This is a genomic window from Streptomyces sp. NPDC003379 (assembly GCF_053589195.1).
The window spans coordinates 1-55636 of sequence record NZ_JBSFRK010000013.1 but is presented as its reverse complement, the minus strand read 5'-3'; the positions used below and the strand labels follow the sequence as shown (position 1 = coordinate 55636).

The 55636-nt window shown below is 70.3% G+C and carries 54 protein-coding genes and 1 pseudogene (1 of these 55 cut by a window edge); 21 read left to right on the top strand and 34 right to left on the bottom strand.

The window, feature by feature from the left end:
• Window positions 1-181: the 3' end of a lipase family protein gene (locus ACWDVB_RS14675; protein ID WP_451515166.1), read on the top strand. Its footprint begins 1064 nt before the window's first position; only the last 181 of its 1245 coding nucleotides appear in the window; its start codon lies beyond the left edge, outside the window; the stop codon is at window positions 179-181.
• Window positions 182-432: 251 nt separating this feature from the next.
• On the opposite strand, the gene ACWDVB_RS14670 is transcribed toward ACWDVB_RS14675, so the two are convergent.
• Both ACWDVB_RS14670 and ACWDVB_RS14665 read right to left on the bottom strand, forming a co-directional pair.
• A complete protein-coding gene (locus ACWDVB_RS14670) occupies window positions 433-1326 on the bottom strand; it encodes an NAD(P)-dependent oxidoreductase (RefSeq protein WP_451515167.1) in 894 nt (297 codons plus the stop codon).
• Window positions 1327-1433: 107 nt separating this feature from the next.
• Entirely contained in the window at window positions 1434-2849 is a 1416-nt protein-coding gene (locus ACWDVB_RS14665; protein ID WP_451515168.1) for an MFS transporter, read from the bottom strand.
• Between the two features lie 205 nt (window positions 2850-3054).
• On the opposite strand from ACWDVB_RS14665, the gene ACWDVB_RS14660 reads away from it, so the two are divergent.
• On the top strand, window positions 3055-4119 hold the full coding sequence (locus ACWDVB_RS14660; RefSeq protein WP_451515169.1) for a helix-turn-helix transcriptional regulator: 1065 nt from the start codon (window positions 3055-3057) through the stop codon (window positions 4117-4119).
• Window positions 4120-4125: 6 nt separating this feature from the next.
• On the opposite strand, the gene ACWDVB_RS14655 is transcribed toward ACWDVB_RS14660, so the two are convergent.
• The 6 genes from ACWDVB_RS14655 to ACWDVB_RS14630 form a co-directional block, all read right to left on the bottom strand.
• Window positions 4126-5778 (bottom strand): alpha/beta hydrolase, encoded by a 1653-nt coding sequence (locus ACWDVB_RS14655; RefSeq protein ID WP_451515170.1) that lies wholly within the window; start codon window positions 5776-5778, stop codon window positions 4126-4128.
• 540 nt (window positions 5779-6318) lie between these two features.
• Complete coding sequence (locus tag ACWDVB_RS14650) at window positions 6319-6948, bottom strand: TetR/AcrR family transcriptional regulator (protein WP_451515223.1); 630 nt, start codon at window positions 6946-6948, stop codon at window positions 6319-6321.
• Window positions 6949-7129: 181 nt separating this feature from the next.
• Entirely contained in the window at window positions 7130-8509 is a 1380-nt protein-coding gene (locus tag ACWDVB_RS14645; RefSeq protein ID WP_451515171.1) for a dicarboxylate/amino acid:cation symporter, read from the bottom strand.
• Between the two features lie 336 nt (window positions 8510-8845).
• Window positions 8846-9172 (bottom strand): DUF4229 domain-containing protein, encoded by a 327-nt coding sequence (locus tag ACWDVB_RS14640; RefSeq protein ID WP_451515172.1) that lies wholly within the window; start codon window positions 9170-9172, stop codon window positions 8846-8848.
• 95 nt (window positions 9173-9267) lie between these two features.
• Window positions 9268-10431: an aminofutalosine synthase MqnE gene (gene mqnE, locus ACWDVB_RS14635; RefSeq protein ID WP_451515173.1), complete on the bottom strand. Its 1164-nt coding sequence runs from the start codon at window positions 10429-10431 to the stop codon at window positions 9268-9270.
• Window positions 10432-10510: 79 nt separating this feature from the next.
• Window positions 10511-10966 carry an Lrp/AsnC family transcriptional regulator gene (locus ACWDVB_RS14630; protein WP_030791839.1) on the bottom strand — a complete coding sequence of 152 codons (456 nt, stop codon included), beginning with the start codon at window positions 10964-10966 and terminating at the stop codon, window positions 10511-10513.
• A gap of 129 nt (window positions 10967-11095) precedes the next feature.
• Between ACWDVB_RS14630 and ACWDVB_RS14625 the strand changes: the two genes are divergently transcribed.
• The gene (locus tag ACWDVB_RS14625; protein WP_451515174.1) at window positions 11096-11236 is read left to right on the top strand and encodes a hypothetical protein; all 141 of its coding nucleotides are present in this window, start codon (window positions 11096-11098) and stop codon (window positions 11234-11236) included.
• Here ACWDVB_RS14625 and ACWDVB_RS14620 read toward each other — a convergent pair.
• From ACWDVB_RS14620 to ACWDVB_RS14610, 3 genes are read right to left on the bottom strand one after another with little or no spacing between them, the layout of a single operon-like run.
• Window positions 11233-11934, bottom strand: a complete 702-nt coding sequence (locus ACWDVB_RS14620; RefSeq protein ID WP_451515175.1) for a UbiX family flavin prenyltransferase — start codon at window positions 11932-11934, stop codon at window positions 11233-11235. The genes ACWDVB_RS14625 and ACWDVB_RS14620 overlap by 4 nt on opposite strands.
• Before the next feature lie 43 nt (window positions 11935-11977).
• Window positions 11978-12880 carry a menaquinone biosynthesis prenyltransferase MqnP gene (mqnP, locus tag ACWDVB_RS14615; RefSeq protein WP_451515176.1) on the bottom strand — a complete coding sequence of 301 codons (903 nt, stop codon included), beginning with the start codon at window positions 12878-12880 and terminating at the stop codon, window positions 11978-11980.
• Complete coding sequence (locus ACWDVB_RS14610) at window positions 12877-14334, bottom strand: menaquinone biosynthesis decarboxylase (protein WP_451515177.1); 1458 nt, start codon at window positions 14332-14334, stop codon at window positions 12877-12879. Before ACWDVB_RS14610 ends, mqnP begins: the two co-directional genes overlap by 4 nt.
• An 89-nt stretch (window positions 14335-14423) precedes the next feature.
• On the opposite strand from ACWDVB_RS14610, the gene ACWDVB_RS14605 reads away from it, so the two are divergent.
• The gene (locus tag ACWDVB_RS14605; RefSeq protein WP_451515178.1) at window positions 14424-14756 is read left to right on the top strand and encodes a PLDc N-terminal domain-containing protein; all 333 of its coding nucleotides are present in this window, start codon (window positions 14424-14426) and stop codon (window positions 14754-14756) included.
• A gap of 6 nt (window positions 14757-14762) precedes the next feature.
• Entirely contained in the window at window positions 14763-15668 is a 906-nt protein-coding gene (locus ACWDVB_RS14600; RefSeq protein WP_451515179.1) for a LysR family transcriptional regulator, read from the top strand.
• Here ACWDVB_RS14600 and ACWDVB_RS14595 read toward each other — a convergent pair.
• Complete coding sequence (locus ACWDVB_RS14595; RefSeq protein WP_451515180.1) at window positions 15559-16494, bottom strand: DMT family transporter; 936 nt, start codon at window positions 16492-16494, stop codon at window positions 15559-15561. The genes ACWDVB_RS14600 and ACWDVB_RS14595 overlap by 110 nt on opposite strands.
• Window positions 16495-16615: 121 nt before the next feature.
• Between ACWDVB_RS14595 and ACWDVB_RS14590 the strand changes: the two genes are divergently transcribed.
• The gene (locus ACWDVB_RS14590) at window positions 16616-17572 is read left to right on the top strand and encodes an isopenicillin N synthase family dioxygenase (protein WP_451515181.1); all 957 of its coding nucleotides are present in this window, start codon (window positions 16616-16618) and stop codon (window positions 17570-17572) included.
• Between the two features lie 2 nt (window positions 17573-17574).
• Here ACWDVB_RS14590 and ACWDVB_RS14585 read toward each other — a convergent pair whose 3' ends face one another.
• From ACWDVB_RS14585 to hemL, 8 genes are all read right to left on the bottom strand, one after another.
• Window positions 17575-18075 (bottom strand): SRPBCC domain-containing protein, encoded by a 501-nt coding sequence (locus ACWDVB_RS14585; RefSeq protein ID WP_451515182.1) that lies wholly within the window; start codon window positions 18073-18075, stop codon window positions 17575-17577.
• A gap of 43 nt (window positions 18076-18118) precedes the next feature.
• Window positions 18119-19210: a c-type cytochrome biogenesis protein CcsB gene (gene ccsB / locus ACWDVB_RS14580; RefSeq protein ID WP_451515183.1), complete on the bottom strand. Its 1092-nt coding sequence runs from the start codon at window positions 19208-19210 to the stop codon at window positions 18119-18121.
• Complete coding sequence (gene resB / locus ACWDVB_RS14575; protein WP_451515184.1) at window positions 19207-20871, bottom strand: cytochrome c biogenesis protein ResB; 1665 nt, start codon at window positions 20869-20871, stop codon at window positions 19207-19209. Before resB ends, ccsB begins: the two co-directional genes overlap by 4 nt.
• Before the next feature lie 3 nt (window positions 20872-20874).
• Complete coding sequence (locus ACWDVB_RS14570) at window positions 20875-21639, bottom strand: cytochrome c biogenesis CcdA family protein (RefSeq protein WP_451515185.1); 765 nt, start codon at window positions 21637-21639, stop codon at window positions 20875-20877.
• Window positions 21639-22289 (bottom strand): TlpA family protein disulfide reductase, encoded by a 651-nt coding sequence (locus ACWDVB_RS14565; protein WP_451515186.1) that lies wholly within the window; start codon window positions 22287-22289, stop codon window positions 21639-21641. Before ACWDVB_RS14565 ends, ACWDVB_RS14570 begins: the two co-directional genes overlap by 1 nt.
• A gap of 67 nt (window positions 22290-22356) precedes the next feature.
• Window positions 22357-23589, bottom strand: coding sequence for a hypothetical protein (locus ACWDVB_RS14560; protein ID WP_451515187.1), 1233 nt, complete (start codon window positions 23587-23589; stop codon window positions 22357-22359).
• 219 nt (window positions 23590-23808) lie between these two features.
• A complete protein-coding gene (locus tag ACWDVB_RS14555; RefSeq protein ID WP_451515188.1) occupies window positions 23809-24501 on the bottom strand; it encodes a histidine phosphatase family protein in 693 nt (230 codons plus the stop codon).
• Window positions 24498-25823: a glutamate-1-semialdehyde 2,1-aminomutase gene (gene hemL, locus ACWDVB_RS14550; RefSeq protein ID WP_451515189.1), complete on the bottom strand. Its 1326-nt coding sequence runs from the start codon at window positions 25821-25823 to the stop codon at window positions 24498-24500. Before hemL ends, ACWDVB_RS14555 begins: the two co-directional genes overlap by 4 nt.
• Before the next feature lie 335 nt (window positions 25824-26158).
• Here hemL and ACWDVB_RS14545 point away from each other — a divergent pair, with 335 nt between their 5' ends.
• The gene (locus tag ACWDVB_RS14545; protein ID WP_016640275.1) at window positions 26159-26596 is read left to right on the top strand and encodes a hypothetical protein; all 438 of its coding nucleotides are present in this window, start codon (window positions 26159-26161) and stop codon (window positions 26594-26596) included.
• A 7-nt stretch (window positions 26597-26603) separates the two neighbouring features.
• On the opposite strand, the pseudogene ACWDVB_RS14540 reads toward ACWDVB_RS14545, so the two are convergent.
• Window positions 26604-26970 (bottom strand): annotated as a pseudogene (locus ACWDVB_RS14540) (NAD(P)H-dependent oxidoreductase); the annotation flags it as partial.
• A gap of 103 nt (window positions 26971-27073) precedes the next feature.
• Here ACWDVB_RS14540 and ACWDVB_RS14535 point away from each other — a divergent pair.
• From ACWDVB_RS14535 to ACWDVB_RS14525, 3 genes are all read left to right on the top strand, one after another.
• On the top strand, window positions 27074-27607 hold the full coding sequence (locus ACWDVB_RS14535) for a GNAT family N-acetyltransferase (RefSeq protein ID WP_451515190.1): 534 nt from the start codon (window positions 27074-27076) through the stop codon (window positions 27605-27607).
• A 58-nt stretch (window positions 27608-27665) separates the two neighbouring features.
• A complete protein-coding gene (locus tag ACWDVB_RS14530; RefSeq protein WP_451515191.1) occupies window positions 27666-28001 on the top strand; it encodes a YnfA family protein in 336 nt (111 codons plus the stop codon).
• A gap of 71 nt (window positions 28002-28072) precedes the next feature.
• A complete protein-coding gene (locus tag ACWDVB_RS14525; protein WP_451515192.1) occupies window positions 28073-28837 on the top strand; it encodes an SDR family NAD(P)-dependent oxidoreductase in 765 nt (254 codons plus the stop codon).
• A gap of 42 nt (window positions 28838-28879) precedes the next feature.
• Here the strand turns inward: ACWDVB_RS14525 and ACWDVB_RS14520 are convergent, their stop codons facing one another.
• Window positions 28880-30073, bottom strand: a complete 1194-nt coding sequence (locus tag ACWDVB_RS14520) for an RtcB family protein (protein ID WP_451515193.1) — start codon at window positions 30071-30073, stop codon at window positions 28880-28882.
• Window positions 30074-30263: 190 nt separating this feature from the next.
• On the opposite strand from ACWDVB_RS14520, the gene ACWDVB_RS14515 reads away from it, so the two are divergent.
• From ACWDVB_RS14515 to ACWDVB_RS14505, 3 genes are all read left to right on the top strand, one after another.
• Window positions 30264-31190, top strand: a complete 927-nt coding sequence (locus ACWDVB_RS14515) for a DUF3558 domain-containing protein (protein ID WP_451515194.1) — start codon at window positions 30264-30266, stop codon at window positions 31188-31190.
• Between the two features lie 144 nt (window positions 31191-31334).
• Window positions 31335-32243 (top strand): DUF3558 domain-containing protein, encoded by a 909-nt coding sequence (locus ACWDVB_RS14510; RefSeq protein ID WP_451515195.1) that lies wholly within the window; start codon window positions 31335-31337, stop codon window positions 32241-32243.
• 146 nt (window positions 32244-32389) lie between these two features.
• Entirely contained in the window at window positions 32390-33748 is a 1359-nt protein-coding gene (locus ACWDVB_RS14505) for a DUF2637 domain-containing protein (protein WP_451515196.1), read from the top strand.
• Between the two features lie 27 nt (window positions 33749-33775).
• On the opposite strand, the gene ACWDVB_RS14500 is transcribed toward ACWDVB_RS14505, so the two are convergent.
• On the bottom strand, window positions 33776-35401 hold the full coding sequence (locus ACWDVB_RS14500) for a trypsin-like serine peptidase (RefSeq protein ID WP_451515197.1): 1626 nt from the start codon (window positions 35399-35401) through the stop codon (window positions 33776-33778).
• 440 nt (window positions 35402-35841) lie between these two features.
• Between ACWDVB_RS14500 and ACWDVB_RS14495 the strand changes: the two genes are divergently transcribed.
• Window positions 35842-36465 (top strand): hypothetical protein, encoded by a 624-nt coding sequence (locus ACWDVB_RS14495; RefSeq protein ID WP_451515198.1) that lies wholly within the window; start codon window positions 35842-35844, stop codon window positions 36463-36465.
• A 5-nt stretch (window positions 36466-36470) separates the two neighbouring features.
• Here ACWDVB_RS14495 and lysS read toward each other — a convergent pair whose 3' ends face one another.
• Window positions 36471-38231 (bottom strand): lysine--tRNA ligase, encoded by a 1761-nt coding sequence (lysS, locus tag ACWDVB_RS14490; protein WP_451515199.1) that lies wholly within the window; start codon window positions 38229-38231, stop codon window positions 36471-36473.
• Window positions 38232-38378: 147 nt separating this feature from the next.
• On the opposite strand from lysS, the gene argS reads away from it, so the two are divergent.
• Window positions 38379-40136, top strand: coding sequence for an arginine--tRNA ligase (argS, locus tag ACWDVB_RS14485; protein WP_451515200.1), 1758 nt, complete (start codon window positions 38379-38381; stop codon window positions 40134-40136).
• Between the two features lie 21 nt (window positions 40137-40157).
• Here argS and ACWDVB_RS14480 read toward each other — a convergent pair whose 3' ends face one another.
• From ACWDVB_RS14480 to ACWDVB_RS14470, 3 genes are all read right to left on the bottom strand, one after another.
• On the bottom strand, window positions 40158-40724 hold the full coding sequence (locus ACWDVB_RS14480; RefSeq protein ID WP_451515201.1) for a Uma2 family endonuclease: 567 nt from the start codon (window positions 40722-40724) through the stop codon (window positions 40158-40160).
• A gap of 66 nt (window positions 40725-40790) precedes the next feature.
• Entirely contained in the window at window positions 40791-42011 is a 1221-nt protein-coding gene (locus ACWDVB_RS14475; protein WP_451515202.1) for an aminotransferase-like domain-containing protein, read from the bottom strand.
• 106 nt (window positions 42012-42117) lie between these two features.
• Window positions 42118-43380, bottom strand: coding sequence for a helix-turn-helix domain-containing protein (locus ACWDVB_RS14470; protein WP_451515203.1), 1263 nt, complete (start codon window positions 43378-43380; stop codon window positions 42118-42120).
• A gap of 182 nt (window positions 43381-43562) precedes the next feature.
• Here ACWDVB_RS14470 and ACWDVB_RS14465 point away from each other — a divergent pair, with 182 nt between their 5' ends.
• The 4 genes from ACWDVB_RS14465 (at window position 43563) to ACWDVB_RS14450 (ending at window position 45603) form a co-directional block, all read left to right on the top strand.
• Window positions 43563-43730 carry a hypothetical protein gene (locus tag ACWDVB_RS14465; protein ID WP_451515204.1) on the top strand — a complete coding sequence of 56 codons (168 nt, stop codon included), beginning with the start codon at window positions 43563-43565 and terminating at the stop codon, window positions 43728-43730.
• Window positions 43697-44386 carry a DUF5753 domain-containing protein gene (locus ACWDVB_RS14460; protein ID WP_451611964.1) on the top strand — a complete coding sequence of 230 codons (690 nt, stop codon included), beginning with the start codon at window positions 43697-43699 and terminating at the stop codon, window positions 44384-44386. Before ACWDVB_RS14465 ends, ACWDVB_RS14460 begins: the two co-directional genes overlap by 34 nt.
• Window positions 44383-44643 (top strand): DUF397 domain-containing protein, encoded by a 261-nt coding sequence (locus ACWDVB_RS14455; protein WP_451515205.1) that lies wholly within the window; start codon window positions 44383-44385, stop codon window positions 44641-44643. Before ACWDVB_RS14460 ends, ACWDVB_RS14455 begins: the two co-directional genes overlap by 4 nt.
• A gap of 81 nt (window positions 44644-44724) precedes the next feature.
• Window positions 44725-45603 carry an NAD(P)-dependent oxidoreductase gene (locus ACWDVB_RS14450; RefSeq protein ID WP_451515206.1) on the top strand — a complete coding sequence of 293 codons (879 nt, stop codon included), beginning with the start codon at window positions 44725-44727 and terminating at the stop codon, window positions 45601-45603.
• Here the strand turns inward: ACWDVB_RS14450 and ACWDVB_RS14445 are convergent.
• The 7 genes from ACWDVB_RS14445 to ACWDVB_RS14415 form a co-directional block, all read right to left on the bottom strand.
• Window positions 45590-46588, bottom strand: coding sequence for a zinc-binding dehydrogenase (locus tag ACWDVB_RS14445; protein WP_451515207.1), 999 nt, complete (start codon window positions 46586-46588; stop codon window positions 45590-45592). The two genes, ACWDVB_RS14450 and ACWDVB_RS14445, sit on opposite strands and share 14 nt — an antisense overlap.
• A 79-nt stretch (window positions 46589-46667) precedes the next feature.
• Window positions 46668-47657 (bottom strand): porphobilinogen synthase, encoded by a 990-nt coding sequence (gene hemB / locus ACWDVB_RS14440; RefSeq protein WP_451515208.1) that lies wholly within the window; start codon window positions 47655-47657, stop codon window positions 46668-46670.
• A gap of 81 nt (window positions 47658-47738) precedes the next feature.
• The gene (locus ACWDVB_RS14435; protein WP_451515209.1) at window positions 47739-49397 is read right to left on the bottom strand and encodes a uroporphyrinogen-III synthase; all 1659 of its coding nucleotides are present in this window, start codon (window positions 49395-49397) and stop codon (window positions 47739-47741) included.
• Complete coding sequence (hemC, locus tag ACWDVB_RS14430; protein ID WP_451515210.1) at window positions 49394-50392, bottom strand: hydroxymethylbilane synthase; 999 nt, start codon at window positions 50390-50392, stop codon at window positions 49394-49396. The genes ACWDVB_RS14435 and hemC overlap by 4 nt, the downstream gene beginning before the upstream one ends.
• Window positions 50389-52074 (bottom strand): glutamyl-tRNA reductase, encoded by a 1686-nt coding sequence (locus ACWDVB_RS14425; RefSeq protein ID WP_451515211.1) that lies wholly within the window; start codon window positions 52072-52074, stop codon window positions 50389-50391. The genes hemC and ACWDVB_RS14425 overlap by 4 nt, the downstream gene beginning before the upstream one ends.
• Window positions 52071-52826, bottom strand: a complete 756-nt coding sequence (locus tag ACWDVB_RS14420; RefSeq protein ID WP_125514322.1) for a redox-sensing transcriptional repressor Rex — start codon at window positions 52824-52826, stop codon at window positions 52071-52073. Before ACWDVB_RS14420 ends, ACWDVB_RS14425 begins: the two co-directional genes overlap by 4 nt.
• Window positions 52827-53132: 306 nt before the next feature.
• A complete protein-coding gene (locus ACWDVB_RS14415; protein WP_451515212.1) occupies window positions 53133-53411 on the bottom strand; it encodes a glutaredoxin family protein in 279 nt (92 codons plus the stop codon).
• Window positions 53412-53529: 118 nt separating this feature from the next.
• Between ACWDVB_RS14415 and ACWDVB_RS14410 the strand changes: the two genes are divergently transcribed.
• Both ACWDVB_RS14410 and ACWDVB_RS14405 read left to right on the top strand, forming a co-directional pair.
• Entirely contained in the window at window positions 53530-54474 is a 945-nt protein-coding gene (locus ACWDVB_RS14410; protein WP_451515213.1) for an HAD family hydrolase, read from the top strand.
• A gap of 305 nt (window positions 54475-54779) precedes the next feature.
• On the top strand, window positions 54780-55580 hold the full coding sequence (locus ACWDVB_RS14405) for an ECF subfamily RNA polymerase sigma factor, BldN family (protein WP_451515214.1): 801 nt from the start codon (window positions 54780-54782) through the stop codon (window positions 55578-55580).
• Window positions 55581-55636: the final 56 nt, after the last annotated feature.

Below are 55636 nucleotides of genomic sequence, written 5' to 3'. Positions count from 1 at the left end.
GCTCATCCCGTACGGCGTCGGCAAGCAGGTCCGCAAGGACTGGTGCGCGCGGGGAGCGAACGTGGAGTGGCACACCATCCCGCTCGGCGAGCACGTCAGCGGGGTGATCACGCAGTCGCCGTTCGCGGCCCAGTGGCTGGCGGACCGCTTCGCGGGCCGGCCGGTGCGCGGCAACTGCTGAGCCGCATCAGGCAGTTCGGGCGGCCTCCCGACAGGGGCCGCCCCTTCGCACGCCGAAAAAGGTTCCCGGACCCGAGGCGGGCCCAGGACCGGGGCCGGGGTCAGAGCCGACCCCTCTGCTCCCGGACCGGGCGGCCCCGCCAGTACGCAAGGTGGACGTCAACAGCAAGCTGCTGACCCGGTCCCCGACGCTCAACTCCGACACCCTGAGGCCCTTTTCCGGGCCCGCACACCGTCACGGTCAAGGACCGGCTAGCGCCCTGCCGACTTCATCTGCCGCACCGAGGCCGGGGCGCTCCACACGTCACGTCCCTCGGCCACCAGGGCCTCCAGCGCGGCCAGGGACGGCTCCAGCGGCGCGGTGCTGACGCCTGCGTCCCGGGCGGCGTTCATGATGTTGGCCAGTCCGACGAGCTGGACGTCGAGCCCCTGGGTGAGCTGCGGCTCCGCGCCCGTGCCCAGGGCGGCGTCGACCTCCGCGGCGAAGGCGGGCAGCAGCCGCGCCATGTTCGTCAGCCAGGGGACGAGCAGTTCGGTGAAGCCGGCAGCGGTGCCGTCCTGCCGCGAGGTGGCCATGGCGACGGCGTGGTGGAACCCGTCGAACATCATGTTCATGCCGCTCAGGAGCGCCAGGTCGTAGAGGGAGGCGATCCCCACGTCCTCGCCGAGATACTTCGCCGCGCCGAGCACCTCGAACGCCTCTCGGTGCGCGTCGAAGAACCGCTTCTCCCCGCTGTAGAGGATGAACGCCTCCGGCGTCGCGATGGTCGTCGGCACGGCCATGATGCCGCCGTCCAGATAGTCCCCTCCGTGCCCCACAACCCACTGGGCCATCTCACCGGCCTCGGCCGGAGTGCCGTTGGTGAGGTTGACGACGGTCCGGCCCCGCAGCTCCGGGGCCACCGGTTCCAGCGTCTCCCGCACGGCGGCGTAGTCCAGCAGGCAGACGATCACCAGCGGGCTCGCGGTCACCGCCTCGGCCACGGAACCGGCACGGGCCGCGCCCCGCGCGACGACCGCGTCGGCCTTGGCGGCGGTGCGGTTCCAGACGGTGACCGACCGCCCGGCGGCCAGGAAGGCGTCGGCCAGGGCCCGCCCCATCTCACCCAGGCCGACGACGGTCACCGATGCTTGTCTGCTGCTCACTCGCGCTCCCCGTTCACTCATTGAGTCAAGTCCCCGCGGCTGATCTCTTCCCAGCGTTGTCGAGGTGCCGGAGCGCGACAAGTACGCACTAAAAAGTGCGCACGCACCTACTGGTGCGTGAACTTCCCTTGCCGCGGAAGCCGCCACGCCGCCAGGCCCGCCGTCGCGCACAGCGTGAGGCCCGCCACCAGGAGGCCCGTCCGCATGCCCGGCACGGAGAAGCCGGAGCCGTTGCCCGCGAGGAGGGCACCGAAGAGGGCGACGGACATCGCGCCGCCCGTCTGCCGCAGGGAGTTCAGCAGACCGGAGGCCGTGCCCGCGCGCTCGCCGGGCACACTGTCGAGGAGCTGCGCGGTGAGCGCGGGGACGGCGACCGCACCGCCGATTCCCGTCGGGATCAGCAGCACCAGCACGAGCCACAGCGGCGTGTGCGCGGTCAGCGGGAGCAGGACGAACATGGCGAGGGCGAGCACCGCCTGGCCGAGGACGACGACCCGGCGGCGGCCGACGCGTTCGGCGAGGCGGGGCGAGACGAGGTTCGTACCAGTGATGATCACGGCCAGCGGTACGAACATCAGGCCCGCCTCGATGCCCGACATGCCACGCAGCTGCTGGTAATAGAGGCCGAGGAGGAACGTCACGCCGTAGAAGCCGGCGTTCACCGCGAAGCCGACCGCGAGGGCGACCGAGACCTGCCGCTGCCGCAGCAGCCCGAGCGGGACCATCGGCGCGCGGTGCCGCTTCTCGGCGGCGTGGAAGGCGAAGCCGGAGGCGATGGACATGGCGAACGCGGCCAGGACGGGCGCGCTCGTCCACCCCAGGTGGCCGCCCTCGATGACGGCGAACGCGAGCCCGGCCAGGGCCAGGACGGCGGTCGCCTGCCCGCCGAGGTCGAGCGGGGCCGGGCGGCGCGGGGAGCGGCCGGTACGGGCGAGGAGGGCGAGGATCACCGCGCCCACGGGCAGGTTGAGGAGGAAGACGGCACGCCAACCGGCGGTCTCCGTCAGGATGCCGCCGAGCACCGGCCCGACCGCGACCGCCGCGGAGCCGCCCACCGTCCACAGCGCGATGGCTCGGGCCCGGCGGCCCGGCTCGTCGTACGCCTCCCGGATCAGCGCGAGCGAGGCGGGCATCACGATGGCGGCGGCCCCGCCCTGCGCGACGCGGGCGGCGATCAGCGCGCCGATGCCGGGCGCGAGGGCGCAGACCAGCGAGGCGGCGGTGAAGAGTGCCACGCCCCAGGCGTACGCCCGCCGCGCCCCGGCCCGGTCGGCGAGCGCCCCCGCGGAGAGCATCAGCGCGGCGAACATGAGCGTGTACGCGTCCACGACCCACTGCAGGCCCGCCATGCCGCCGTGCAGGGAGTCGCGGATGTCGGGCAGCGCGATGTTCACGGCGGTGACGTCGATGGTGATGACGGTGAAGCCGAGCAGCGCGGCGACGAGGGCGACGGGACGGCTCCCGGCGCGGGCGGGGGGCCGAGCGGCCGTGCGGACGCGCTCCGGGCCAAGGGTGACGGACATGACGCTCCTACGGCGAGGTCTTCTGCGGGGAGACAGGCGGATGGGTGGGACAGCGACGTCGCGAAGCGACGGCCAGCCGCCGCGGCAGCGGCGGAACCCCGACGATGCCCGCGGCGGAAGACCCCGGCCAGACCGCCCCGTTCCTGGTCCTGACAGGGCCCCCCACCGGCTCCCCACGCAGGCCCCGACCAGCGAGAATGACGAGATGACGACGGCCAGCAGAGCAGGCGCCGCCCCCGGCACAGCAGGTACCCCGGGCACGACCGGCGCCACCCCCGGCACCCCCGGCACCCCGGGCAAGGCGGGCACCACCCCCAGCACCCCCGGCACGGCGGGCACCACCCCCGCCACCCCCAGCACGGCGGGCGCCACCCCCGGCCCAGCAAACACCCCTGCCCCGCCAGGCGCCCACGCCAGAACAAGCGCGTCCGCCACGGGAACGGAACTCGGCCGATACCTCCGCGCCCGCAGGGCCCGCGTCACCCCCGCCGACGCCGGCCTGCCCACGGGCACCGGACTGCGCCGCACGCCCGGCCTGCGCCGCGAGGAACTGGCGACCCTCGCCGGGGTCAGCGTCGACTACTACATCCGCCTGGAGCGCGGCCGGGAGACGAATCCCTCCCCCGCCGTCATCGACGCCCTGGCCCGCGCCCTGCGCCTGACGGGCGACGCCCACGACCGCCTGCACGACCTGGCCGAACTGGCCTCGGGCCGCCTCACGGAACCGCACCCCACCGCCGACCACACGGTCCGTGAGTCGACCTCGCGCACGCTGGACGCGCTGGCCCCGCTGCCCGCGTACGTGGTGAGCAGGCACAGCTACGTGCTGGCCGCCAACGCCCCCGGCAGGGCGCTGCACCCCGGCCTGTGGGACTGGCCCGCCGAGCAGCGCAACATCACGCGCTACCTCTTCCTGCACCCCGTGGGCCGCGAGCTCTACCAGCCGTGGGAGGAGACGGTCGCCATGTCGGTGGCACACCTGCGGGCGGTCGGCGGCACGGACACGGACTCGCCCCGGCTGACGAATCTGGTCGGCGAACTCCTCCTCAAATCACCGGACTTCGCCCGCATCTGGGAGCGTTACGACGTACGGGAGCGCGGCGGCGGCACCAAGTCGTTCGCGCATCCGAAGGTCGGTGCGATGACCCTCACGTACGAGGTGATGCAGCTGGCGAGGACGGGCGGCCAGCGCATGGTGGTCTACCAGGCGAAGCCGGGTACGCGGGACGAGGCGGCGATGCTGGGACTGACCACGCCAAAGCACCCCTGACACACATCAGCCCGAACCGGCCCCCTCACCCAAGCTGGGCCCCTCACCCGACCCGGGCCCCTCACTCGAACCCGGATCCACGGCACAGGAGCTCCCGCTCTTCGGCATCTCCCCGTACAACAAGAACCCGTCCACCTTGTCCCGCACGCACGCGGAACCCAGGTAACCGGTGTGCCCATCACCCTTGTTGTCCAGGACGACGGCCTGGGAGCCGAGGCGTCGCGCGGTCTCCTCCGTCCAGCGGTAGGGCGTCGCGGGGTCGCCGCGCGTGCCGACGAGCAGCAGCTTGGGCGTCTTCACGTCGCGTACGTCCTCACGGATGTACGTGGTTCCAGGGGGACGCCCGAAGCAGAGCAGCACCGGCATCAGCATCGACTTGCCGAAGACGGGCGACGCCTCCTCGAACTCCTCCTGGAGCCTGCCGGCTTCCTTCTCTATGCTCGCGGCGTCGGGCCGGTCGGGGTCATCGGCGCAGTTCACGGCCATGAGGGCGGAGGCCATATTGTCCATGGGCACCTCCTCACCCGCGACACCACCCACGCCACCCACCTCACCCACGCCACCGGAGCCGCTTCGGACACCGCCCGCGAGCCCACCGCTCATCCGGATCAGCGCCCGTGGGTCCCCGTCCGCGAGCAGCGCACCCAGCGCCTGCGACAGCGCGGGCCACGCCTGCCTGCTGTACAGGGCCTGACTGAGTACGCCGACGACGTCCTGCCCCGTGAACTCCTCACCCTCCATGGACCGCAGCGGCATCGCGTCCATGTCCTGGATGAGCTGGACCACGCTGTGGCGGGCGGCGCGGGCGTCGGTGCCGAAGACGCAGCCGGCGTTTCCGGTGCACCAGGTCAGGAAGTTGTCGAGGGCGGTCTGGCGTCCCTCGGCGGTCACGAGGGACTGCTCGGCGAGGGGCTCGGTCAGCGTGTCCACGCCGTCGAGCACCATCCGCCCGACCTTCTTGGGGAACTGCGCGGCGTAGACGGCGCCGAGCCGCGTCCCGTAGGAGAACCCGAGGTAGTTCAGCTTCTTGTCGCCGAGGGCCTGCCGCATGACGTCCAGGTCGCGCGAGACGTTGACCGTCCCCATGTACGGCAGGACGGGACCGGACTTGGCCTCGCACTCTTTGGCGACCTTGCGCAACTCGGCAAGCAAGGCACCCGGATCATCACTTCCCCCGCCCCCTCCCCCTCCCCCTCCCCCTGGGACGGGATCCCCGTCGGTGTCACCGCAGCTGACGGGGTCGCTCAGACCGACGCCGCGCGGGTCGAAGGAGACGACGTCGTACCCCTTGCTGAGGAAGCCGAACTCCTTCTGTGAACCGGCGAGTGCGGAGACGCCGGGGCCGCCGGGGCCGCCGAAGTTCAGCAGCAGGGAGCCTCTCGGCTTGCCGCTCGCGCTCGACCTCATCCGGATCATCGCGACGTCCACGGTTCCGGTCGCGGGCCGGGCGTAGTCGAGCGGAACGGTCACGTTTCCGCACTGGACGTCCTTGGAGTGCCCGGCGGCTTCCGCCATGGCCTCCGTCGAGCCCTTGCAGGCACCCCATTTGATCTTCTGCGTGTAGTACCGCGACAGGTCGGGCCGACCATTCCCGCCGGCCACCTCGGTGAGGCCCGGCGCGACCGCGCCCACGACGGCGAGCGCGGTCAGGCCGGCCACTGCGTAAGCTCCCCGCACGGCAACCTCCCAGGGCTCTCCCCCAGCCCCACCCTAAGCGCCCCCGCGCCCCCTCGCCCCCTCACTCTCCGTACACCCCCCAAGCCGCCTCCCCGCCGTTCGGGGCCGCCCCTACCCCACCGCTCCGCGGCGGACATCTCCCACCCACCCGTTCACCCCGCGTTGCAGGGCGGACGTAGAAACACGGGCGGGCGGGAAGCTCGCGCGCTGCGGGAGTGGGCCTGGGACCACACGGCGGCGGGGTGGGAAACCCCGCGCCGCGAGAGCAGGCGCGGGAGTACCGGACGGCCGGGGAAATCCCCGCGCGGCAGGATGAGCGTAGGCACTGAGAAGCCGCGACGACCCGCAGCCGCGAGCGCTCCCGAGGGGACGTGGGGGTATGTGCGAGCGGAGCACAGTAGAAGAACTAACCCAGCAGCAAATCAACGCCCACACCAAGATGGCGAGCACGCACATACCCCCGCGGCCCCGCCCCACAGACGCACCCAAGGCGCAGACGGCACCACGACCCCGGCCCCACCCTCAGACGGACCCAAGACACCGCCCCCGCGGCCCCTCCATCAGCCCCCCAAGCCCCGCCCACGCAAAGTTCATCAGCGTGGACGCCGCCTCCTTCGCCGACACCGACTCGTTCGCGTTGGCCCAGTCCGCGAGGGACTCCGCCGCGCCCACCAGCGCCTGCGCGAGGCCCGCGACCTCGCGGTCCGGCAGTGAGGGGTCCTCATGGGCCTCCCGAGCCGCCACCGCGATCACCGACGTCACGTACGCCAGCACCTCCTCCCGCATCGCAGCGACGAGCGCCGCGAACGGCTCCCCCTGGGCCCGCGCCTGGCGGTGCAGCACCGCCCACCCGTCCGGCCGCTCCGCAGTATGCGCGAAGAACGCCCGCAACCCGTCCCGGAGTTGACGGTCGGCCCGCTCCCCGGCAGCAGCGCTCACCCCTTCCCGCACCGCCCCGACGAGCGCGGCGGCCTCCCGCCGTATGCACGCGCTGAAGAGCTCCTCCTTGGAGTCCAGATACAGGTACACCAGCGGCTTGGACACACCGGCGAGCTCGGCGATCTCGTCCATGGAGGCAGCCCGGTACCCCCGCCGAGCGAAGATCCGAACCGCCGCGTCCAGCATCTGCTGCTCCCGCACGGCCCGCGGCATCCGCTTCTGCCGCCGCTTCTCGCCCACCCCGACCGCCGCCTTCCCACACTGCCCGTCACAACTCAGCGTCAGCGTACGGTCAACGGGCCCAGGTGAACGATTACCGGAGGAGGAGAAGACCGAAGCCCCGCCCCCCTCGGATCGATCGATCCGGGGGAACGGGGCTCACGCAAACGCAGACTCAGGCAGTAGCAGGCACCGTCCGCGACGGCACCGCGTCCTCGACCTCCACCCCACCGAAGTCATCGAGCGGCGAAGCCGAAGCACTCTCGTACGCGTCCAGGTCCAGAATCTTCTCCCGAGCGGCAACGATCACCGGAACCAACGCCTGCCCGGCGACATTCGTAGCGGTCCGCATCATGTCCAGGACGGGGTCGATGGCGAGGAGCAGACCCACGCCCTCCATGGGCAGGCCCAGCGTGGAGAGGGTCAGCGTGAGCATCACGGTGGCGCCGGTCAGACCGGCCGTCGCCGCCGAACCCACCACCGACACGAACGCGATGAGCACGTACTCCTTGATGCCGAGGTCCACATCGAAGATCTGCGCGACGAAGATCGCGGCGATCGACGGGTAGATCGCGGCGCAGCCGTCCATCTTCGTCGTGGCGCCGAAGGGCACCGCGAAGGACGTGTACTCCTTCGGGACGCCGAGCCGCTCGGTGACCTTCTGGGTGACCGGCATGGTGCCGACCGAGGAGCGCGAGACGAAGGCGAGCTGGATGGCGGGCCAGGCGCCCTTGAAGAACTGGATCGGGCTGACCTTGGCGACGAACGTGAGCAGCAGCGGGTAGACGCCGAACATCACCAGGGCGCAGCCGATGTAGATGTCCGCGGTGAACGTCGCGTACTTGCTGATGAGGTTCCAGCCGTAGTCCGCGATGGCGAAGCCGATGAGGCCGACGGTGCCGATCGGGGAGAGCTTGATGACCCACCACAGGGCCTTCTGCAGCAGCGCGAGAACCGACTCGCTCAGCTCCAGGATCGGCTTGGCCTTGTCACCGATCTTCAGTACGGCGACGCCGGCGACGGCGGCCATGAAGACGATCTGGAGGACGTTCAGCTCGGTGAAGGGCGTGATGACGTCCGTCGGGATGATCCCGGTCAGGAAGTCGATCCAGGAGCCCGCGTCCTCGGGCGCCTTGCCGTCCTTGGGGGTGAGGCCGGTGCCGGAGCCGGGGTTGGTGAGCAGGCCGATGGTGAGGCCGATGGCCACCGCGATCAGCGACGTGATCATGAACCACAGCAGGGTGCGGGTGGCGAGCCGCGCGGCGTTGTTGACCTTCCGCAGGTTGGTGATGGACACCAGGATCGCGAAGAAGACGAGCGGGGCGACCGCCAGCTTCAGCAGGCCGATGAAGGTGTCGCCGACCTTGGAGAGGGTGGTGACGAGCCAGGAGATGTCCTGGCTTCGCGCGAGCCAGCCGAGCAGCACGCCGAGCACCAAACCGCCGAGGATCTGCGCCCAGAAGGGCATCTTGAGGTACTTGGTTATCCGGAAGCGGGGCTCAGGCTTCTCGGTCTGGCGCGCCTTGTCGGCGGGCGTCGCGGAATTCGCGGACACGGACACACTCCGGTGAGGTAAGTCAGGGGGGAGGGGGACGTACGGGAGCGGCGACCGCGAAGGGTCAGCAGCGCCGCCGCAGCGGGGGTCACGGTCAGACGTGACAGGCCGCGGACATGCAGCGGCAGAGGTCGACATGCAGGCGCGCCACGAGCGGGACGCTCATGGCGTGACGGTGCGCTGCTGCTGTCTTCATGTCGAACACGTTAACACTCGTGCTTTGAGAACATCAAAGGTCTTGTTTGAGGTAAGTCACCGCTCGCACCCCTGGAACGCACAGAACCCCGACCCGGAGCGGGATGCTCCGGACCGGGGTCCTGCTAAGAGTGACGAAGCTTACGAACCCTGCGCCTGCGCGCGGCCACCCTGGCCGCCGCCCTGCGCACGCGCCATGTCGTCCGCGCTGTCCTCCTGCGTACGGTTCGCCTCCAGGTTCGCCTTGGCGCGGTCCACGCGCGCGACGACGTCCTCGGAGGCGCGGTCCCGCTCCTTGCGGAGCACCACGAAGCTGATGGGCGCCGAGATGACCAGCGCCAGCAGCAGGACCCACAGCATGTTGGAGTCGCCGAGGCCGCGCGGCAGCATCCCGGAGTAGACGAGGCCCCAGACGACCAGGAAGCAGCCCACGAAGATCCCGAGGCGCATCAGCGTGTAGCGGAGCATGTCAATCCACTCTTCCGTTCCGAAATGGGCCCGAGTAGGACGAGCCCCTCCAGTGAAGCATGGGAGGGGCCGTGACCGGCAAGGGGGTGAGCCCGTCAGACCCGCATCGCCTGCGGCGTCTCCCGCAGCATCGGATCGGGCCCCTCGTACTCACGGATCGACTCGTAGCGCGTGTTCCGCTCGACGGGCCGGAAGCCCGCCTCGCGGATCAGTTCGAGCAGATCCTCCCGCGTCAGCTTGTTCGGCGTGCCGAAGTTGTCCGCGTCGTGCGTGATCTTGTACTCGACGACCGAGCCGTCCATGTCGTCGGCGCCGTGCTGGAGCGCGAGCTGCGTGGTCTGCAGGCCGTGCATGACCCAGAAGACCTTGACGTGCGGGACGTTGTCGAACAACAGACGCGACACCGCGAAGGTCTTCAGCGCCTCCGCGCCCGAGGCCATGGTCGTCCGCGCCTGGAGGCGGTTCCTGACCTTGCCGTCCTTCATGTCCACGAAGTCGTGCTGGTAGCGCAGCGGGATGAAGACCTGGAAGCCGCCGGTCTCGTCCTGGAGCTCACGCAGCCGCAGCACGTGGTCGACGCGGTGGCGCCGCTCCTCGATGTGGCCGTACAGCATCGTGGACGGGGTCTTCAGACCCTTCTCGTGCGCGAGGCGGTGGATGCGCGACCAGTCCTCCCAGTGGGTGCGGTGGTCGACGATGTGCTGACGCACCTCCCAGTCGAAGATCTCCGCGCCGCCGCCGGTCAGCGACTCCAGACCGGACTCGATCAGCTCGTCCAGGATGTCGGAGGCCGACATGCCGGAGATCGTCTCGAAGTGGTGGATCTCGGTGGCCGTGAAGGCCTTCAGGGAGACGTTCGGGAGGGCCTTCTTCAGCTCGCTCAGCGAACGCGGGTAGTAGCGCCACGGCAGGTTCGGGTGCAGGCCGTTGACGATGTGCAGCTCGGTGAGGTTCTCGCCCTCCATCGCCTTGGCGAGGCGGACGGCCTCCTCGATGCGCATCGTGTACGCGTCCTTCTCGCCCGGCTTGCGCTGGAACGAGCAGTACGCGCACGACGCGGTGCACACGTTCGTCATGTTGAGGTGGCGGTTGACGTTGAAGTGCACGACGTCGCCGTTCTTGCGCGTGCGCACCTCGTGGGCGAGGCCGCCGAGCCAGGCCAGGTCGTCCGACTCGTAGAGCGCGATGCCGTCCTCGCGGGACAGCCGCTCACCGTCCCGGACCTTCTGCTCCAGCTCGCGCTTGAGACCTGCGTCCATGCCCTCGCCCTTACCTCTCCAGCGACCTACGACCTACGACTGCCACAAACTCCCGCCAACCGTACGCTCCCCGCCCCGCTCACTCCTCCTCGGGCAGCTCCCCGACCCTGTTCTCCCACTTCGTGGAGAGCACGATCGTCGTACGCGTCCGGGACACGCCCCGCGTGCCGCTGAGCCGGCGGATCGTCTTCTCCAGGCCGTCCACGTCGCTCGCCCTGACCTTGAGCATGTACGAGTCGTCGCCCGCGATGAACCAGCAGTCCTCGATCTCGTGCAGGTCCTTCAGGCGCCGCGCCACGTCCTCGTGGTCGGCGGCGTCGGAGAGCGAGATGCCGATGAGGGCGATGACGCCGAGGCCGAGCGAGGCGGAGTCGACGGTCGCGCGGTAGCCGGTGATGACACCGGCCGCTTCGAGGCGGTTGATCCGGTCCGTGACGCTGGGCCCGGAGAGGCCCACGAGCCGTCCGAGTTCGGCGTACGAGGCCCGGCCGTTCTCCCGCAGGGCCTGGATGAGCTGCCTGTCCACGGCGTCCATAGGTGCGATGCCTTTCATTATTCAGCGATACCGCGAGTCTATGTGTAGAATCTAAGGCGCAACAGGGCCTACACCCTGTAAATCTCTCTCAATCTCAGCAGATCAACGACGATCCTTCGATTTTCAGGAGTGAGTTACCCCGTGTACTCGATCGAGATGGCCTACGCCCGTATGCGCGAGCTCCAGGACATGGCCAACCGCTCGCGTGCCCACCGGACCGCCGCGACCGAGGCCGACGCCCGCAGGAAGCGCGCCGCCAAGAAGCGCTAGCCCCCCTGGGGGCCGGAGCCCCCTCCGGACCCGGAGCCCAGCTCTCCCTTCCACCGGCGGTACAGGCTGTGCGGCACCCCTGCCGCGTCCAGCGTCCGCCCGGCGACGAAGTCCACCAGATCCTGGATGTGCGTCGCCCCCGCGTAGAACGCCGGGGAGGCGGGCAGCACGATCGCGCCCGCCTCGTCCAGGCTCACCAGATGCCTCAGCGTCTGCCCGTTCAGCGGCGTCTCGCGTACGCAGACCACCAGCCGCCGGCCTTCCTTGAGCGTCACGCTCGCCGACCGCTGGAGCAGGTCCTTCGAGAGGCCGAGCGCCACCCCGGCCACGCACGCCGTGGACGCCGGCACGATCAGCATCCCCTTCGTCGCGTACGACCCCGAGGACGGGCCCGCCGCCAGATCACCGGCGGCCCAGTACCGCACGTCCTCCAGGAACCCCACCGGCACGTCGAAGCCGTCCGGCTTACCGTCCGCACCCCGCGCGAGCCACTGCCGCAGATCGTCCCGCCAGTGCGCGTCGCGGAAGGAGATGCCCGTCTCGTCGAGCAGCGTCAGCCGCGAGGCCCGCGACACGACGAGGTCCACGCTCTCGCCCGCGCCGAGCAGGGCCCGCAGGACGGCGGCGGCATAGGGCGTACCGGACGCGCCGGACACCCCCACGATCCAAGGCCTACGCTCCGTATCTCCTGGTTTCACGCAGTGAAGCCTATCCGGCGGCCGTGCGGGCGGTGAGCCCGCGTCAGACCGTGAGACCGCGTACGAGCAGATCGAGCAGCGCGCACACGAACAGGGCGATCCCGATGAAGCCGTTCACCTGGAAGAAGGCGCGGTTGAGCCGGGACAGGTCGTGCGGCTTCACGATCGAGTGCTCGTACAGGAAGGCACCGGCCACGATCACCAGCCCCAGCCAGAAGAAGGCGCCCGCGCCCGTGTCGAGCGCGTACCAGACGAAGAGCGCCGTGGTCACCAGATGGCAGCCCCGCGCGCCCCGGATGGCAGCCGGGATGCCGAACCGCGCGGGCACCGACTTCACGCCGACCTCGCGGTCCGTCTCCACGTCCTGGCAGGCGTAGATCAGGTCGAAGCCGCCGATCCAGACGCCGACCGCGAGCCCGAGGATCACGGCCTGCCAGGACCACTCGCCGGTGACCGCGATCCAGGCGCCGACCGGGCCCATCGCCTGGGCGAGTCCGAGGATGGCCTGCGGGAAGTTCGTGAACCGCTTGCCGTACGGATAGACGACCATCGGGACCACGGCGATGGGCGCGAGCGCCAGGCAGAGCGGGTTGAGCAGGGCGGCCGCGCCGAGGAAGACGACGAGCGCGACCAGCGCGCCGGTCCACGCGGACTTCACCGACATCGCGCCCGTGACCAGCTCGCGGTGGGCGGTCCTCGGGTTGCGGGCGTCGATCTCGCGGTCGATGATCCGGTTCGCGGCCATGGCGAACGTCCGCAGGCCCACCATGCAGATGGTGACCAGGAGCAGCCGCCCCCAGTGGATGTTCTCGTCCAGCTGGAACATCGCGGACAGGGAGGCGATGTAGGCGAAGGGCAGCGCGAAGACGGAGTGCTCGATCATGACGAGCCGCAGGAAGGCCCTGGTCCTCCCGGGCCGCGGCAGCGCGGCGGAGGGGGCGCTCACAGTCCGTACTCCGTCCAGCGGCGCGTCACTCGGTCCGCCGTCTGCGGGTCGGACTCGACCATCTCCGGCCAGCCGCCGTCGCGCACGTACCCCTCCTCGGGCAGCTTCCGCGTCGCGTCGATACCCGCCTTGCCGCCCCAGAACTGCTGGTAGGAGGCGTGATCGAGGTGGTCGACCGGGCCTTCGACGACGGTGAGGTCACGGGCGTAGTCGGTGTTGCCGAGGGCCCGCCACGACACCTCGTGCAGATCGTGGACGTCGCAGTCCTTGTCGACGACCACGATCAGCTTCGTCAGGGACATCATGTGCGCGCCCCAGATGGCGTGCATGACCTTCTGCGCGTGCTTCGGGTACTTCTTGTCGATCGAGACGATCGCGCAGTTGTGGAAGCCGCCCGACTCCGGCAGGTGGTAGTCGACGATGTCCGGGACGATCACCTTGAGCAGGGGCAGGAAGAAGCGTTCCGTCGCGCGGCCCAACGGGCCGTCCTCCGTCGGCGGGCGGCCGACCACGATGGACTGGAGCAGCGGCCGCTTCCGCGTCGTCACGCAGTCGATCTTCAGCGCGGGGAACGGCTCCTGCGGCGTGTAGAAGCCGGTGTGGTCGCCGAAGGGCCCCTCGGGAAGCATCTCGCCGGGCTCCAGCCAGCCCTCGATGACGACCTCGGCGTGCGCGGGCACCTGGAGCGGCACCGTCTTGCAGTCGACCATCTCGACGCGCTTGCCCTGGATGAACCCGGCCAGCATGTACTCGTCCATGTCACCGGGCAGCGGCGCGGTGGACGCGTACGTGACGGCCGGCGGGCAGCCGAAGGCGATCGCGACGGGCAGCCTCTCGCCCCGGCGGGCGGCCACCTGGTAGTGGTTGCGGCTGTCCTTGTGGATCTGCCAGTGCATGCCGATGGTGCGCTTGTCGTGGCGCTGGAGGCGGTAGAGGCCGAGGTTGCGCACCCCGGTGTCGGGGTCCTTGGTGTGGGTCAGGCCGAGGTTGAAGAAGGAGCCGCCGTCCTCGGGCCAGGTGAAGAGCGCGGGCAGCCGCTCCAGGTCCACGTCGTCTCCCGTGAGGACGACCTCCTGGACGGGCGCGCTCTCGGACTTCACCTTCTTCGGCGGTACGTGCGTCATCGCGCCGAGCTTGCCGAACGCCTCCCGCACCCCGACGAAGCCGTGCGGCAGCTCCGGCTTGAGGAGGCCGCCGATCTTCTCGCTGATCTCGCCGTACGACTTCAGGCCCAGCGCCTTGAGCAGGCGGCGGTCCGTCCCGTACACGTTCATCGCCAGGGGCATCGCCGAGCCCAAGACGTTCTCGAAGAGGAGCGCGGGGCCGCCGGCCTTCTGTACCCGGTCGACGATCTCACCCACTTCCAGGTACGGGTCGACCTCGGCCTTGATGCGCTTGAGATCGCCCTCGCGCTCCAGTGCACGGAGCAGGGAGCGAAGATCGTCGTAAGCCATGCGTTCCAGTATCCGGCACCGGCTACCCTGGCCCCGTCACCGGGGGCACGCACCGCTCCTGCCGCCACCGCTTGGGGGACCGCGCCACCATGCTCAGGTATCTGCCGTTCCTGCTGGTCCTGGCGGTGTGGATCTACGCCTTCATCGATGTCCTGAACACTCCGGAGAAGGAGATCAGGCATCTGCCCAAGGTGGTGTGGGTCATCATCGTGCTGCTCTTCGGCGAGGTGCTGCTCGGCCCGATCGCCTGGTTCGCCACGGGCAAGGTGCGGCACGCCCCGGGTGGCAGAGGCGCCGCGCGTGGCCGGACCCGGTGGGTGGCGCCCGACGACAACCCCGAGTTCCTGAAGTCCCTCAAGGACGAGGAGCCCGACGGCGACGACGACGGTGGGAAGAAGCGGGGCAAGGGCGACGAGGGCTGACGGGCCGTGGAACTGCGGCTGCTCGTGACCTTCGAGAAGGTCGCCACCGTCCTCAGCTTCACCCGGGCCGCCACCGAGCTGGCGTACGCGCAGTCCAGCGTGACCAGTCAGATCCGGACCCTGGAGTCCTCGCTCGGCACGGAGCTCTTCGACCGGCTCGGCAGCCGCATCCGGCTGACCGAGGCGGGGACGCGGCTGCTCCCCTACGCCCGGCAGATCATCGATCTCACCGACGAGGCGCGGGCCGCGGTCGTCGGCGCCGAGGAGCCGTCCGGCACGATCGCGGTCGGCACGATGGAGTCGCTGACCTCCTACCGGCTGCCGCCGCTCCTGGAACTCTTCCACCACCGCTATCCGAAGGTGCGGCTCTCCCTGCGCCCCACGCTGGGCGACGAGACCCGGCACGCGCTGCGGCAGGGGACGTACGACGTGGGGTTCCTGATGGAGCCGGGGACCGAGCACCAGGGCCTTCAGACGGAGGTCCTCGCCGAGGAGCCGCTGGTCCTCGTCTGCGCTCCGGCCCACCCCCTGGCCGCGCGCGGCGCGGACGCGCTCGCCACCGGTGACCTGGCGGCGGTGCAGCTCGTCGGCACCGAGCCCGGCTGCCCGTACCGGGACCTCTTCGAGGCGGAGCTGTGCGAGCGGACCGGCGCGCCGCCGCCGTTCATGGAGTTCGGCACCATCGAGGCGACCAAGCAGGGCGTGGCGGGCGGGCTCGGCGTGGCGCTGCTGCCCGCCGTGGCGGTGGCGCGGGAGCTGGCGGAGGGCAGCACGCTCGTACGGCTGCCGTGGGAGCCGCCGTTCACGCTGTGGACCCAGCTCGCGTGGCGGTCGGGGAAGCGGCTTCCTCCGCATGTCCGGCTGTTCGTGGAGCAGGCCGTGCGGCTCGTGCGGGAGCAAGCGTCACCTTGAGGCTCGCCAGGACGATCAGCGGGACGCCGAGCGCCTGGACGAGCCCGATGTGGTGGCCGTAGACCGCCCGGTCGGCGACCATCGCGACGGCCGGGTAGGTGAAGGCGAGCACGGCGATCTTGGCGGTGGGCAGCTTCGCGTACGCCGCGTACATCAGGACGTACATCAGACCGGTGTGGATCACCCCGAGGCCGACGAGCCAGGCCCACCTCGTCCCCGTGCCGCTCATCGCGCCGAAGTCGGCGAAGGGCAGCAGCAGCGGGATGCCGACGAGGACCTGGACCAGGGCGATCAGGTGGGGGCGTACGCCCGTGACGCGCTTGGTGACGAGCGTGGACAGGGCATAGAGGACGGCGGCGAGGAGCGCGAGCCCGATGCCGGCGAGCGATCCTGTGTCGCCGGGCCGCACCCCGGAGACGAGCACGAGCCCCGCGAACGCGGCCGCCAGCCACCCCAGTTGCGAGCGGGACAGGCGCTCGCGCAGGACGAGGGCGCTGAGCAGCACCAGGAAGAAGGGCTGCGTGTGGTAGACGACGGTGGCCAGGGAGATCGACGTGGCCTCGTACGCCTTGAAGAGGAACACCCAGTTGAAGACGATGAAAAGGCCGCCGAGCGCGGCGAGTCCGAGCTTCTTCGGGGTGAGGCCGTGGTCGCGGAAGTAGCCGCGGGCGGCGGCGTACGCGCCAAGGGCGAGGGCGCCGAACAGGACGCGGAAGAAGACGACGTCGAAGGCGGAGGCGCCGGACTCGACGACGAAGACGCCGAGGGTGCCGGAGAGCACCATGGCGGCGGTGAGCTGGGCCGTGCCCTTGTTCTCTGGGGTCATGGCAGGAACGTACGAGCGGGCGAAGGTGCTGGTCCACGCGCCAGTGGGGCGTCCTGCCGATGGGCCCATCGGCCCCGCCGATAAGGGCTGACCGCGGGCCCGCGTGGGCACGATGGGAGGCATGAGCAGCGCATCCCGCATCCCCACGGTCGACCTGCGGCCGTGGCTGTCCGGCGACCCCGGGGCCCGCGCGCGGACGGCCCGTACCGTCGACGCCGCCCTGCGCACCGCCGGGTTCCTCCTGGTGACCGGGCACGGCGTCGACCCGGGCCTGCGCGCGGCGATCAGGGAGTCGGCCCGCGGCTTCTTCCACCTGCCCGCCGGGGCGAAGCGGCCGTACGCGGTGCAGGTCGGCGGGCGCGGCTGGCTCGGGCCGGGCGCCGAGGCCAACAGCTACGCGGAGGGCACGGCCGCTCCCCCGGACCTCAAGGAGTCACTGTCCTTCGCGGCGGACGAGCCGACAGGGAACGCGGCCGTGGACGCCGAGTGGTTCGCCCCGAACACCTGGCCGGCCGAGGCCCCTGAGCTGCGGGCCCTCGTGGAGACGTATCTGCGCGAGATGCGGTCGCTCTCCGACCGCCTCCTCGCACTGCTCGGCGTCGCGCTCGGCGAGGACGACGACTTCTTCACCCGCCATACGGGCCACCCCACCTGGGGCTTCAACATCAACTGGTATCCGGGCACGGAGCGGGTGGGCGAGCCCGAGCCGGGCCAGTTCCGCATCGGCCCGCACACCGACTTCGGCACGGTCACCGTCCTGGACCGCCAGGCGGGCAAGGGCGGCCTCCAGGTCTTCACGGACGAGGGCGGCTGGGAGGACGCGCCCTTCGACCCGGACGCCTTCACCATCAACATCGGCGACCTGATGGCCCACTGGACGGACGGCCGCTGGCGCTCGGGCCGCCACCGGGTCCTGCCGCCGCCGCCCGACGCCCCGGCGGAGGAGCTGACGTCGCTCGTGTACTTCTACGAGTGCGACCCGGGCACGGACGTCAGGGGCGTGGACTCGCACACGTACCTGCGCGGGCAGCTGGACGCGATCACCGTGGACCCGACGGACGGCCGCCCGCCCTCGTGACGTCACCCGGCGGCGTACGCCTCCCGCAGCTCGCGCCAGCGGTCCAGGTTCCACGTCGACCAGTCCTTGGGACGGCCGTCCAGCGCGTCCGCGAGGAACTCGAAGTGGTCGTGCCACCCGGCGAGGCAGTCGAGCCGCAGCGCGTCGTCGCCGTCGAACTCGTTGGTGAAGCGCAGCGTGGTGGCGGAGTCCCCCGCCGGTTCCAGGTGGAAGCGGCACCGGCCGTGCAGATCGATCGTGTACTCGGCGACGACGTCCGGGTCCCAGGCCGTGACGTGCCCGGAGTGCACGGCGTCCTCCTCGCCGTTCAGCCACCGCAGCGTGACCGCGCCGCCCAGCCGGGGCTCGAACACATCGGCGGCGGCCAGCCACCCCGGCAGCCCGCCGGGGGTGGCCACCGCCGCCCAGACCTTCTCCACAGGGTGGGGAAGACGCAGCTCGTAGTGGAGGTGCTGGGTGTCCCCCTCGGTCCGGCCGGCGCCCTGCCCGATCGTCACGGTCATGGCACCAGCCTGACCCGGCATGCTCCGTTCCGCACCTCGCGGTTCAGACTCCGGCGTACGAGTGCTTGCCGGTGACGAAGATGTTCACCCCGTAGTAGTTGAACAGCCAGCAGCCGAAGGCGATCAGGGCCAGGTAGGCGGCCTTGCGGCCCTTCCAGCCGGCCGTGGCGCGGGCGTGCAGGTAGCAGGCGTACGCGACCCAGGTGATGAAGGACCAGACCTCCTTGGGGTCCCAGCCCCAGTAGCGGCCCCAGGCGTCGCCCGCCCAGATCGCACCAGCGATGATCGTGAACGTCCACAGCGGGAAGATCGCGGCGTTCAGGCGGTACGAGAACTTGTCGAGCGTGGCCGCCGAGGGGAGCCGCTCCAGGACGGACGTGGCGAACTTGCCGGGCTGCCCGCCGCGCTGCAGCTTGGCCTCGTAGCTGTCCCGGAAGAGGTAGAGCAGCGTGCCGACCCCGCCGACGTAGAAGACGGCGCCGCAGAAGATCGCGGTGGAGACGTGGATCCACAGCCAGTACGAGTGCAGGGCCGGGACCAGCTGGTCGCTGGAGGTGTACAGGACGGTGACGGCGAGACCGAGGTCGAGCAGGACCGTGGTGACCAGGGGGAGGCCGAGCCAGGCGATGTTCTTCTTCAGCGCCATCAGCACCAGGTACACGCCGACGGCGACGGTGGAGAAGGTGATGCTGAACTCGTACATGTTGCCCCACGGCGCCCGCTGCACCGACAGGGCGCGGGTGAGCACCCCGCCGAACTCCAGCAGGAACGCGAGCACGGTGAGGGAGACCGCGATGCGGCCGTAGAGGTCGCCCTTCTCGTCCCCCGCCGCGGCGCCGGGACCGTCCGGCACGTCCCGGGCCCCCGAGACGGACCGCGTGACGACCTGCGGGCGCTCCAGGGTGGCGGTGCCGCCCTTGGCCTGGACGGTGACCGCGGGCGCCGTCGCCGCGGCCTTGCTCGGGGTGAGCGCGGCGGCGGTGCGGGCGACCTTGCTGCGGCTGCCGAAGAGCCACTCCGCCATGTGCGCGAAGAAGGCCAGGAGGTAGACGGCCATCGCGGAGTAGATCAGCACATTGCTGATGTGCGCGAGGTCCTCGTTGGGTTCGGCGGCCAGGGTGGTGGCGAGATTCACTTCTCAGCCCCTTCGGCTGGGTCTGGCGCGCTCGGCGCCTTCTCGTGCAGGTGGGCGGCGAGGTCGGACAGTTCCTCGGGAAGCTTGGAGGACTCGCTGCGGCCGAGGCCCGCCATCTCCACGACCGTGACGCCGTCGGCGCCCCGCACCGCCCGCACCCATACGCGGCGGCGCTGGATGAACAGCGACCCGGCGAGGCCCGCGATGGCGGCGAGCGCGCCGGCCAGCGCCCACACGGAGCCGGGCTCCTGGGAGATCTGGAAGGTCGCCCACTCCTTGAGGTCCTTCTCGAAGGTGATCGAGCCCGCGCCGTTGGGCAGCTTCATGGTCTCGCCGGGCAGCAGCCGCTTCTTGAACAGCTCGCCCTTGGAGTCCTTGAACTTGGTCATCTTCCGGGTGTCGAGCTGGTACACGTTCTGCGGGACACCGGAGTCGACGCCCAGGCTGCCGTGGTAGGCGGACAGCGCGAGCACCGGGAAGTCGGCCGCGGGGAACTGCGAGAACATCTGCCCCTTGCCCTCGCCCGCGAAGGTCGGCACGAAGAAGGCGTTGAAGCCGAGCTGTTCCTTCTTGCCGCTCTTGTTCTTGTAGCCGTCCAGGACCTTGATGGCGCCGGTCGCGGTGCCGTTCTGGTCGATGGGCAGCAGCGGCACGGCACTCTCGTAGACGACCTTGCCCTCACCGTCGCGGACGGTGACCTTCGGGGCGTAGCCGTGGCCGATGAGGTAGACCTTCGAGCCGTCGATTTCCAGCGGCTCGTTGACCTTGATGGCCTGCTTCTTCTCGGGGCCGTGGACGCCTTCGCTGTAGGTGACGTTCGCCTGGTAGGTGCGGGGCGTGCCGCGGTTGGGGCCCGACTTCTCGTACGTTCCCTCGAAGTCGTCGAGCTTGAAGCTGAACGGCGCCAGGTCACCGGTGTCGAAGAGGCTGCCGGACTTGAAGTCGTCGTACTGGGAGAGCGTGTTGGAGAAGCCGTCGCCCTCCATGACCAGCTTGCCGCCCTCGGACTTGAAGAGCTGTCCGGCGGCGAAGGCGATCAGCATCACGATCAGCGCGATATGGAACATCAGGTTCCCGGCCTCGCGCAGATAGCCCTTCTCGGCGGCGACCGAGTCCGCGGTGCTGTCTGCCCGGAAGCGGCGCCGCTTGAGCAGCGCGAGCGCCGCCTCGTGCACCTGCTCGGGCTCGGCGTCGGTGCGCCACGTCGTGTACGCGGGAAGCCGCGTCAGCTTGCGCGGCGCGCCCGGCGGACGACCGCGCAGCTGGCCGACGAACTGCCAGGTGCGCGGCACGATGCAGCCGATGAGGGAGACGAACAGCAGGATGTAGATCGCGGAGAACCACACCGAGCTGTAGACGTCGAAGAGCTGGAGCTTGTCGTAGACCGGGCCGAGCGTGGTGTGCCGGTCCATGAAGTCCTGGACCTTGAGCTCGTCGACGTTGCTCTGCGGGATCAGCGAACCAGGGATCGCGCCGAGCGAGAGCAGCAGGAGCAGGATCAGCGCGACCCGCATCGAGGTGAGCTGCCGCCAGAACCAGCGCAGCCAGCCGATCACGCCGAGGGAGGGCAGGTTCGGCGACTCCTCCCGGGGGGCGGTCGACAGCTGCTCACCCGCGGCGCCGAGGTCGTCCCGCTGCTCGGGGGCTTCGGTCTTGCTCATGGATCAAATCCCCACGGTGTAACTGCTCGTCCAGACCTGCATCTGCTGCACCATGCTGTCCCACACACCGGTGACGAGCAGCAGGCCGGTCGCGATCATCATGATGCCGCCGACGCGCATCACCCAGACATAGTGCCGCTTCACCCAGCTGAAGGCGCCCAGTGCCTTGCGGAAGGCGACGGCCGCGACGATGAACGGTACGCCGAGCCCCAGGCAGTACGCGACGCTCAGCAGCGCGCCGCGCCCCGCGCTCGCCTGCTGCAGGGAGAGCGCGCTGACGGCGGCGAGCGTCGGGCCGACACAGGGCGCCCAGCCGACGGCGAAGAGGGCGCCCAGTACCGGGGCGCCCGCGAGCCCGACGGCGGGCTTCTTGTGGAAGCGGAACTCGCGCTGCGAGAGGAAGGGCGTGAGCCCCATGAAGAAGAACCCGAGCAGGATCATCATCGCGCCGAGCACCTTGGAGATGGTGCTCTGGTAGTCCTGCAGGGTCCGGCCGAACTCCCCGAACAGCGCCCCGTAGGAGACGAAGACCGCGGTGAAGCCGAGCACGAAGAGCCCGGAGCCCGCGACCATCCGCCCCCGCTTGGCCTCGGCCATGTCCTGGCCGCTGACCCCGGTGACGTACGACAGATAACCGGGGACGAGCGGCAGGACGCACGGCGAGAAGAAGGAGACGAGCCCGCCGAGCAGGGCGACCGGGATCGCGAGAAGCAGCGCCCCGCTCATGACGGTCTGGTTCGGGCCGCTGATGGCCGCGAGGGTGAGCATCACTTCTCCGCGAGCACGGGGTCGATCATCTTCCGCAGCTTCTCTTCGTTCAGCGGCTGCTGCGAGCGGGCCGCGATCTTGCCGTCCCGGTCGACGACGAGCGTCGAGGGGATGAAGTTCGGGTTCATCGTGCCCTTGGGGAAGCGCAGCATCAGCTTGCCCGTCGGGTCGTACAGGCTCGGGTAACGGACCTTGTGCTGCTTCTCGAACGCGATCGCCGGGCCGCGCTCGGGGTCACGGGTGTTGATGCCGACGAACTCGACGCCCTTGGCCTTCGTCTCGGCGGCGATCTTCACGAAGTTCGGCGCCTCGGCCCGGCACGGCGCGCACCAGGAGCCCCAGACGTTGATGACGAGGATCTTGCCCTTGTACGCCTTGGCGAGGTTCAGGTGCTTGCCTTCGAGGGTCTCGCCGTCGAGCTCGGGGAGCGGCTTGCGGTCCGCCTTCTTCGCGGTGGCGATGCCGTCCGAGCCGGCCACGAAGTTGGTGTTGCCCGAACCACCGGACATGCCGCCCGAGCCGCACGCCGAGAGGACCAGCGCACCGACCGCGGCTCCGGCGGACATCAGGGCCACACGGCCGCGGCGGCCGCCCGGACGGCGGCTACGGCTGCGGTTCGTGCTCTGGGGGGCGCGGCAGGCGGCACTCATGTGAAAAGTTTCGCATGTCTGTTTCGGGGATCTTCCGCACCCCCCGCGGTTGCGGAAAGACCCCATTTCAGGCGGCCTTTCCGAGCCCCTTCCAACCGCCCGCGGGCTGCTGGCCGACATCGAGGCCCTGGAGCTGCTTGAGCACCTTGGGGTCCTGCACGTCGAGCCAGTCGACGAACTGCCGGAAGGAGACCAGACGTACGTCCTTCTTCCCGGCGATGTGCTTCAGGGCGTCCTCGACGGCGTCCATGTAGATGCCGCCGTTCCACTCCTCGAAGTGGTTGCCTATGAAGAACGGCGCGCGGTTGGTCTCGTAGGCCCGCTTGAACCCGGATATGTAGGCCTCGGTGGCCTGCTTGCGCCAGCCCGGGTAGTTGTGGGGCGGCGCCTTCGTGGAGTTCTGCGACTGGTTGGCGAGGATGTTGTAGTCCATCGACAGGACCTCGAAGGAGTGCCCGGGGAAGGGCACCGCCTGCAGCGGCAGGTCCCAGACGCCCATCTTCTTCTCGGGCCAGCGCTGGCGCCCGCCGGGCGAGGAGGCGTCATAGCGCCACCCCAACTTCTTCGCGGTCGGCAGCAGGTTGTCCTGGCCGAGCAGACAGGGCGTGCGGCCGCCGACGAGTTCCTTGTCGTAGTCGAAGGGCAGCGACGGCAGATCGGTCCAGCCGGTGTTCGTACGCCACTTCTTCACAAAGGACTTGGCCTGGTCGATCTCGTCCTGCCATTGCGCGGGAGTCCAGTGGGCGACCGACCCGGTGCCCGTGCAGAAGTGCCCGTTGAAGTGCGTGCCGATTTCATGGCCTTCGAGCCAGGCCTGACGTACGTACTTCAGCGTGTCCTTGATGTGACCGTCGGTGAGATAACCGATGTCGGACGCGCCCACCGCGTTGTTCGGTGGACGGTACATGCGCTTCTTCGATTCGGGCAGCAGATAAAGCCCGGAGAGGAAGAACGTCATGTGCGCGTTGTGGTCCTCGGCGAGCTTCAGAAAGCGCGGGAACAGTCCGTTCCCGACCTCACCGGCGCCGTCCCAGGAGAAGATGACGAACTGCGGGGGCGTCTGGCCCGGCTCCAGCGGAACCGGCTTGCCCGGCTGCTTGGGCTGCGTGCCGGTGTAGGCGGTCGACCCGTCACCGATCGGCTTGGCCCGGTGCCTGTCGGCTCCGGCCTGCCCGTTCTTGGCCTTGTCCGCGGGCCCCGAGGAATCCCCGTCGGCCCCGGAGCCGCATGCCGCGAGCCCGAAAGCGGCGGCCGCGCCGGCTCCGAGTCCGAGCATTCCCCTGCGGCTGATGTCGCGCATTCCATCCCCATTCGTCGCGCCCTTGGGTCCGCCCTGCCGTATGTGGCTTGCAAGAGGGACGACCTGTGAGAGGGCGCGACGAACAGCGGGGTTCCTGCACATCGCGTTTATTTAACGTGTTTTACCCAAAAGGGACTTACAGTCGCGACGCGATCACGCCGTGCAATTGCGCGACGCGATTACGGGCGTGATTACGCGACGCCGATGAAAGCGGGCGGGTTAAGCACCGAAGGCTTTGCTCTTGCCCTTCACCGGCTTGGCGCCCGCGCGCAGATGCGCGGGGACGAGATCGCGGGCCGGCTCGCTGTAGCCCACCGAGACGATCCGGTCACCGCGGTAGGTGAACGTCGTCAGCGAGGCGAGCGTGCACTGCCGCTTGCGCGGGTCGTGCCACAGGCGCCGCTTCTCCACGAAGCTGCGCACGATCCAGATCGGCAGCTGGTGGCTGACGCAGACCGCCTCGTGCCCGCGGGCCGCGTCCTTGGCCGCGTCCAGGGCGCCCATCATCCGTACGACCTGCTCGACGTACGGCTCGCCCCAGGACGGCTTGAAGGGGTTGAAGAGGTGCCGCCAGTTGTCGGGGTTCTTCAGCGCGCCGTCGCCGACCCCGAAGGTCTTGCCCTCGAAGACGTTGCCCGCCTCGATGAGCCGGGCGTCGGTGGCGAGGTCCAGGCCGTGCACCTTGGCGATCGGCGCGGCCGTCTCCTGGGCGCGGTCCAGCGGCGAGGCGACGACGTGCGTGACGTCGCGCTGCGCGAGGTGCTCGGCGACCCGGTCGGCCATCTGCCGGCCCAGCTCCGAGAGGTGGTAGTCGGGCAGCCGCCCGTACAGGATCCCCTCGGGGTTGTGCACCTCGCCGTGGCGCATCACATGGACGACGGTCAGCTCGTCGCCCGCCGCGGCGGCGCTCATGCCGTGACCTCCGTCGCTTCCGCGGCGGCGCGCGCGGCGCCCGGCAGGGCGGCGGCGATCCGCTCGACGGCCCGCTCGTCGTGGGCGGTGGACACGAACCACGACTCGAAGGCGGAGGGCGGCAGATAGACGCCCTGCGACAGCATCGAGTGGAAGAAGGCGGTGAAGCGGAAGGACTCCTGCGCCTTCGCCTCCTCGTAGTTGCGCACCGCGCCGTCGGTGAAGAAGACGGAGAACATGTTGGACGCGTTCTGCACCGTGTGCGCGACGCCCTCCTTGCTCAGCGCCTCGGTCACCAGGCCCCGCAGCCGCTCGGAGACGGCGTCGACCTTGTCGTACGCCGCGTCGTCCAGGAGCCTCAGCTGCGCCAGGCCCGCGGCCGTGGCGACCGGGTTCCCGGAGAGCGTGCCCGCCTGGTAGACGGGGCCCGCCGGGGCGAGGCGCTCCATGACGTCGGCGCGCCCGCCGAAGGCCGCGGCGGGGAAGCCGCCGCCCATGACCTTGCCGAAGGTCATCAGGTCGGGCCGCACACCGTCGACGCCGAACCAGCCGGCCTTCGACGTACGGAAGCCGGTCATGACCTCGTCGGAGATGTACAGCGCGCCGTTCTGGCGGCACAGGTCAGCGAGGCCCTGGTTGAAGCCCTCACCCGGCGGTACGACGCCCATGTTGCCCGGCGACGCCTCGGTGATGACGCAGGCGATCTGCCCGGGGTGCGCGGCGAAGGCGGCGCGGACGGCGTCCAGGTCGTTGTACGGGACGACGATGGTGTCGCCGGCCTGCGCGCCGGTGACGCCCGGCGTGTCGGGGAGTCCGAGGGTCGCCACGCCCGAGCCGGCGGCGGCCAGCAGGGCGTCGACGTGCCCGTGGTAGCACCCGGCGAACTTGACCACCTTGGCGCGGCCGGTGAAGCCGCGGGCCAGCCGGATGGCGGACATGGTCGCCTCGGTGCCGCTGGAGACGAGCCGCACCTGCTCGACGGGTTCGATGCGGGCCACGATCTCCTCGGCGAGCGCGACCTCGCCCTCACCCGGCGTACCGAAGGAGGTGCCGCGCGCGACGGCCTCCTGCACGGCGGCGATCACCTCGGGGTGGGAGTGGCCGAGGATCATGGGACCCCACGAGCACACGAGGTCGACGTACTCGCGGCCGTCGGCGTCGGTCAGGTACGGACCGGTACCGGACACCATGAAACGGGGCGTACCACCCACAGCGCGGAACGCGCGCACGGGAGAGTTCACACCGCCGGGCGTCACGGCCGCCGCACGGTCGAAAAGAGTCTGCGAAACTGGGGCGCTATACGGGAAGCTCACACGAGCCATGGTGTCAGAGGGTCCGGACATCCTGCGGACAGGTGTTTCACTCCACGTTTTAGCGGGTGAACGTGGGGGAGGTCACTGACACGATGATCGGGTTGCGTGGCGGGGGCCGCGAGGCCTAGAAAAGACAGGGCCGTGCCGCCCTGGCAAAGCAGTCGGGTGGAGATATGCATCGCGGTGGCGGACTGGGCGAGGGGACCGACGGCCTGGGTCCACGGCGTGCCCGGCGGGGCAAGCACCGACGCGAGGCGGAAGCGCACTCGGCGCAGGCGCCCGACCAGGCGCGGGGCGAGTTCGGTGAGTCCCGGCAGGACCGGGTGAGCAGCAGGAGTGGCGGGGTGGGGGTGACGTACAAGTACTTCGGAGCCCCGGACGGCGCGACCGCCGCCCGCGTGCCCATCTCGATGCGGCCCGAGGAGCTCGGCGGCGACGAGCTCGGCATGGGCGGCATGTTCACGAAGATCAAGCCGGAGACGATGGCCGCGATGGTCCTGACCGGCATCGAGGGCATACCCCTGCACAAGGTCCCCCCGCTGGAGCTGGTCGTCCTCCACCCCGACTACGCCGTGGTGAAGCTCCCCATGACCGTCGTCGACCCGCTGCGCGGTATCGGCGAGGAGTCGGTGGGCGCCGCCGCCTTCATATGGTCGACGGTCCCGGACCGGGGCGGCCCCCGCGACGCCTTCAACGTCTACCAACTCCTCCACGAGTGGCAGGACTTCAGTCACCGCCTGCACGACGCGGGCCACCAGGCGTACTGCCTGGTGTGGCCCTGACGTCCCGTCACGCCGCCCGCAGCGCGGCGAGCCGCTGCTCGAACGGCACGACCTCGAAGCCGCCCGCCGGGTCCACCGACGTGATCGCGCCCGTCAGCGAGCGGGGCGGCGCGATCGCCGCGGCCGTTTCGGTGTCGGGCACCTCCGTGCGGCCCCCGGCGGGCGCCATGAAGCGCGCCGGCTCGGCGCCCGCGCGGGTGATCCGCGCCGCGAGGCCCTCCTCGCCCCGGTCCTCCGACGCCGCGTAGACGGCGGTCGGCAGGACGAGCGCCCGCAGAGGGGTGAAGAGCGGGCGCAGGGCGTGGTCGGTGACCAGCGAGTGCCGAGCGGTGCCACCGGTCGCGCCCGACCAGCACCGGCTTCCCGGTCGGAGCGCCCGGTGGTCGGGTCTCCGAACGGCGGCCCCGCCCCGGCTGTTCCCGGCGGCCCGAGGGCCCCCGGCACCCGTTGTCGGACCCGCCCCCTACCGTTGGACGCATGGAGCGATCACAACGGCCGGACCTGCGCCTCGAACCCTGGTCGGACGAGGGTGGCCTCGCGCTGCTCACCCGGCTCAACACGCCGGAGCTGACGGAGCACTTGGGCGGCCCCGAGACCCCCGAGAAGCTGGCGGACCGGCACCGCCGCTACCTCGGGCTCGACGACAAGGGCCAGATGTTCCGCATCACCCTGGCAGGCGGGACGGCCGACTCGACCGGCGTGACAGCCGGCTCGATCGGCTACTGGGAGACGACCTGGCAGGGCGAGACCGTCTGGGAGACCGGCTGGGGCGTCCTGCCGGAGTTCCAGGGCAGGGGCGTCGCGGCGGGCGCGGCGCGACTGGTCGCTGAGAAGGCGAGGACGGCGGGCCGCCACGCCTTCCTCCACGCGTTCCCCGCGACGGGGCACGGGGCGTCCAACGCGGTGTGCCGCAAGGCGGGCTTCACTCTGCGGGGCGAGGCGTCCATCGAGTACCCGGCGGGGAACTGGCACCCCTGCAACGACTGGCGTCTCGCCTTGGACGGGGGCTGACCGCCACCCCCAAGCCCGCCGCTCCACGGCGGACATCTCCCCATGCCACCCTTCCTGCATGCTCAACGCCCGCTCCGCCACCCTCTTCCTCCTCGCCGCCCTCTTCGAGATCGGCGGGGCCTGGCTCGTCTGGCAGGGCGTGCGCGAGCACCGCGGCTGGGCCTGGATCGGCGCGGGCGTCATCGCACTCGGCGTCTACGGCTTCGTGGCCACGCTCCAGCCGGATGCCGAGTTCGGCCGCGTCCTCGCCGCGTACGGCGGGGTCTTCGTCGCGGGCTCGATCGCCTGGGGCATGGTCGCGGACGGCTACCGGCCGGACCGGTGGGACGTCATCGGCGCCCTGATCTGCCTCGTCGGCATGGCCGTGATCATGTACGCGCCGCGAGGCCGCTGAACGGCACGCCTATCCTGGCTGACGTACGAACACAGGTCCGCCTAGATCTCCGCCAGTCCGAGGAGCGAACCATGACCGCCGCAGGCAAGCGCATCGCGATCGTCACCGGCGCCAGCAGCGGCATCGGCGCCGCCACCGCGCGCGGCCTGGCCGCCGCCGGCTACCGCGTCGTCCTCACCGCGCGCCGCAAGGACCGCATCGAGGCGCTCGCCGCCGAGCTGACGGACGCCGGGCACGACGCGATGGCGTACGCGCTCGACATCACCGACCGCACGGCGGTGGACACGTTCGCGACGGCCTTCAAGAAGATCGCGGTCCTGGTGAACAACGCGGGCGGCGCGCTCGGCGCGGACACCGTCGCCGCGGCCGCCCCCGACGACTGGCGCCAGATGTACGAGACGAACGTCATCGGCACGCTGAACGTCACACAGGCACTGCTGCCCGCGCTCACCGCGAGCGGCGACGGCACGATCGTGGTGCTCTCCTCCACGGCGGGCCACGGGACGTACGAAGGCGGAGGCGGCTACGTCGCCGCAAAGCACGCCGAGCACGTCCTCGCCGAGACCCTCCGCCTGGAGATCGTCGGCACCCCGGTCCGCGTCATCGAGGTCGCGCCCGGCATGGTCAAGACGGACGAGTTCGCGCTGACCCGCTTCGGCGGCGACTCCGAGAAGGCCGCGAAGGTCTACGCGGGCGTCGCCGAGCCGCTCACGGCCGACGACGTGGCGGACACCATCACCTGGGCGGTCACCCGCCCGCCCCACGTCAACATCGACCTGCTGGTGGTCCGCCCCCGCGCCCAGGCGTCCAACACCAAGGTGCACAGGGAGCTTTGATGCCGGCCTGCGCGGAATCCGCCAAGCACGCCCGGTGAAGGCTCAGCCCTTCACGCAGATGACCTGCTTCAGCTTCGCCACGACCTCGACCAGGTCCCGCTGCTGATCGATGACCTGCTCGATCGGCTTGTACGCGCCCGGGATCTCGTCCACGACGCCCGAGTCCTTGCGGCACTCGACGCCCCGCGTCTGCTCCTCCAGGTCCTTCGCCGTGAAGCGGCGCTTGGCCGCCCCCCGGCTCATACGGCGGCCGGCGCCGTGCGAGGCCGAGTTGAAGGACGCTTCGCTGCCGAGGCCCTTCACGATGTACGAGCCCGTGCCCATCGAGCCGGGGATGATCCCGAAGTCACCGCTGCCGGCGCGGATCGCGCCCTTGCGGGTGACCAGCAGGTCCATACCGTCATAGCGCTCTTCGCTGACGTAGTTGTGATGGCAGCTGATCTCCGGCTCGAAGGCCACCTTCGCCTTCTTGAACTCCTTGCGGACGACGTCCTTGAGGAGCCCCATCATGATCGCGCGGTTGTACTTCGCGTACTCCTGCGCCCAGAACAGGTCGTTCCGATAGGCCGCCATCTGCGGTGTGTCCGAGACGAAGACGGCGAGATCACGGTCGATCAGCCCTTGGTTGTGCGGCAGCTTCTGGGCCACACCGATGTGGTGGTCGGCCAGTTCCTTGCCGATGTTCCGGGAGCCGGAGTGAAGCATGAGCCACACCGAATCGGACGAATCGATGCATACTTCTACGAAGTGATTTCCCCCGCCGAGGGTCCCCATCTGCTTGGTGGCACGCTCCTCGCGGAACCTGACCGCATCGGCGACTCCGTCGAAACGCGACCAGAAGTCGTCCCACCCCGCTGTCGCCATCCCATGGAAGCGCCCCGGCTCGACGGGGTCGTCGTGCATGCCGCGCCCCACCGGAATCGCCTGCTCGATCTTCGACCGCAGTCGCGACAGATCACCGGGCAGGTCGTTCGCGGTCAGCGACGTCCTGACCGCCGACATGCCGCAGCCGATGTCGACGCCGACCGCCGCCGGGCAGACCGCGCCCTGCATGGCGATCACCGAGCCGACCGTCGCGCCCTTGCCGAAGTGGACGTCCGGCATGACCGCCAGACCCTTGATCCACGGCAGCGTCGCCACGTTCTGCAACTGCCGCATCGCCGAATCCTCGACCGACGCCGGGTCGGCCCACATCCGTATCGGCACCTTCGCGCCGGGAACCTCTACGTACGACATATCGTCCTCATTCCCCCGTATCCCCCGTACTCCACTACAAGCCCAGAAGCACATGAAGCGCAAATACCGGCGCCAAGGTCAACGAAAGGGATGACGGACCGGCGTCCACGGCAGCGCGTGCGATAGACATTGTGTCCACCGGTCGCCCACCAGCGGCAACCGAATATCCCCAACGAGAGGAGCCATCACGGTGCAGCGGAAGGTCTACGCACCTGGTGTCGCCGCGCTCCTCGCGGCGCTGCTCGCCGGCTGCACCGGAGGCTCCAGCTCCGGCGACGCGTCCACCGACTCCAAGCCCGGGGACAGCGGCAGCTCCAGCGTCCCCGCCGAGCCGGGCAAGTACCGCACGCTCCCCGAGCCCTGCGGCGAGGTCGAGCCCGGCACCCTCGACGCGATGCTGCCCGGCCTCAAGGAGATGGAAGACGCCGAGCAGCGCGAGAAGGCGTACGAGGGCACGCCCGAGGTGACGTACGACACCGACCGGCGCGTCGGCTGCCGCTGGAAGGTCGAGTCGTCCGACGCCTCCCACCACCTCCTCATCGACTTCGAGCGCGTCGTCTCCTACGACGGCACGGTCAGCGACGACGACCGCGCCGGGCAGGTCTACGCGACCAAGCTCCGGGCCGCGGACCTCCCCGAGCCCTCCGCTTCCAGCCCCGACGCCCGGTCCACGAAGGAGTCCGGCGACGCCGACGACCCGGCCGCGAGCGACAAGGCCCAGGGCGGAAAGACCGACAAGACCGACAAGGCCGGCAAGGAAGACGAGGGAGACAAGGGCGACGAGGGCGACGAGGCGGAGAAGGGCAGCGGAAGCGACGACAAGAGCGACGACGAGAGCGACGCCCCCACCAGCCAGCCCGCCACCCCGCCCGTCGGCCTCGAACCCCGCACCCTCGACGACCTCGGCGACGAGGCCTTCCTCGACGACGCCCTCACCACCGCCGCCTCCGCCACCCGTCACCGCACCGTGACTGTGGTGTTCCGCACGTCGAACGTCATCGTGACCATCGAGTACGACGAGCAGCCCGGCCGCCGTACGGACGTCCCCGACAGCAAGGAAATGCAGGACAAGGCGCTGGAACTGGCCGAAGGGCTCGCCGGGGCGTTCGACGAGTAACCGATGGCCGGGGCGGGCCCGGGCGGGGCCCCGGCTCCCGGGAAGGCGAGCCGCCCGCCGCCCCATGCGCGTACCGTGGCCCCTCGGACCCGACGACGTCACGAGACGAACCGGACGTCACGAGACGAACTGAGTGAAGGAACCATGCACCGACCTGCACAGCGACAGCGCCAGCGTCTGAGCCGCATCCTCGTCAGCGCGGCCGCCGTACCGGTGATCCTCGTCGCCTCCGGCTGCTCCTCCGACTCCGGCTCCGGCTCCGACGGGGCCAAGAAGGACGCGGGCGCGAAGGCGTCCGCCTCCAAGAAGGCCGGGGAGGACAAGCCCGCGGCCGTGGAGAAGGCCGCGTACGGCAAGCTTCCCGAGCCCTGCGAGGTCCTGTCGAAGAAGACGCTCGCTGACCTGGTGCCGAAGGCGAAGGACAAGGGCAAGGCCGGCACGTCCACGGACACGGCGCTGCGCGGCAGCTGCTCGTGGGACAGCCTCGACAACAACGGCGTGGACGGTTCCCAGTTCCGCTGGCTGCGCGTCTCGCTGATGCGCTTCGACTCGGACGCCTCCCTCGGCAGCGGTGCCGAGCGCGCGCAGGAGAACTTCGCCAAGCAGGTCGCGGACGCCCAGGCGACCAAGGACGCGAAGGGCGTCAAGGCGGAGCCGGTGCAGGGCGTCGGCGACCAGGCGACGCTCGTGCGGTACGACCTGAAGAAGGACAAGGACACCTTCAAGCAGCAGACGTTCGTGACGCGCGTGGAGAACGCGGTCGTCACCGTCGACTACAACGGCGCGGGCCTCGCGGGTGACAAGTCCCCCGACGCCGGTGACCTGTCGAAGGCCGCGCAGAAGGCGGCGAAGGAGGCCGCGGCCGCGGTCGTCTCCGCCAACGAGGGCGGCGGCAAGGCGCCGTCCGGCACGTCGAGCGAGAAGCCGAAGGCGGACGACTCCAAGAAGGCCGACGCCCCGAAGAGCGACGACACCAAGTCGGACGACAGCAAGACCGATGACAGCAAGACCGACAGCAAGCCGAAGGCCAAGTCGGGCAACAGCAAGTCCTGAACACGCCCCGAAGTCGCGGCATTTGAAGGAGCCCGGTCCCCGAGGGGCCGGGTTCCTGGCGTACCGGGCCGCAGCCCCTCCGCACACATGTGCCAGGCTGTCGCTCGCAACAAGCCGACACAGGCTGAACAGGGAGGGGTTCGCGGGTGGCCGCGATGCAGCTGACACGCACGCACCGGATACTCATCGGGGTGGTCGTCGCCGGTGCGGTCGTCATCGCCGGGATCGGCTTCGCCGGGTCGTACGCGGCCGTGCGCGAACTCGCCGAGGAGAAGGGTTTCGGCGGCTTCTCGGTGGTCTTCCCGATCGGCATCGACGCGGGCATCTGCGTCCTGCTGGCCCTGGACCTCCTGCTGACCTGGATACGCATCCCCTTCCCGCTGCTGCGCCAGACGGCGTGGCTGCTCACGGCCGCGACGATCGCGTTCAACGGCGCCGCCGCCTGGCCCGACCCGCTCGGCACGGGCATGCACGCGGTGATCCCGGTGCTCTTCGTGGTCGCGGTCGAGGCGGCCCGGCACGCGATCGGGCGGATCGCGGACATCACCGCCGACAAGCACATGGAGGGCGTACGCCTGACGCGGTGGCTGCTCTCGCCGCTGCCGACGTTCCTGCTCTGGCGCCGGATGAAGCTGTGGGAGCTGCGCTCGTACGACCAGGTGATCAAGCTGGAGCAGGAACGCCTCGTCTACCAGGCCCGGCTGCGCTCCCGCTTCGGCCGCGCCTGGCGCCGCAAGGCCCCGGTGGAGTCCCTGATGCCGCTGCGCCTGGCCCGTTACGGCGTGCCCCTGGCGGAGACCGCCCCGGCGGGCCTGGCCGCCGCGGGCATCGAACCGGCCCTGCTGCCCCCGGCCCCGGCCCCGACGCCGACTCCGACTCCGACTCCGGTTACGTCCTCTCAGCACCCGGAGCTGACGCCCGCGCCGCAGAAGCTGACCCAGGCCGCGCGGCCACAACCGCAGTCCGAGCCCGAGCCCGAGCCCGAGCCGGAGGTCCTGCCGCACGAGAGCCCGTGGTTCGCCAAGCACCCCGCTACGTACGCTCCCGAGGAGCCGTACGACCAGTGGTACGAGGAGCAGGCGCCCTACGACAACGGACAGCACGGCAACGGGCAGCACGGCAACGGGCAGCACCCCGAGGACGGCCGGCGCCTGATCCCGGGCCCCCGTAAGGAGACCCCCGAGGCCACCCTCGAAGCCGAGCCCGAGCCCGAGCCCGATCCGGAACCCGAGCCCGAGCCCGATATCCCCGGGCTGCCGGAAGGCGTCACCCGCGAGGAGGCGTACTTCGCGGGCTTCCGCAAGTACGTCAGTGAGCACGGGGACTACCCCAACGCCCGCCAGTTCGGCCTCTACCTGCTGGACCTGTACGGGGTGACGGGCCAGGCAGGCGGGCCGCTCACGGAGAGCACCCTCCGCCCGTACCTGCACGATTTCCGTAGCCGATACCAGCAGGACCTGGACGCGGACGTGGACGTGGACGTGAACGCGGAACACATCGCGTAGCGGACCCGTACGCGCGTCAGGGCAGGGTCAGGACGCCTTCGGCGGTACGAGGACGCGCTTGCCGCCGAGCCGGGTGGTCGTGTCGGCGTAGAGGCCGACCTCGCCGTTGCTCCAGCGGACGATCACGTCGTCGGGGCGGCCGTTGGCGGTGTAGTTGCCGGCCGTCATCGCCTTGGCCTTCTTCCACAGGGCGTTGGGGGCCTGCATCCGCGTCTCCTTGCCGAGGCCGCCCGTACTCACGTCCTGGTGGAGGGTCCGCTCGCCGTCGCTCCAGCGGACGACGATGTCCCACAGGCCGGTGCCGGTGAAGTCGCCGCCGGTGAGCAGGGTGGCGTGCTTCCACGTGGCCTTGGCCGCCGGGAGTCCGGTCTCCCTCTTGAAGCCGCCGCCGTCCACGTCCTTGTAGAGGCTGACCTTGCCGTCGCTCCAGCGCACGACGAGGTCGTCGGTCCGCTTGTTGCCGCTGAAGCTGCCCGCGGTGATCTGGCCGGCGCGGGCCCAGGCGGAGTTGGCGGCGGCGAGCCTGGTCTCCTTGGCGAAGCCCGCGGCGGACACGTCCGGGTACAGGGTGACCTCGCCGTCGGACCAGCGCACGATCAGGTCGGAGAGGACGCTGCCGGTGAAGTCGCCGCCGGTGATGGTCGTGGCGTGCTTCCAGGTGGCGTTGGGCTTCTGGAGGCGGCGCTCGCCGGTGAAGCCGCCCTTGCCGTTGCCCGGGTGGAGGGTGACCTCGCCGTCGGTCCACACCACGAGGAGGTCGGCCCTGCCGTCGCCGGTGTAGTCGCCGGTGGCCATCCGGCGGGCGTGCTGCCAGGTCTCGCCGGTGCCGAGGGAGGGCGGCAGCGGGGGCCGCTTGACCACGTCGACGTCGCCCACGGCGTCGGCGTAGAGCTTGAACACCTCGTCGTCGTAGTACGGGGCATACGAGACGGAGTCAGTCGCTCCGCCGCCGCCCGCGCCGCCGAGGTTGCCGACGACCTTGCCCGTCTTGGTCCGCTCGTCGAAGTTCATCAGCCATGGGCTGCCGGAGGTGCCGCCGAAGAACCCGCCGCACTCCATGCGCAGTTGCTTGTACCCGGTGAGCCGGGTCGTCTTCGCCCGGCACTTGATCGCCTGGTCCTTGGGGGCGTTCCTGGCCGACGGATAGCCGATGACGGTGACCGTCACGTCGTAACGGGGCGTCCGCGTCAGCGTATTCGCACCGGTGACCTTCTCGACCTGCCGGCCGCGGTCGTCGGGCTTGACGGTCGCGAAGGCGAAGTCGAGGTCCGAGCCGGGGCCGTAGTCGGTGTGCCGCGGGTCGCGGAAGACCCGGTCGACCGCCCAGATGCCGTTGGGCTGCTGGGCGGGGGTCTTGCCGGTGCGGTACTGGGGTACGAAGGCGTACTTGTCGCCGTTGCCGCAGTGCCCGGCGGTGAGGATGAGATTCCCCTTGGCGCTGTGCACGACGCTGGCCGTGCAGTTGTGCGAGGCCATGCCCTTGTCGACGAAGTACAGCACGCCGATGGTCTTGGAGCCCTTGTAATCGGTCTCGGCACGCGCCGCGTACGCCGCCGGTGCCATCCGCGCGACGGGCTTCTCCCCGGCCCCGGCCCCGGCCACGGGCGCGGCCGCGGGCTTCGCGGACTCCGTCAGCGGAGTCGCCGACTCCATGCGCTCGGCGGTCCAGAAACGCTCGGCGGCCGCGGCGACCCACTTGGCGCCGCTCTCTTTCGGAACGGCCTTACTGCTTCCGCCACTGATACCGCCACTGATACCGCCATTCGACGGGCCCGGCGGAGGCGTGTCCACAGCCGTCAATTCCGGTGCCGCGGGTGTCGCGGCGGAGGCGGTGCTTGCCGGGACAGCAAGCGACCCGCCCGAAACGGCGAGCAATCCACCGCCTATCCCCATGGCGAGGATCCGGGCCCAACGGGAAATGCGCACAACAGCCTTTCTGCTGGAACACCCGAGGTCGGGCGGGTATCCAGACTCCCCCTGGTTAAGATCGCAAAGAGCGAATCGCAAAGAGCGAGACGCAAGGAGCGAGACGCAAAGAACGGAACCGGCAACCGTTATGAGCTCCGGCCGACCGACCCCGAGGACTGCACCTTATGCCACGTAATCCCGTCGCGACCGCCGGAGCGCTCGCCCTCACCATTTCGCTCTCAGGAATTCCGAGTGCCGCCGCGGAGACGGGCGGAAAGGGTGAACTCACCGTCACACCGGGCTCGGTGGCCCCCGGAGAACGCGTCACGCTCTCCGTGCTGAACCCGGAACTGATGGACCAGATGGACGACGATCACCGCGTGACCGTCCACTCCGACGCGTTCTCCGGACCGGTGAGGCTGAACCCCTCCGGAAAGGTCTCCTGGAAGGGCCGGGCCACGGTCCGCTGCGACGCGAGACCCGGTACCCATACCCTCCGCTTCGACCAGCCGGTCCCGCCCGAAGAGGCGAAGACGAACGGCGAGGTGACAGTAGAGCCACCCGCTACGTCCCCGCACCCCGAGTGCGCCGACGCCACCGGGTCCGACACGGACGACTCCTGGACCCCGACAACCATCACCATCACGGCCATCGCCCTCACGACGATGGCCACGCTGGCGGCGTTCGCCGTACGCCGCAGACTCCGCCGCCCACCGCGAGGCGGCGGCCCGGTCCGGGACACGCAAAGGGGCCCCGCTCCACCAAAGGAACGAGGCCCCTCAAAACGTACCCCCAAAACGTACCCCTAGAGGCGCTAGGCCCCCAACAGCTTCCGCACCCGCTCAGCCCCCACCGCGAGCAGCAGCGTGGGCAGCCGCGGCCCCGTCTCCCGGGTGACGAGCAGCCGGTACAGCAGCGCGAAGAACGACCGCTGCGCGACCTTGATCTCCACCGGCAGCTCCTTCGCCGTCGCGTCCGTCGGGAACCCGGCCCGCACCTTCGGCACGCCGTACACGAGGTGCGTGAGCCCGTCCAGGGACCAGTGCGAGTCGAGGCCCTCCAGGAGCAGCCGCAGCGACTCGCGCCCCTCGTCGTCCAGGGACGACAGCAGCTCGGTGTCGGGCTCGGACCGCACGACGGTGCGGGCCTCCGCCGGGACCTGCGTGGTGATCCAGTTCTCGGCGCGGTCCAGCCGCGGCCGCACCTCGTCGAGCGAGGCCAGCGGCGCGGACGGGTCGAGGTCGCTCAGGATCCGCAGCGTCTGGTCCTCGGCGCCGGCGGTGATGTCGGCGACGGAGGCCAGCGTGCGGTACGGCAGCGGCCGCGGCGTGCGCGGCAGCTCACCCGCCGCGGTGCGCACCGCACGGGAGTGCGCGGACGCGTCGGCGGGCAGCGCCGAACCGTCGGCGACCTTGGACTCCAGCTTGTCCCACTCGTCGTAGAGCCGCTGGATCTCCTGGTCGAAGGCGATCTTGAAGGACTGGTTGGGCCTGCGGCGCGCGTACAGCCAGCGCAGCAGCGGCGCCTCCATGATCTTCAGCGCGTCGGCCGGGGTCGGCACGCCGCCCTTGGAGGACGACATCTTCGCCATGCCGGAGATCCCCACGAAGGCGTACATGGGCCCGATGGGCTGCACGCCGTCGAAGATCTGCCGCACGATCTGACCGCCGACGACGAACGACGACCCGGGCGAGGAGTGGTCCACGCCGCTCGGCTCGAAGATGACGCCCTCGTACGCCCAGCGCATGGGCCAGTCGACCTTCCAGACCAGCTTGCCGCGGTTGAACTCGCTGAGCAGGACGCTCTCGCCGAAGCCGCACGCCGTGCAGGTGTACACCAGCTCGGTGGACTCGTCGTCGTACGAGACGACGGCCGTCAGGTCCTTCTCGCACTGCCCGCAGTAGGGCTTGTACGGGTAGTACCCGCCGGTGCCGCCGCTGCCGTCGTCCTCGGACGCCGCGCCGGAGCCCTCGGCGGCCTCCAGCTCGGCCTCGTCCAGCGGCTTCTGCTGCTTGGCGCCGCCCTTGCCCGCCTTGGTGGGGTCCTTCTTCGTCCGGTACTGGTCGAGGATGGCGTCGATGTCGCCGCGGTGCTTCATCGCGTGCAGGATCTGCTCGCGGTAGACGCCCGAGGTGTACTGCTCGGTCTGGCTGATGCCGTCGTACTCGACGCCCAGCTCGGTGAGCGCCTCGGCCATGGCGGCCTTGAAGTGCTCGGCCCAGTTCGGGTACGCGGACCCGGCCGGGGCGGGCACGGACGTGAGCGGCTTGCCGATGTGCTCGGCCCAGGACTCGTCGACGCCGGGGACACCGGCCGGCACCTTGCGGTAGCGGTCGTAGTCGTCCCAGGAGATGAGGTGCCGCACCTCGTACCCGCGCCGCCGGATCTCGTCGGCGACCAGGTGCGGGGTCATGACCTCGCGGAGGTTGCCCAGGTGGATCGGGCCCGACGGGGAGAGTCCGGACGCGACGACCACAGGTTTGCCCGGGGCACGACGCTCCGACTCGGCGATGACCTCGTCCGCGTAGCGGGAGACCCAGTCGGTGGTATCAGTGCTCTGAGCCACGATCGGCACGCCTTTCCAGTTCTACGTGAGTACCGCTTGACGGAGCCATTCTCCCAGGTGGCCCCGCAACCGCGAAAACCGCTTTTCACCGCGTGGGATACTCGGTTTCTGCAGCTTCGAGCAAACCCAGGCACCCGAGCAGAACGGCACCCATTCATGGCCTCGGTCACGTCCCTCACCGCCTCCGTCCACCAGCGCCTCGCGGACGCCCTCTCGGCTGCCCTGCCGGAGGCCGGCGCCGCGGACCCGCTGCTGCGACGTAGCGACCGGGCCGACTTCCAGGCCAACGGCATCCTGGCGCTCGCCAAGAAGCTCAAGGGCAACCCGCGGGAGCTGGCCACGCAGGTCGTCTCCGGCATCACCGCGCCCGACCTGTTCCAGGACATCGAGGTCTCGGGCCCCGGCTTCCTGAACATCACGGTCACCGACAAGGCGATCACCGAGAACCTCGCGGCGCGGGCGGCGGACGGCGACCGGCTCGGCGTGCCGTACGTCGAGAACCCCGGCACGACGGTCGTCGACTGGGCCCAGCCGAACGTGGCCAAGGAGATGCACGTCGGCCACCTGCGGAACTCGGTCATCGGCAACTCAGTCGTCAAGATCCTGGAGTTCGCCGGCGAGAAGGTGATCAGCCGCCACCACATCGGCGACTGGGGCACGCAGTTCGGCATGCTCGTGCAGTACCTGACCGAGCACCCCGGCGAGCTGGACCACGGCGACGACGTGGACGGCGAGGCGGCCATGTCCACCCTCAACCGCGTCTACAAGGCCGCGAAGGTCCTCTTCGACGCCGACGAGGACTTCAAGGCGCGGGCCCGGCGCCGGGTCGTGGACCTCCAGGCCGGAGACCCGGAGACGCTCGCGATCTGGCAGCGGTTCGTGGACGAGTCGAAGATCTACTTCTACTCGGTCTTCGACAAGCTGGACGTGGAGATCGAGGACGCGGACATCGTCGGCGAGTCCGGCTACAACGACATGCTGGCGGAGACCTGCCGCATGCTGGAGGAGTCCGGCGTCGCGGTCCGGTCGAACGGCGCGCTGTGCGTGTTCTTCGACGACGTCAAGGGCCCGGACGGCAATCCGTCGCCGCTGATCGTCCAGAAGTCCGACGGCGGTTTCGGGTACGCGGCCACCGACCTCTCGGCGATCCGCGACCGCGTCTTCAACCTGAAGGCCGACACGCTCCTGTACGTGGTGGACGTGCGGCAGTCCCTGCACTTCAAGATGGTCTTCGAGACGGCCCGCAGGGCGGGCTGGCTGACGGAGGACGTCAAGGCGGTGCAGCTGGGCTTCGGCACGGTCCTCGGCAAGGACGGCAAGCCGTTCAAGACGCGTGAGGGCGAGACGGTGCGCCTGATCGACCTCCTCGACGAGGCGATCGAGCGGGCCTCGGCCATCGTGCGCGAGAAGGCCCAGGACCTCTCCGAGGAGGAGATCGCCGAGCGCGGCGCCCAGGTGGGTATCGGCGCGGTGAAGTACGCGGACCTGTCGACGTCGGCGGTGCGGGACTACAAGTTCGACCTGGACCAGATGGTGTCGCTGAACGGCGACACGTCGGTCTACCTCCAGTACGCGTACGCCCGTATCCAGTCGATCATCCGCAAGGCGGGCGACGTACGGCCGAAGGCGCACCCGGAGCTGGCACTGACCCCCGCCGAGCGGGCCCTCGGCCTGCACATCGACCAGTTCGCGGAGACGGTCGCCGAGGTGGCGGGGGAGTACGCCCCGCACAAGCTGGCCGCGTACCTCTACCAGCTGGCGTCGCTCTACACATCGTTCTACGACAAGTGCCCGGTCCTCAAGGCGGACACCCCGGCCCAGACGGAGAACCGCCTGTTCCTCTGCGACATCACGGCCCGCACACTCCACCAGGGCATGGCCCTGCTGGGCATCAGGACGCCTGAGCGGCTGTGACGGGCACCGCGTGCGGCGCGCTCAGGCGTAGCGGGCGAGTCCGTCCGTAGCGATCTTCACGCCGAGCGCGGAGATCTCGACGACCTCTCCGTAGAGCCCGCGCCTGCGGCCCTGGTACTCGCCCTCGCGCGGCACGGTGTAGAGCGTCCAGGTGCCGTCGCGCGGGTCGACCAGCAAGTACGACGGGATGCTCGCGTCGGCGTACCAGGCGACCATGTCCCGGGTGTCCTTCGTGCTGTTGCCCATGGAGACGACCTCGACGACCAGCTCCACGTCGCCGGGGTCGGCCAGCCATTCGTCGGAGTGCCCGAACCCGGCGTCGCAGATGAGCAGGTCGGGGGTGGCGTAGTCGTCGGGGGCGCCTGGCAGGGGCACCGAAACGACCTGGAACACGTCCAGATGCGAAGGCAGCTCGCGCATGAACTGTTTGCTGACCGCGTTGATGATCCCGGCATGCTTCCCGCGCGGGGTCGGAGACATCATGAGAACTCCCCGGATGATCTCGGCCCGCAGGCCACTGGCTTCTTCAGCGGCCTCGGCGGCCTTGCGCAGCGGCGTCATCGCGCGGTCCGGGCTCATCAGCGTCATGACGGCCTCCTCACAGATCCGAGTACCACCGAGTCTAACGACGGCACCCCCCGCAGGTAGTCGTACTCACCCCACCAGCGCGTTCCCCAGGCCGTTCCCCAGCCGCCGCAGCCCCTCCGCGATCTCCAGCGGGCTCTGCGTCACGAAGCACATCCGCAGGGTCGCCCGGTCCGGCTCGCCCGCGAAGAACGGCGCCCCCGGCACGTACGCCACGTCGTGCGTGATGACCGTCCGCAGCAGCTCCGTCGTGTCGGATCCGTCAGGCAGCTTCGCCCACACGAACATCCCACCCTCGGGCCGGATCCAGCTCGACCCCTCCGGCAGCGCGTCCGCCAGCCCCGCGAGCATCGCGTCCCGCCGCTCGCGGTAGGCGTCCGCGACGCGCGCGACGTGCGCGTCCAGGTCACGGTCGGCCAAGTACCGCGCCGCGGCCAGCTGATTGACGGTCGGCGTATGCAGATCCGCCGCCTGCTTGGCGACGACACACGCGCGCAGGAGCGCCGCGGGCCCCCGCAGCCAGCCCAGCCGCAGCCCCGGTGCCATGACCTTGGAGAAGCTGCCGAGCAGGACCGTACGGTCCTCGGCCCCCGGGTACGTGGCGATCCACGGCGCCCGCTCGCCCTCGAAGCGCAGCTCCCCGTACGGGTCGTCCTCCACGATCCACAGCCCGCGCCGCCCGGCGATCTCGGCGATCCGGGCGCGCCGCTCCGCGGGGAGGGTGCGGCCGGTCGGGTTCTGGAAGGTGGGGACGGTGTAGAGCAGCTTGGGACTGTGCAGGGCGACGAGTTCGTCGAGGGCGGCGGGGTCGATGCCCGACTCGTCGCACGGCACGGGCACCACGCGCGCGCCCGCGAAGGCGAAGGCCTGGAGCGCCGCCAGATAGCAGGGGTTCTCGACCAGGATGGTGTCGCCGGGCTCGATCAGCGCGGTCGCGAGCAGCGACAGGGCCTGCTGCGATCCCGTGGTGATCAGCACGTCGTCCGCGTCGGTCGCGAGGCCGCGCGCGGTGGTGCGTGCGGCGATGGCGGTACGCAGCGCGGGCTCGCCCTCGGTCGTCGAGTACTGGAGCGCCCGCTCGGGCACCTCCTCCAGGACCGCGCGGAAGGCGGCGGCGATGCCCTCGCGGTCGAAGAGGCCGGGAGCGGGCAGCCCGCCCGCGAAGTTGATGACCTCGGGCCGCGCGGTGACCGCGAGGATGTCCCGTACCGGCGAGCCTCCGACCGCGGCGGCGCGCGCGGCGAGCGGCGGCAGAGGGGCGGCGGTACGGGCTGGCTCGGTGACGGTCACGGCGGCGACTCCTTCGGATCGGACTACTCTGCCCGCACCCTAAGCACGTACGTGCCGCCTACACCCGCCATTCCGGGATACGGACGGACACCGTCCGCCTCCACCCTCAACTGTCAAGCGGCGCTTCCCACTTCGAGCCACCGAGCGGCCACCCATACGTGGGCCGCCCCTCATTACCACTGGTCCGGAACGGCTTGCCCTGATCATCGATGCGGAGCACGCTGTGCCGCTTGCCGCTGGACCACTCCAGCTCCAAGTACCAACGGACATCGTGCGCCTCGGCGTTCGCCTTGACGTAGAAGACCTCGGGGTCGCTCTCGCTCACCTTGTACGGGAAGTCACGCTGCCCCGCCTTGGGCGTCAGGCGCGGCGTCCCGTCGTCGAGGTCGACGCCGAACGACTTGGTGGAGACGTTGCCGCCACAGCCGACACCCATCTGGAAGTCGTTCCAGGCCAGCGGCGAACTGGTGCTCTGTACCCGGACGCTCATCCCCTGGAGCACGACGGTGTCCTTGCTCAACCCCTGCACGGTGACCTCGATGAGCTGCTCACCGGCCGAGACCGCGCCGAGATCGGCGGCCCACCCCGGGGCGTCCTGCTCGACGGACGGCGGCTGCGGCACCTGGTTGGGCTTCCGGTTGACCAGGAAGTGCTGGCTACAGGGGCTCTCATAGACGTACGGCCGGGTACGAGCGGTAAGCGGCACGCCGAGATCCTCACTTCTCCCCTCCCCGGCCGCCGCGTGCCCCTTGCGACCACCCCCGCCCTGGGACGCCTCAGTCCGCGGGCTCGCCTTCCGCGAGGGAGAGCCGGAGTCGGAGTCGGAGGGCTTGTCCTTCTTCCCCTCACGGCCATCGGTGGCGTCGGTGTCCTTGCCTCGCCCGCCCTTCCCGGACGGGTCACCCGGGGAACCACTGGGGCTGACGGACGCGGCGGCTCCCACATCCCGCTTACTTCCGTCGTCATCCCGTCCGTTGAGCGCGAGAGCGACGGATCCGACGCCGACGATGACGGCGACGGCGGCACCGAGGGCGAGCGCCTGGCGCCGCCGCTTGGACGTCCCGCCGGCCTCCGGCTCCGGCTCCGTCTGGGGCTCGTCAGAAGTGGTTATCGCGGGCTCGGGCTCCCCCTTACGTCCGCGCGCGGCGTCCGCCAGAATCCACCGCCGATGAACCTCCACCAGCTCCTCGGGCGAAGCCTTGCAGAGCCGGGCGAGCCGCTCGACAGGCGCGTAGTCCACGGGCACGGCGTCGCCATTGCAGTACCGGTGCAAGGTGGACGTACTCATGTGGAGCCGCTTGGCCAGCACCCCGTAGCTGAGCCCCGACCGCTCCTTGAGCTCCCGCAGCAGCTCCGCGAGCGAATCCATTGCCGTCCTCCCCCGTTCCGCCACCCAAACCGTAGCCATCCAAGCACGCCCCACCGGTTCCCCGATTCACGGGACGCCAGTGACGCTACGTACTCATCATGTAGCCGTACGCACACCCGTGGTCCGAATCTGTACGGGTCGGCACGAGTGCAACCACCGCCACACAGGGGGAGTTGGCCGCCATGTCACTCAGTAACCGCCGCAGGAAGAACGCCTCCGCGATGAAGATGCTGGGCGCCCAGATCGGGGCGTTGCGCCGTGCGGCGGGCCTGACCAGCGCCAACTTGCCGCACGTCTCGGCGTCGACGACGAGACGATCGCGTCCATCGAGCAGGGCCGACGACCACTGAAGGAGGACTTGGCCGTTGTACTGGAGAGGATCCTGAACGCCAGGGGCGTGTTGACCGCTGGCTTGGAAAACATGCCGGAGGTCGACCTGTTCCCGAGGTGGGCGGACGAGTACATGGACCTGGAACGTGAGGCGATCGCGCTGTCTTGGTACGACAACCAGGTGCTGCCTGGCTTGCTCCAGACGGATCCGTACGCACACGCTGTCTTCCTCAGCAAGGTTCCAGCTCTCACCGAGGACGAGATCGCGCTACGTGTAACCGCCCGTATGGAACGTCAAAAGATCCTGCACCGGAAGGACCCGCCAACGATCAGCTTCATCATCTCGGAGGTGACGGTGATGGACCGCCTCGGGGGCAACGAGGCGTATTACGAGCAGCTACGCCGCCTGCGGGAGGCAGCGGACCTTCACGGGGTAACCCTCCAGATCATGCCGATCGGCCGCGACGTTCACGCCGGACTCGACGGCCCCTTCACCCTGCTGGAGACTCCCGACCATCAGCACATCGCCTACATCGAGGCCCAGCGAGGAAGCCAACTGATCGCCGACCCGGATGAGGTGTCCCTGCTGGAACGCAAATATGCGATGCTGCGGACACAGGCTCTCAACCCCCAGGAAACCAAGGGCCTGTTGGACCGTCTGCTAGGAGAGCAATGAGCACCGCACTCACGTGGTTCAAGTCGACCTACAGCGGAAGCGAAGGCGGCCAGTGCCTCGAAGTCGCTTACAACTGGCGGAAGTCCAGCTACAGCAGCGACCAAGGCGGCGCCTGCGTCGAGATCGCCGCCCACCCCGCCGCCATCCACATCCGCGACTCCAAGGACCTCACCGGCCCGACCCTCACGGTCGCCCCCGCCGCATGGACCTCGTTCCTCACCGGCACCTCCACTGACCTTTTGGTAAGTACCCACTAATTAGTCGGTACTTGTCCATACGGAAGGGCCCCGCAAGGATCAGAGGCGTCCCCAGAAAGCAACGCCTCTGAAGGAGCCCCCGTGCCCAGCAGCAACGCCCCCGTGTCCGTCCTCGGCCTCGGCCTGATGGGCAGTGCCCTCGCCTCCGCGCTGATCAAGGCGGGGCACCGGACCACCGTCTGGAACCGCACCGCCAGCAAGACGGGCCCGCTCGTCGCCCAGGGCGCGGCCCCGGCCGGGACGGCGACGGAGGCCATCGAGGCCAGTCCCCTCGTCATCGTCTGCCTCACGACCAACGACAACGTACGCGGCCTGCTGGAGGCGGAGGCCGACGCCCTCGCCGGGCGGACCGTCGTGAACCTCACCAACGGAACCCCGGCGCAGGCGAGGGAGTTGGCGGACTGGGCGGCCTCGCGCGGCGTCACGTACATCGACGGCGGCATCATGGCCGTACCGCAGATGATCGCCACGCCCGGCGCGTACATCCTCTACAGCGGCACCGACGAAGAGGCGTACGAGACGCACCGCCCGACGCTGGCGGCGCTCGCGGAGACCAAGTGGGTCGGCAAGGACCCGGGCGCCGCCGCGCTGTACGACCTGTCGCTGCTCACCGGGATGTACGGCATGGTGATGGGCGTTGTCCAGGCCTACGCCCTGATCGGCAGCGGCGGCGTACCGGCCCGTGAGTTCGCGCCGCTGCTCAAGGACTGGGTCAACGCGATGACGGACGGCCTCGTGCCCGGCATGGCCGAGGCGCTGGACTCCGGGCAGCACCTCACGGACGTGTCGTCCCTGGCGGTCAACCAGGCCGCGCTGCCCAACTTCCTGGACGCCTTCGCCCAACAGGGCCTGAGCAGTGACCTGTTCGAGCCGCTCCAGACCCTCCTGGACCGCTCGATCGACGAGGGGTACGCGGCCGACGGCCTCTCCCGCCTCGTCACGCTGATCAAGAAGGACTAGGCGCCGCCCCGGGTACGAGGACCACCTTCCCGGTGGTCTCACGCCGCTCCATCGCCGCATGCGCCCGCGCCGCCTCCGCCAGCGGGAACGCCTGCCATGAGGGCACCAACTCCCCCTTGGCGGCGGCTTCCAGGGCCTCCCGCTCGCGCGCGGGACCGTCCTCGGGGTGCCCTATCAGCTCCATCAGGGCATTGATGTACGAGATGCCCCAATCGGCAAGGACCTCCGGCGTCGGCTCGAAGGCCTCCTGCGAGGCCCAGCCGATGACGACGTATCGCCCGCCCTCCCCTATCAACTCGAAGGCGGCGGCTGCCTTTTCGCCCCCTACGCCGTCCAGGACGGCGGTGACGGGACGACCCGCGAGCCGTTCACGGACCGAGTCGGCCCACCCGGGCACGTTGTAGTCCACGGCGACATCGGCGCCGAGCGCCCGCACCGCCTCGACCTTGTCGGGGCCACCCGCCGCCCCCACGACCGTCGCCCCGAGGGCGTGCGCGTACTGCACGACGAGCCGCCCCACTCCCCCGGCGGCAGACGTCACCAACACCACATCGTCGGACCGGAGTTGGGCGACTCCAAGGAGTCCCATCGTGGTCGCCCCGGTCATCACCATGGTCACCGCGTCCTCGAAGCCGAGCCCGTCCGGCACCGCGTGCAGCTCGTCGACGGCGGCGACCGCCAGCTCGGCGTACCCGCCGGGTGCTCCGTGCGAGGTCACGACGGACCGGCCGAGCCAGGAGGAGTCGACGCCGGGTCCGACCTCGTCGACGACGCCCGCGACCTCGCCGCCGAAGACGGACGGCAGCTCCGGCAGCGGCGGCGCCTTGTCCGAGGCATCCCCCGCCCGCATCACGGTCTCGACGAAGTGCGCCCCGGCCGCCCGCACCGCGATCCGCACCTGGCCGGGGCCCGCGACGGGGTCCGGCCAGGTCTCGTACTTCAGGTTCTCGGCGGGCCCGAACTCGTGCAGAACAACGGCGTGCATCTCGTCCTCCTCGGACGGGCCCTCTCTGGGCCCCTCTGCACACCACTCTGCGACCTCAACCGAACTTCAGGTCAAGCGGCTAGAGCTGTCGTGCCACCTCAGTGGCCCAGTACGTGAGGATCATGTTCGCGCCCGCGCGCTTGATCCCCGTCAGGGACTCCATGATCGCCTTGTCCCGGTCGATCCAGCCCCGCTCGGCGGCGGCCTCGATCATCGCGTACTCGCCACTGATCTGGTACGCCGCCACCGGCACGTCGACCGACTCGGCGACCTTCGCGAGGACGTCGAGGTAGGGACCGGCCGGCTTGACCATCACCATGTCGGCGCCCTCGTCGAGGTCGAGCGCCAACTCCCGCAGCGACTCCCGGATGTTGGCCGGGTCCTGCTGGTACGTCTTGCGGTCGCCCTTCAGGGACGACCCCACGGCCTCGCGGAAGGGGCCGAAGAAGGCGGACGAGTACTTCACGGTGTACGCGAGGATCGACACGTCCTCGTGGCCCACCTGGTCCAACGCGTCACGGACGACGCCGACCTGACCGTCCATCATGCCGCTCGGGCCCACCACATGGGCGCCCGCGTCGGCCTGGACCTGGGCCATCTCGGCGTACCGCTCAAGCGTCGCGTCGTTGTCGACGCGCCCCTGGTCGTCCAGCACACCGCAGTGCCCGTGGTCGGTGAACTCGTCGAGACACAGGTCGGACATGACGATGAGGTCGTCGCCGACCTCGGACCGCACATCCCGCAGAGCGAGCTGGAGGATGCCGTCCGGGTCGGTGCCCACCGTCCCCGCGGCGTCCTTCTTGGACTCCTCCGGCACCCCGAAGAGCATGATCCCGGAGACCCCGGCCTCCACCGCCTCGACGGCCGCCTTCTTCAGCGTGTCGCGGGTGTGCTGGAGGACGCCGGGCATGGACCCGATCTCCACCGGGGCGCTGATCCCCTCGCGGACGAACGCGGGGAGGATCAGATCGGCCGGATGCAGCCGCGTCTCGGCAACCATGCGGCGCATGGCCACGGTCGTGCGCAGCCGTCGCGGCCGCGCTCCGGGGAAAGATCCGTACTTCGTCACTGGCTTCACCTGGATTCGTGCTGCTGCTGTTGTGGGCGGGCACCCGGGGCGCGACACGCCCCGGACACCCGCCCACCGAACCTACGGCGCGGTGCGCCGCCGACGCGAACCGGGTCGTCGTTCACTCGGCCGCGTCACCGGATCCCCGGCGTCCAGCGCCGCGGCCCGCCGCTGCGAACCGAAGTCGGCCAGCGCCTGCGCCAGCTGGTGGACCGACGGCTCCGGAGCCATCACGTCCACCCGCAGCCCGTGCTCCTCCGCGGTCTTCGCGGTGGCCGGGCCGATACAGGCGATGACGGTCACGTTGTGCGGCTTGCCGGCGATGCCGACGAGGTTGCGCACGGTCGAGGAGGACGTGAAGAGCACGGCGTCGAAACCGCCGCCCTTGATGGCCTCCCGCGTGTCGGCCGGCGGCGGCGAGGCGCGCACGGTCCGGTAGGCCGTGACGTCGTCCACCTCCCAGCCCAGGTCGATCAGGCCCGCGACCAGCGTCTCCGTGGCGATGTCGGCCCGCGGCAGGAAGACGCGGTCGATCGGGTCGAAGACCGGGTCGTACGGCGGCCAGTCCTCCAGGAGACCGGCGGCCGACTGCTCACCGCTCGGCACCAGGTCCGGCTTGACGCCGAAGGCGATCAGCGCGGCGGCGGTCTGCTCACCGACGGCCGCGACCTTGATCCCGGCGAAGGCACGCGCGTCGAGCCCGTACTCCTCGAACTTCTCCCGCACCGCCTTGACGGCGTTGACGGACGTGAAGGCGATCCACTCGTACCGCCCGGTGACCAGGCCCTTGACCGCGCGCTCCATCTGCTGGGGCGTGCGCGGCGGCTCGACCGCGATGGTCGGCACCTCGTGCGGCACCGCGCCGTAGGAGCGCAGCTGGTCGGAGAGCGACGCCGCCTGCTCCTTCGTACGCGGTACGAGCACGCGCCAGCCGAAGAGCGGCTTCGACTCGAACCACGACAGCTGGTCGCGCTGGGCGGCGGCGGAGCGCTCGCCGACGACGGCTATGACGGGCCGGCCCCCGTCGGGCGAGGGCAGCACCTTCGCCTGCTTGAGGACCTGCGCGATGGTGCCGAGCGTCGCGTTCCAGGTGCGCTGGCGCGTCGTCGTACCGCCGATGGTCACGGTCATCGGGGTGTCGGGCTTGCGGCCCGCGGCCACCAGCTCGCCCGCGGCCGCCGCGACGGAGTCGAGCGACGTGGTGACCACCGCGGTCCCGTCGGACGCGCCGACCTCGCTCCAGCAGCGGTCGGACGCCGTACGGGCGTCGACGAAACGGACGTCCGTGCCCTGCGCGTCCCGCAACGGCACACCGGCGTACGCGGGCACACCGACCGCGGCCGCGATGCCCGGCACGACCTCGAAGGAGACGCCCTCGGCGGCGCAGGCAAGCATCTCCTCGGCCGCGTACGTATCGAGGCCGGGGTCGCCGCTGACCGCACGCACGACCCGCTTGCCGCCCCTCGCGGCCTCCATGACAAGATTGGTGGCGACTCGGATCGCCGCCGTGTCCGCGGTTGCTGACGTGTCGTCAGCATTCGCCGGCAGGGGTGTGTCCACACCTCCCTTGGCGTGCACACGGACGACATCGAGTACATCCGGCTCGGCGATCAGCACATCCGCTCGGGCCAGCGCCTCGACGGCGCGCAGGGTCAGCAGTCCCGGATCTCCGGGTCCGGCACCGAGGAAGGTGACGTGCCCGTGTGCGGGAATGCCGGAAAGGTTCGAGGTGGGGCTCAAAGTGCTCGCTCCCCCATCAGACCGGCCGCGCCCTTGGCGAGCATCTCGACCGCGAGTTCGCGGCCCAGCGCCATGGCTTGGGTCTCCGTCTCGGGCACGGGACCGGTGGTGGACAGCTGCACCAACGTAGAGCCGTCGGTCGTACCGACGACGCCACGCAGGCGCATTTCCTTGACAATCTGCGCGTCGGCCAAAGGGGTCTCCCCTGCTCGAACGGAATCGAGAGTCCGGGGAAGGTCGGCCAGCGCTCCCACGGGTGCGCTGCAACCGGCCTCCAAGGCGGCGAGCAGGGACCGCTCGGCGGTCACGGCGACCCGGGTGTACGGGTCGTCGAGCTCGGCGAGCGCGGCGGCGAGTGACGCGTTGTGCGCGGCACACTCGATCGCCAGTGCCCCCTGGCCGGGGGCGGGCAGAACAGTGTCGACCGACAGGAAGTCGGTCACCTCGTCGGTCCGGCCGATACGGCTCAGTCCGGCGGCGGCGAGCACGACGGCGTCGAGCTCCCCCTTGTGTACGTATCCGATGCGGGTGTCGATGTTCCCGCGGATCGGCACGGTCTCGATGGTCATGCCGTGGCTGCGCGCGTAGGCGTTCAGCTGCGCCATGCGGCGCGGCGAGCCGGTGCCGACGCGAGCCCCCTCGGGGAGCTCGGCGAAGGTCAGTCCGTCGCGCGCGACCAGGACGTCGCGGGGGTCCTCGCGCTCCGGCACGGCCGCGAGGAGGAGATCCTCGGGCTGCGCGGTGGGCAGGTCCTTGAGCGAGTGCACGGCGAAGTCGACCTCACCGCGGACCAGCGCCTCGCGCAGGGCGGCGACGAAGACGCCGGTGCCGCCGATCTGCGCCAGGTGCTCGCGCGAGACATCCCCGTACGTCGTGATCTCCACGAGCTCGACGGGGCGGCCGGTCAACCGCCGTACCGCCTCGGCCACCTGGCCCGACTGGGCCATGGCCAGCTTGCTGCGCCTGGTCCCGAGCCGATAAGCCCTCTCGGTCATGCCCGGCCTCTATTCGGGTCGTCGTTCTCGTTGTTCAGGTGGTCAGCCCTGCTGACCGCCGCGACCGTCTGCGGGTCGAGGTCGAAGAGCGTGCGCAGCGCGTCCGCGTATCCGGCGCCGCCCGGCTCGCCGGCCAGCTGCTTGACCCGCACCGTCGGCGCGTGCAGCAGCTTGTCGACGACGCGGCGCACGGTCTGCGTGATCTCCGCGCGTTGCTTGTCCTCCAGGCCGGGCAGCCGCCCGTCGAGCCGCGCGATCTCACTGGCCACCACATCGGCGGCCATGGTGCGCAGGGCGACCACGGTCGGCGTGATGTGCGCGGCCCGCTGCGCGGCACCGAAGGCGGCGACCTCGTCGGAGACGATGCCGCGCACCTGCTCGACGTCGGCGGCCATGGGCGCGTCGGCGGAGGCGTCGGCCAGCGACTCGATGTCGACCAGCCGTACGCCCGGGATGCGATGCACGGCGGCGTCGATGTCGCGGGGCATGGCCAGGTCGAGCAGGGCCAGCACGGCCGGGCGGGCCGCGCTCGCCGACGACACGGGCCTGCGCCGCTCCGGCAGCCGTCCCGTGACGCGCGCGGCGGCCACCAGTGCGGCGATGGCGTCGGCCTCGGCCCGCGGATCGGCCTCGCGCCGCTCGGCCGGGGCGTTGTCCACCCAGGCGGCGTGCTGCTCCAGGGAGGCGGCGTCCATCCCGGCGACAGCGGCCTCACCGGCGACGGAGAAGCCGCGCGGCGCGGAGAGGTCCACGGGGCAGCCGTCGTCGGCGACGGTCGGCTGTCCGGCCGGACCGCTCCTGGCCTGCGCCGGTACGTCAGCGGCCACGCTGCCCGCGGGGACGCGCCCCTCGACGGCGGCCGTGACGGCGGCGGCCGTCAGCACCAGGCCGGTCGCTCCGGTGCAGGACACCGCCACATCGGCACGTGTCAGTTCTTGGGCCACCTGGTCCATCGGGACGGCGCGGGCGCTCACGCCCGTGCCGCCCTGCTCGCCCAGGATGGCGGCGAGCCGCTCGGCGCGCTCCAGCGTGCGGTTGGCGACCACGATCTCCTCGACCCCGGCGCGCGCGAGCGTCGCCGCGGCGAGCGAGGACATGGAGCCCGCGCCGATCACCACGGCGCGCTTGCCCTTGGCCCAGGTCTCGACCGAGTTGCGCACGGCGAGCTGTTCGAGTCCGAAGGTGACGAGCGACTGCCCGGCCCGGTCGATGCCGGTCTCGGAGTGCGCGCGCTTGCCGACCCGCAGGGCCTGCTGGAACAGGTCGTTGAGGAGGCGGCCCGCGGTGTGCAGCTCCTGGGCGCGCGCGAGGGCGTCCTTGATCTGCCCGAGGATCTGCCCCTCGCCGACGACCATCGAGTCGAGCCCGCACGCCACCGAGAAGAGGTGGTGGACGGCGCGGTCCTCGTAGTGGACGTACAGATAAGGGGTCAGCTCTTCCAGGCCCACACCGCTGTGCTGCGCGAGCAGCGTCGACAGCTCGGCGACGCCCGCGTGGAACTTGTCGACGTCCGCGTACAGCTCGATGCGGTTGCACGTGGCGAGCACGGCCGCCTCGGTGGCGGGCTCGGCGGCCAGCGTGTCCTGCAAGAGCTTGGCCTGCGAGTCCGCGGGCAGCGCGGCCCGCTCCAGGACGCTCACCGGAGCACTGCGATGGCTCAGCCCTACGACCAGGAGACTCATGCCGGCATCACGGCGGGGACGTCCCCGTCAGGTCCCTTGCGGTGCGGCTTGGCGGCGACGGGCGGCACGACGCCGTCGGCGGCGGCCTCCTCGCCGGCCTTGCGCTGCTCGTGGAAGGCGAGGATCTGCAGCTCGATGGAGAGGTCGACCTTGCGTACGTCGACGCCGTCCGGCACCGAGAGCACGGTCGGCGCGAAGTTCAGGATGGAGGTCACACCGGCGGCGACGAGCCGCTCGCAGACCTGCTGGGCGGCGCCGGCCGGGGTGGCGATGACGCCGATCGAGACGCCGTTGTCCTCGATGATCTTCTCAAGCTCGTCGGTGTGCTGCACGGGCATCCCGGCGACGGGCTTTCCGGCCATTGCCGGATCGGCGTCGATCAGTGCCGCGACACGGAAACCACGCGAGGCGAACCCGCCGTAGTTGGCCAGGGCGGCGCCGAGGTTGCCGATGCCGACGATGACAACCGGCCAGTCCTGGGTCAGACCCAGTTCCCGGGAGATCTGGTACACGAGATACTCGACGTCATAGCCGACGCCGCGCGTCCCGTACGAACCGAGGTAGGAGAAGTCCTTGCGCAGCTTCGCGGAGTTGACCCCCGCGGCGGCCGCGAGCTCCTCGGAGGAGACCGTGGGCACCGAGCGCTCCGACAGTGCGGTGAGGGCTCGGAGGTACAGCGGAAGCCTGGCGACGGTGGCCTCGGGAATCCCTCGGCTGCGGGTCGCCGGTCGGTGAGTTCGGCCAGTTGCCACGGTGCTCCTGCGGGTAGAGCGGGGCTGCAGGCGGTCACACGTCCCCAGACCGCCCCGTCGAATGCAGGCTATGTCTTTGTGAACGCGTGCACAAAGATTGTGTCCGTTTTGCCCGGCCAACGTGACCGGGGTCACGCGCGCCCGGCGCACGATCGTGGAACCGGCGCGCGGACGGGTTCGTTGCTCACCTGATGGGGGCAAAACCGCACACTCTCCTCACGATCATCGCCCCCGAGACCAAAACCGCCCCAAAGCGTAACCGGCTTCACGGGAACTTTGGACTACCCGGTCAGTAGCTTCCGGCCGTCAGCCGACCAGCTCACGCCGCAGCCGCTCCTCATCGACACGCCAGAAGGTGTGCTGCTCCCCGTCCACCAGGACCACCGGGATCTGCTCCCAGTAGGCCCGGTGCAGCTCCTGGTCCTCGGTGATGTCCTTCTTCTCCCACGAGGCCCCCGTCTCCGCGCAGACCTTCTCGATCACCGACTGTGCGTCATCACACAGATGACACCCCGGTTTCCCGATCAGGGTGACCGTGCGCTCCGAGGGCTTCTTCTTCTCCGTACGACGAAAAATCGGGCTCATGCCCCCATTCTCGCCCGCGCCGCGCACCGGGCCGGTTTAACGGGCCGGTCGCGCAGAGTTCACAGGGCCGCATCCCACCGCCTCCGGAACCACCGAACGAACTAGCTATGCTCACGACATGGCCGCTCTCGGATGGCTCACCCGCCGTAGGCGCTCCGCCACGGCGCGGAGCGTGTTGGCAGGCGAGGCCTCGGCCGAGGCCGCCCGCAAGTCCTCCCAGGAGCTGGAGGAGCTCGCCGGACGGACCGCGCCCGACGAGGCGCCGGGAGAACCGGCGTTCCCCGTCGTCGGCGATGTCGAGGCCGCCGCCTTCTTCGACCTCGACAACACCGTGATGCAGGGCGCCGCGATCTTCCACTTCGGCCGCGGCCTGTACAAACGGAAGTTCTTCGAGCGCCAGGAGCTGGTCAGGTTCGCCTGGCAGCAGGCGTGGTTCAGGCTCGCGGGCGTCGAGGACCCCGAGCACATGCAGGACGCCCGCGACAGCGCACTGTCCATCGTCAAGGGCCACCGCGTCGCCGAGCTGATGACCATCGGCGAGGAGATCTACGACGAGTACATGGCCGAGCGCATCTGGCCCGGCACCCGCGCCCTCGCCCAGGCCCACCTCGACGCCGGCCAGAAGGTCTGGCTGGTCACCGCGGCCCCGGTGGAGATCGCCACGGTCATCGCCCGCCGCCTCGGCCTGACCGGCGCCCTCGGCACCGTCGCCGAGTCCATCGGCGGCGTCTACACCGGCAAGCTCGTCGGCGAGCCCCTGCACGGCCCCGCCAAGGCCGAGGCCGTCCGCGCCCTGGCCGCCGCCGAGCGCCTGGACCTGGCCCGCTGCGCCGCGTACAGCGACTCGCACAACGACATCCCGATGCTCTCGCTCGTCGGACACCCGTACGCGATCAACCCCGACGCCAAGCTGCGCAAGCACGCCCGCGAGCGGGACTGGCGGCTGCGGGACTACCGCACCGGCCGCAAGGCCGCGAAGGTCGGCATCCCCGCCGCCGCCGGTGTCGGCGCGCTCGCGGGCGGCACGGCGGCGGCGATCGCCCTGCACCGCCGCCGCCACTGACCCGGCATTCCGCCGCTCCTACCCCGCCCTGCCCCGGGCCAGTCCGGTTGGTTGAACTCGGCCACAACACGCCCCCCGCGACGACGGAATGTGAACCATTCCGATCAACAAGCGCTCACTCTCTGGTACTTGAAACGGCTCCGAACGGTTACAGAAGCGACGTAATCGGTGATTTGAGCAACTGGGTGTAGCGCTGCCTGTACGAAGCGTTATTCTCCTCAGACGCATAACGGACCCCACACGTCGCTACGACGAGTGAATGGTTCCGTACTGCACGTGATGGAAGCTCTGCCTCTGGGAGTCCCGTGTACCCACACGTCGGGGTTGACGCCTCGGGCCTGGCTACGCTGCGCGCAACGGTCCTCGACCGCTTGCGCGGCTTCGTCCCCACCGCGTACGCCGTCCCCGCCGTCCCCGCCTTCGCCGTCCCGGCACCCGCCGGGCCGTGCTATGCCCTGGCGGACGGCGGTGCGGCGGTCAGCAGACGGGCCCGCTCCGGCGCCGCTGCCGCCACCTCAACGTCAACGCCCACCCCCCGCCGCCCCGCCGCGGACAGCGACAGCGCCCGCATGATGGACCTGGTCGAGCGCGCCCAGGCCGGCGAGGCCGACGCCTTCGGCCGCCTCTACGACCAGTACAGCGACACGGTCTACCGATACATCTACTACCGCGTCGGCGGCAAGGCGACCGCCGAGGACCTCACCAGTGAGACCTTTCTGCGCGCCCTCCGCCGCATCGGCACCTTCACCTGGCAGGGCCGCGACTTCGGCGCCTGGCTGGTCACGATCGCCCGCAACCTGGTCGCCGACCACTTCAAATCGAGCCGTTTCCGCCTCGAAGTGACCACCGGCGAAATGCTCGACGCCAACGAGGTCGAGCGCAGCCCCGAGGACTCCGTCCTGGAGTCCCTCTCGAACGCGGCACTGCTCGAAGCCGTCCGCCGCCTCAACCCCCAGCAGCAGGAGTGCGTGACCCTGCGATTCCTCCAGGGCCTCTCCGTCGCCGAGACCGCGCGCGTCATGGGCAAGAACGAAGGCGCGATCAAAACCCTCCAGTACCGCGCGGTGCGCACCCTCGCCCGCCTCCTCCCGGACGACGCGCGCTAACCGCGCGTAGCCGCTCGCAGCACCCAACTCACCGTCCGTGGCGGCCAGATGGCCGC

What these genes read in the sequence shown, in the direction of transcription:
- ACWDVB_RS14665 (WP_451515168.1), bottom strand. Translation starts at nt 2,849, where the DNA reads ATGTCCGTCACCCTTGGCCCGGAGCGCGTCCGCACGGCCGCTCGGCCC.
- ACWDVB_RS14660 (WP_451515169.1), top strand. Translation starts at nt 3,055, where the DNA reads ATGACGACGGCCAGCAGAGCAGGCGCCGCCCCCGGCACAGCAGGTACC.
- ACWDVB_RS14650 (WP_451515223.1), bottom strand. Translation starts at nt 6,948, where the DNA reads ATGCCGCGGGCCGTGCGGGAGCAGCAGATGCTGGACGCGGCGGTTCGG.
- ACWDVB_RS14640 (WP_451515172.1), bottom strand. Translation starts at nt 9,172, where the DNA reads ATGCTCCGCTACACGCTGATGCGCCTCGGGATCTTCGTGGGCTGCTTC.
- mqnE (WP_451515173.1), bottom strand. Translation starts at nt 10,431, where the DNA reads ATGGACGCAGGTCTCAAGCGCGAGCTGGAGCAGAAGGTCCGGGACGGT.
- ACWDVB_RS14630 (WP_030791839.1), bottom strand. Translation starts at nt 10,966, where the DNA reads ATGGACGCCGTGGACAGGCAGCTCATCCAGGCCCTGCGGGAGAACGGC.
- ACWDVB_RS14610 (WP_451515177.1), bottom strand. Translation starts at nt 14,334, where the DNA reads ATGGCTTACGACGATCTTCGCTCCCTGCTCCGTGCACTGGAGCGCGAG.
- ACWDVB_RS14605 (WP_451515178.1), top strand. Translation starts at nt 14,424, where the DNA reads ATGCTCAGGTATCTGCCGTTCCTGCTGGTCCTGGCGGTGTGGATCTAC.
- ACWDVB_RS14595 (WP_451515180.1), bottom strand. Translation starts at nt 16,494, where the DNA reads ATGACCCCAGAGAACAAGGGCACGGCCCAGCTCACCGCCGCCATGGTG.
- ACWDVB_RS14590 (WP_451515181.1), top strand. Translation starts at nt 16,616, where the DNA reads ATGAGCAGCGCATCCCGCATCCCCACGGTCGACCTGCGGCCGTGGCTG.
- ACWDVB_RS14585 (WP_451515182.1), bottom strand. Translation starts at nt 18,075, where the DNA reads ATGACCGTGACGATCGGGCAGGGCGCCGGCCGGACCGAGGGGGACACC.
- resB (WP_451515184.1), bottom strand. Translation starts at nt 20,871, where the DNA reads ATGAGCAAGACCGAAGCCCCCGAGCAGCGGGACGACCTCGGCGCCGCG.
- ACWDVB_RS14570 (WP_451515185.1), bottom strand. Translation starts at nt 21,639, where the DNA reads ATGCTCACCCTCGCGGCCATCAGCGGCCCGAACCAGACCGTCATGAGC.
- ACWDVB_RS14565 (WP_451515186.1), bottom strand. Translation starts at nt 22,289, where the DNA reads ATGAGTGCCGCCTGCCGCGCCCCCCAGAGCACGAACCGCAGCCGTAGC.
- ACWDVB_RS14560 (WP_451515187.1), bottom strand. Translation starts at nt 23,589, where the DNA reads ATGCGCGACATCAGCCGCAGGGGAATGCTCGGACTCGGAGCCGGCGCG.
- ACWDVB_RS14555 (WP_451515188.1), bottom strand. Translation starts at nt 24,501, where the DNA reads ATGAGCGCCGCCGCGGCGGGCGACGAGCTGACCGTCGTCCATGTGATG.
- hemL (WP_451515189.1), bottom strand. Translation starts at nt 25,823, where the DNA reads ATGGCTCGTGTGAGCTTCCCGTATAGCGCCCCAGTTTCGCAGACTCTT.
- ACWDVB_RS14535 (WP_451515190.1), top strand. Translation starts at nt 27,074, where the DNA reads ATGGAGCGATCACAACGGCCGGACCTGCGCCTCGAACCCTGGTCGGAC.
- ACWDVB_RS14530 (WP_451515191.1), top strand. Translation starts at nt 27,666, where the DNA reads ATGCTCAACGCCCGCTCCGCCACCCTCTTCCTCCTCGCCGCCCTCTTC.
- ACWDVB_RS14525 (WP_451515192.1), top strand. Translation starts at nt 28,073, where the DNA reads ATGACCGCCGCAGGCAAGCGCATCGCGATCGTCACCGGCGCCAGCAGC.
- ACWDVB_RS14520 (WP_451515193.1), bottom strand. Translation starts at nt 30,073, where the DNA reads ATGTCGTACGTAGAGGTTCCCGGCGCGAAGGTGCCGATACGGATGTGG.
- ACWDVB_RS14510 (WP_451515195.1), top strand. Translation starts at nt 31,335, where the DNA reads ATGCACCGACCTGCACAGCGACAGCGCCAGCGTCTGAGCCGCATCCTC.
- ACWDVB_RS14500 (WP_451515197.1), bottom strand. Translation starts at nt 35,401, where the DNA reads ATGGAGTCGGCGACTCCGCTGACGGAGTCCGCGAAGCCCGCGGCCGCG.
- ACWDVB_RS14495 (WP_451515198.1), top strand. Translation starts at nt 35,842, where the DNA reads ATGCCACGTAATCCCGTCGCGACCGCCGGAGCGCTCGCCCTCACCATT.
- argS (WP_451515200.1), top strand. Translation starts at nt 38,379, where the DNA reads ATGGCCTCGGTCACGTCCCTCACCGCCTCCGTCCACCAGCGCCTCGCG.
- ACWDVB_RS14480 (WP_451515201.1), bottom strand. Translation starts at nt 40,724, where the DNA reads ATGACGCTGATGAGCCCGGACCGCGCGATGACGCCGCTGCGCAAGGCC.
- ACWDVB_RS14470 (WP_451515203.1), bottom strand. Translation starts at nt 43,380, where the DNA reads ATGGATTCGCTCGCGGAGCTGCTGCGGGAGCTCAAGGAGCGGTCGGGG.
- ACWDVB_RS14465 (WP_451515204.1), top strand. Translation starts at nt 43,563, where the DNA reads ATGTCACTCAGTAACCGCCGCAGGAAGAACGCCTCCGCGATGAAGATG.
- ACWDVB_RS14455 (WP_451515205.1), top strand. Translation starts at nt 44,383, where the DNA reads ATGAGCACCGCACTCACGTGGTTCAAGTCGACCTACAGCGGAAGCGAA.
- ACWDVB_RS14445 (WP_451515207.1), bottom strand. Translation starts at nt 46,588, where the DNA reads ATGCACGCCGTTGTTCTGCACGAGTTCGGGCCCGCCGAGAACCTGAAG.
- hemC (WP_451515210.1), bottom strand. Translation starts at nt 50,392, where the DNA reads ATGACCGAGAGGGCTTATCGGCTCGGGACCAGGCGCAGCAAGCTGGCC.
- ACWDVB_RS14425 (WP_451515211.1), bottom strand. Translation starts at nt 52,074, where the DNA reads ATGAGTCTCCTGGTCGTAGGGCTGAGCCATCGCAGTGCTCCGGTGAGC.
- ACWDVB_RS14415 (WP_451515212.1), bottom strand. Translation starts at nt 53,411, where the DNA reads ATGAGCCCGATTTTTCGTCGTACGGAGAAGAAGAAGCCCTCGGAGCGC.
- ACWDVB_RS14410 (WP_451515213.1), top strand. Translation starts at nt 53,530, where the DNA reads ATGGCCGCTCTCGGATGGCTCACCCGCCGTAGGCGCTCCGCCACGGCG.